The 57291-nt window shown below is 57.0% G+C and carries 53 protein-coding genes (2 of these 53 only partly in view); 19 read left to right on the top strand and 34 right to left on the bottom strand.

Annotated features, from left to right (window positions below):
- The 5 genes from EDC14_RS02645 to EDC14_RS02625 all read right to left on the bottom strand — a co-directional run.
- Positions 1-424 carry the 5' portion of a 5'-methylthioadenosine/adenosylhomocysteine nucleosidase gene (locus tag EDC14_RS02645; protein ID WP_165907743.1) on the bottom strand. It extends 293 nt beyond the left edge of the window, so 424 of the gene's 717 nt are visible here — the first part of the coding sequence; the start codon lies at positions 422-424; its stop codon lies off the left edge, out of view.
- Positions 425-585: 161 nt separating this feature from the next.
- Positions 586-1590, bottom strand: a complete 1005-nt coding sequence (locus tag EDC14_RS02640) for an acyl-CoA dehydratase activase (RefSeq protein WP_132012627.1) — start codon at positions 1588-1590, stop codon at positions 586-588.
- Positions 1591-1705: 115 nt separating this feature from the next.
- Entirely contained in the window at positions 1706-2800 is a 1095-nt protein-coding gene (locus EDC14_RS02635) for a 2-hydroxyacyl-CoA dehydratase (RefSeq protein ID WP_132012626.1), read from the bottom strand.
- On the bottom strand, positions 2797-3783 hold the full coding sequence (locus EDC14_RS02630; protein WP_132012625.1) for an acyl-CoA dehydratase activase-related protein: 987 nt from the start codon (positions 3781-3783) through the stop codon (positions 2797-2799). The genes EDC14_RS02635 and EDC14_RS02630 overlap by 4 nt, the downstream gene beginning before the upstream one ends.
- Positions 3780-4424: a TetR/AcrR family transcriptional regulator gene (locus tag EDC14_RS02625; protein ID WP_165907742.1), complete on the bottom strand. Its 645-nt coding sequence runs from the start codon at positions 4422-4424 to the stop codon at positions 3780-3782. The genes EDC14_RS02630 and EDC14_RS02625 overlap by 4 nt, the downstream gene beginning before the upstream one ends.
- A gap of 526 nt (positions 4425-4950) precedes the next feature.
- On the opposite strand from EDC14_RS02625, the gene pdxR reads away from it, so the two are divergent.
- Together pdxR and EDC14_RS02615 are read left to right on the top strand one after the other, a co-directional pair.
- Positions 4951-6465 carry a MocR-like pyridoxine biosynthesis transcription factor PdxR gene (gene pdxR, locus EDC14_RS02620; protein ID WP_132012623.1) on the top strand — a complete coding sequence of 505 codons (1515 nt, stop codon included), beginning with the start codon at positions 4951-4953 and terminating at the stop codon, positions 6463-6465.
- A gap of 48 nt (positions 6466-6513) precedes the next feature.
- Positions 6514-7713 (top strand): aminotransferase-like domain-containing protein, encoded by a 1200-nt coding sequence (locus EDC14_RS02615; protein ID WP_132012622.1) that lies wholly within the window; start codon positions 6514-6516, stop codon positions 7711-7713.
- Between the two features lie 318 nt (positions 7714-8031).
- Here the strand turns inward: EDC14_RS02615 and EDC14_RS02610 are convergent, their stop codons facing one another.
- From EDC14_RS02610 to bla, 9 genes are all read right to left on the bottom strand, one after another.
- Positions 8032-8853, bottom strand: a complete 822-nt coding sequence (locus tag EDC14_RS02610; protein ID WP_132012621.1) for a class I SAM-dependent methyltransferase — start codon at positions 8851-8853, stop codon at positions 8032-8034.
- 894 nt (positions 8854-9747) lie between these two features.
- Positions 9748-10599: an AraC family transcriptional regulator gene (locus EDC14_RS02605; protein WP_165907741.1), complete on the bottom strand. Its 852-nt coding sequence runs from the start codon at positions 10597-10599 to the stop codon at positions 9748-9750.
- Positions 10600-10749: 150 nt separating this feature from the next.
- Complete coding sequence (locus tag EDC14_RS02600; protein WP_132012619.1) at positions 10750-11712, bottom strand: BMP family protein; 963 nt, start codon at positions 11710-11712, stop codon at positions 10750-10752.
- Between the two features lie 122 nt (positions 11713-11834).
- Positions 11835-12752 carry an ABC transporter permease gene (locus EDC14_RS02595; protein ID WP_132012618.1) on the bottom strand — a complete coding sequence of 306 codons (918 nt, stop codon included), beginning with the start codon at positions 12750-12752 and terminating at the stop codon, positions 11835-11837.
- Complete coding sequence (locus tag EDC14_RS02590; RefSeq protein WP_132012617.1) at positions 12753-13856, bottom strand: ABC transporter permease; 1104 nt, start codon at positions 13854-13856, stop codon at positions 12753-12755.
- The gene (locus EDC14_RS02585) at positions 13853-15406 is read right to left on the bottom strand and encodes an ABC transporter ATP-binding protein (RefSeq protein WP_132012616.1); all 1554 of its coding nucleotides are present in this window, start codon (positions 15404-15406) and stop codon (positions 13853-13855) included. The genes EDC14_RS02590 and EDC14_RS02585 overlap by 4 nt, the downstream gene beginning before the upstream one ends.
- A gap of 295 nt (positions 15407-15701) precedes the next feature.
- On the bottom strand, positions 15702-17477 hold the full coding sequence (locus tag EDC14_RS02580) for a BlaR1 family beta-lactam sensor/signal transducer (protein ID WP_132012615.1): 1776 nt from the start codon (positions 17475-17477) through the stop codon (positions 15702-15704).
- 21 nt (positions 17478-17498) lie between these two features.
- Positions 17499-17873 carry a BlaI/MecI/CopY family transcriptional regulator gene (locus tag EDC14_RS02575; RefSeq protein WP_132012614.1) on the bottom strand — a complete coding sequence of 125 codons (375 nt, stop codon included), beginning with the start codon at positions 17871-17873 and terminating at the stop codon, positions 17499-17501.
- A 193-nt stretch (positions 17874-18066) separates the two neighbouring features.
- Positions 18067-18789, bottom strand: a complete 723-nt coding sequence (gene bla, locus EDC14_RS02570) for a subclass B1 metallo-beta-lactamase (RefSeq protein ID WP_165907740.1) — start codon at positions 18787-18789, stop codon at positions 18067-18069.
- Positions 18790-19115: 326 nt separating this feature from the next.
- Here bla and EDC14_RS02565 point away from each other — a divergent pair, with 326 nt between their 5' ends.
- From EDC14_RS02565 to EDC14_RS02555, 3 genes are all read left to right on the top strand, one after another.
- The gene (locus EDC14_RS02565; protein WP_132012612.1) at positions 19116-20309 is read left to right on the top strand and encodes a DegT/DnrJ/EryC1/StrS family aminotransferase; all 1194 of its coding nucleotides are present in this window, start codon (positions 19116-19118) and stop codon (positions 20307-20309) included.
- A gap of 70 nt (positions 20310-20379) precedes the next feature.
- On the top strand, positions 20380-21615 hold the full coding sequence (locus tag EDC14_RS27490; RefSeq protein WP_279388724.1) for a YecA family protein: 1236 nt from the start codon (positions 20380-20382) through the stop codon (positions 21613-21615).
- A 61-nt stretch (positions 21616-21676) separates the two neighbouring features.
- Positions 21677-22633 (top strand): ketopantoate reductase family protein, encoded by a 957-nt coding sequence (locus EDC14_RS02555; protein WP_132012611.1) that lies wholly within the window; start codon positions 21677-21679, stop codon positions 22631-22633.
- Between the two features lie 545 nt (positions 22634-23178).
- On the opposite strand, the gene EDC14_RS02550 is transcribed toward EDC14_RS02555, so the two are convergent.
- Both EDC14_RS02550 and EDC14_RS02545 read right to left on the bottom strand, forming a co-directional pair.
- The gene (locus EDC14_RS02550; protein ID WP_132012610.1) at positions 23179-23409 is read right to left on the bottom strand and encodes an aspartyl-phosphate phosphatase Spo0E family protein; all 231 of its coding nucleotides are present in this window, start codon (positions 23407-23409) and stop codon (positions 23179-23181) included.
- A gap of 20 nt (positions 23410-23429) precedes the next feature.
- Positions 23430-23747, bottom strand: coding sequence for a hypothetical protein (locus EDC14_RS02545; protein WP_132012609.1), 318 nt, complete (start codon positions 23745-23747; stop codon positions 23430-23432).
- A gap of 162 nt (positions 23748-23909) precedes the next feature.
- Between EDC14_RS02545 and EDC14_RS02540 the strand changes: the two genes are divergently transcribed.
- The 5 genes from EDC14_RS02540 to EDC14_RS02520 all read left to right on the top strand — a co-directional run bounded on the left by EDC14_RS02540 (position 23910) and on the right by EDC14_RS02520 (position 31310).
- Entirely contained in the window at positions 23910-24089 is a 180-nt protein-coding gene (locus EDC14_RS02540) for a type II toxin-antitoxin system antitoxin (RefSeq protein WP_132012608.1), read from the top strand.
- Positions 24090-24307: 218 nt separating this feature from the next.
- Positions 24308-25762 carry a type I restriction-modification system subunit M gene (locus EDC14_RS02535; protein WP_132012607.1) on the top strand — a complete coding sequence of 485 codons (1455 nt, stop codon included), beginning with the start codon at positions 24308-24310 and terminating at the stop codon, positions 25760-25762.
- 17 nt (positions 25763-25779) lie between these two features.
- Positions 25780-26967: a restriction endonuclease subunit S gene (locus tag EDC14_RS02530; protein WP_132012606.1), complete on the top strand. Its 1188-nt coding sequence runs from the start codon at positions 25780-25782 to the stop codon at positions 26965-26967.
- Entirely contained in the window at positions 26964-27626 is a 663-nt protein-coding gene (locus EDC14_RS02525) for a DUF6602 domain-containing protein (RefSeq protein ID WP_132012605.1), read from the top strand. The genes EDC14_RS02530 and EDC14_RS02525 overlap by 4 nt, the downstream gene beginning before the upstream one ends.
- A 354-nt stretch (positions 27627-27980) precedes the next feature.
- The gene (locus tag EDC14_RS02520; RefSeq protein WP_132012604.1) at positions 27981-31310 is read left to right on the top strand and encodes a DEAD/DEAH box helicase family protein; all 3330 of its coding nucleotides are present in this window, start codon (positions 27981-27983) and stop codon (positions 31308-31310) included.
- Positions 31311-32189: 879 nt separating this feature from the next.
- Here EDC14_RS02520 and EDC14_RS02515 read toward each other — a convergent pair.
- Positions 32190-32747, bottom strand: a complete 558-nt coding sequence (locus EDC14_RS02515; RefSeq protein WP_132012603.1) for a helix-turn-helix domain-containing protein — start codon at positions 32745-32747, stop codon at positions 32190-32192.
- A 173-nt stretch (positions 32748-32920) separates the two neighbouring features.
- Here EDC14_RS02515 and EDC14_RS02510 point away from each other — a divergent pair, with 173 nt between their 5' ends.
- Positions 32921-33628: an AzlC family ABC transporter permease gene (locus tag EDC14_RS02510; RefSeq protein WP_132012602.1), complete on the top strand. Its 708-nt coding sequence runs from the start codon at positions 32921-32923 to the stop codon at positions 33626-33628.
- Positions 33625-33927 carry an AzlD domain-containing protein gene (locus tag EDC14_RS02505; protein WP_132012601.1) on the top strand — a complete coding sequence of 101 codons (303 nt, stop codon included), beginning with the start codon at positions 33625-33627 and terminating at the stop codon, positions 33925-33927. The genes EDC14_RS02510 and EDC14_RS02505 overlap by 4 nt, the downstream gene beginning before the upstream one ends.
- 12 nt (positions 33928-33939) lie before the next feature.
- Here the strand turns inward: EDC14_RS02505 and EDC14_RS02500 are convergent, their stop codons facing one another.
- The 3 genes from EDC14_RS02500 to EDC14_RS02490 form a co-directional block, all read right to left on the bottom strand.
- Complete coding sequence (locus tag EDC14_RS02500) at positions 33940-34296, bottom strand: FmdB family zinc ribbon protein (protein ID WP_132012600.1); 357 nt, start codon at positions 34294-34296, stop codon at positions 33940-33942.
- Between the two features lie 590 nt (positions 34297-34886).
- Positions 34887-35084: a hypothetical protein gene (locus tag EDC14_RS02495; RefSeq protein ID WP_132012599.1), complete on the bottom strand. Its 198-nt coding sequence runs from the start codon at positions 35082-35084 to the stop codon at positions 34887-34889.
- Between the two features lie 433 nt (positions 35085-35517).
- Positions 35518-35763, bottom strand: coding sequence for a hypothetical protein (locus EDC14_RS02490; RefSeq protein ID WP_132012598.1), 246 nt, complete (start codon positions 35761-35763; stop codon positions 35518-35520).
- Between the two features lie 103 nt (positions 35764-35866).
- Here EDC14_RS02490 and EDC14_RS02485 point away from each other — a divergent pair, with 103 nt between their 5' ends.
- Genes EDC14_RS02485 through EDC14_RS02475 form a run of 3 tightly spaced genes read left to right on the top strand, consistent with a single transcriptional unit; the run spans position 35867 to position 36918 of the window.
- The gene (locus EDC14_RS02485) at positions 35867-36157 is read left to right on the top strand and encodes a hypothetical protein (RefSeq protein ID WP_132012597.1); all 291 of its coding nucleotides are present in this window, start codon (positions 35867-35869) and stop codon (positions 36155-36157) included.
- 6 nt (positions 36158-36163) lie between these two features.
- Positions 36164-36403, top strand: a complete 240-nt coding sequence (locus EDC14_RS02480) for a hypothetical protein (RefSeq protein ID WP_132012596.1) — start codon at positions 36164-36166, stop codon at positions 36401-36403.
- Entirely contained in the window at positions 36400-36918 is a 519-nt protein-coding gene (locus EDC14_RS02475; protein WP_132012595.1) for an Hsp20 family protein, read from the top strand. Before EDC14_RS02480 ends, EDC14_RS02475 begins: the two co-directional genes overlap by 4 nt.
- On the opposite strand, the gene EDC14_RS02470 is transcribed toward EDC14_RS02475, so the two are convergent.
- The 3 genes from EDC14_RS02470 to EDC14_RS02460 form a co-directional block, all read right to left on the bottom strand.
- Positions 36892-38850 carry an ABC transporter ATP-binding protein gene (locus tag EDC14_RS02470; protein ID WP_132012594.1) on the bottom strand — a complete coding sequence of 653 codons (1959 nt, stop codon included), beginning with the start codon at positions 38848-38850 and terminating at the stop codon, positions 36892-36894. The genes EDC14_RS02475 and EDC14_RS02470 overlap by 27 nt on opposite strands.
- Before the next feature lie 2 nt (positions 38851-38852).
- Complete coding sequence (locus EDC14_RS02465; protein WP_132012593.1) at positions 38853-40613, bottom strand: ABC transporter ATP-binding protein; 1761 nt, start codon at positions 40611-40613, stop codon at positions 38853-38855.
- Between the two features lie 230 nt (positions 40614-40843).
- Positions 40844-41854 (bottom strand): LacI family DNA-binding transcriptional regulator, encoded by a 1011-nt coding sequence (locus EDC14_RS02460; protein WP_165907739.1) that lies wholly within the window; start codon positions 41852-41854, stop codon positions 40844-40846.
- A gap of 350 nt (positions 41855-42204) precedes the next feature.
- On the opposite strand from EDC14_RS02460, the gene arfA reads away from it, so the two are divergent.
- Complete coding sequence (gene arfA / locus EDC14_RS02455) at positions 42205-43701, top strand: arabinosylfuranosidase ArfA (RefSeq protein ID WP_132012591.1); 1497 nt, start codon at positions 42205-42207, stop codon at positions 43699-43701.
- Between the two features lie 378 nt (positions 43702-44079).
- Positions 44080-44919, top strand: coding sequence for an LPS assembly lipoprotein LptE (gene lptE / locus EDC14_RS02450; RefSeq protein ID WP_165907738.1), 840 nt, complete (start codon positions 44080-44082; stop codon positions 44917-44919).
- Positions 44920-45014: 95 nt separating this feature from the next.
- On the opposite strand, the gene EDC14_RS02445 is transcribed toward lptE, so the two are convergent.
- Positions 45015-45656, bottom strand: coding sequence for a lactate utilization protein (locus EDC14_RS02445; RefSeq protein WP_132012589.1), 642 nt, complete (start codon positions 45654-45656; stop codon positions 45015-45017).
- A 904-nt stretch (positions 45657-46560) separates the two neighbouring features.
- Here EDC14_RS02445 and EDC14_RS02440 point away from each other — a divergent pair.
- Positions 46561-46782 (top strand): hypothetical protein, encoded by a 222-nt coding sequence (locus EDC14_RS02440; protein ID WP_132012588.1) that lies wholly within the window; start codon positions 46561-46563, stop codon positions 46780-46782.
- 62 nt (positions 46783-46844) lie between these two features.
- On the opposite strand, the gene EDC14_RS02435 is transcribed toward EDC14_RS02440, so the two are convergent.
- From EDC14_RS02435 to EDC14_RS02425, 3 genes are all read right to left on the bottom strand, one after another.
- Positions 46845-47534 carry a response regulator transcription factor gene (locus tag EDC14_RS02435; RefSeq protein WP_132012587.1) on the bottom strand — a complete coding sequence of 230 codons (690 nt, stop codon included), beginning with the start codon at positions 47532-47534 and terminating at the stop codon, positions 46845-46847.
- Positions 47506-48864: a sensor histidine kinase gene (locus EDC14_RS02430; protein ID WP_243662773.1), complete on the bottom strand. Its 1359-nt coding sequence runs from the start codon at positions 48862-48864 to the stop codon at positions 47506-47508. The genes EDC14_RS02435 and EDC14_RS02430 overlap by 29 nt, the downstream gene beginning before the upstream one ends.
- A 267-nt stretch (positions 48865-49131) precedes the next feature.
- Positions 49132-49950, bottom strand: coding sequence for a hypothetical protein (locus tag EDC14_RS02425; protein WP_132012586.1), 819 nt, complete (start codon positions 49948-49950; stop codon positions 49132-49134).
- 702 nt (positions 49951-50652) lie between these two features.
- Here EDC14_RS02425 and EDC14_RS02420 point away from each other — a divergent pair.
- Entirely contained in the window at positions 50653-51420 is a 768-nt protein-coding gene (locus EDC14_RS02420) for a creatininase family protein (protein WP_243662772.1), read from the top strand.
- A gap of 157 nt (positions 51421-51577) precedes the next feature.
- Here the strand turns inward: EDC14_RS02420 and EDC14_RS02415 are convergent, their stop codons facing one another.
- The 7 genes from EDC14_RS02415 to EDC14_RS02385 all read right to left on the bottom strand — a co-directional run.
- Entirely contained in the window at positions 51578-52597 is a 1020-nt protein-coding gene (locus EDC14_RS02415; protein WP_132012585.1) for a hypothetical protein, read from the bottom strand.
- Positions 52598-52609: 12 nt separating this feature from the next.
- The gene (locus EDC14_RS02410) at positions 52610-53371 is read right to left on the bottom strand and encodes an outer membrane lipoprotein-sorting protein (protein ID WP_132012584.1); all 762 of its coding nucleotides are present in this window, start codon (positions 53369-53371) and stop codon (positions 52610-52612) included.
- Between the two features lie 272 nt (positions 53372-53643).
- Positions 53644-54903 carry an ABC transporter permease gene (locus tag EDC14_RS02405; RefSeq protein ID WP_132012583.1) on the bottom strand — a complete coding sequence of 420 codons (1260 nt, stop codon included), beginning with the start codon at positions 54901-54903 and terminating at the stop codon, positions 53644-53646.
- A gap of 68 nt (positions 54904-54971) precedes the next feature.
- Positions 54972-56201 (bottom strand): ABC transporter permease, encoded by a 1230-nt coding sequence (locus EDC14_RS02400; protein WP_207930694.1) that lies wholly within the window; start codon positions 56199-56201, stop codon positions 54972-54974.
- A gap of 5 nt (positions 56202-56206) precedes the next feature.
- Positions 56207-56893, bottom strand: coding sequence for an ABC transporter ATP-binding protein (locus EDC14_RS02395; RefSeq protein WP_132012581.1), 687 nt, complete (start codon positions 56891-56893; stop codon positions 56207-56209).
- Positions 56894-56970: 77 nt separating this feature from the next.
- On the bottom strand, positions 56971-57282 hold the full coding sequence (locus EDC14_RS02390; protein ID WP_132012580.1) for a winged helix-turn-helix domain-containing protein: 312 nt from the start codon (positions 57280-57282) through the stop codon (positions 56971-56973).
- A gap of 6 nt (positions 57283-57288) precedes the next feature.
- Positions 57289-57291, bottom strand: the 3' end of a protein-coding gene (locus EDC14_RS02385; protein ID WP_132012579.1) for a hypothetical protein. The gene runs 675 nt beyond the window's last position; 3 of the gene's 678 nt are visible here — the last part of the coding sequence; its start codon lies beyond the right edge, outside the window; its stop codon occupies positions 57289-57291.

Raw genomic sequence — 57291 nt, 5'->3', positions numbered from 1 at the left:
GATAGGCTCCGTCGATCACTTGGGCCATCGCTTTTTGGCACTGCTTCATGAACGCGGCGTCGGCCTGGATAAAGCGGCTTTCCGATTCGTCAAACGCGCCCTTCTCGAGGCCGAAGGCGGTCAAGTCCACGTCATGCTGGACGCAGGCGGTGGAGATGATCACATCCCCGACATTCAGGTCGGGATGAAGCGCCCCGGCGGAGCCGATATTGACCACCCGGTCGGGCCGGAAACGATCCACCATCAGTTGGGTGCAACGGGCGGCGTTGACTTTGCCCACCCCGGACATGGCCGTGATACAACGAGTATTTCCAATGCTTCCTTCGTAGAATTCGATATTGTGAAGCGTGTGCGCCTTAACATCCTGCATTCGTCCGAGAACGGCGTCCCGTTCCGACGCAACTGCGGTAATTACTCCAATCATTCCGTTGTGATCTCCTATCATGGTGCAACATTTTCATGCGATGCGTTCTCACTGCCAAATCTCTCAACATTTTACTATGCCCCACCCGGAAAGGCAATTCTATTTTGGTCAAAGATCGGTTAATTTATGGCGATCGGCGCTGAGCGAATTTTTATTTGTGCCTACGCCGTATGTTTGATGGCCGGTCCGCCGGAGCCGACCGAACCCAGAATCGCATTGGTCCATTTGCCGCATTTGTCGCCCCAGCGGGCGATGGGATTGCCGGCGGCGAGGACCTCGATCACCTCGCAACTGTTAGAGCAATCGCTGCATTGGAAGGTCCGGGGCGCCAGATCCATGTCCGCGGTCTCAAAGCCGCGGAAACCGGTCCGGCCGCCGCTGCTTTCGATAGAATCCTTGGCCAATAAAGCGGCGCCGATCGCGCCCATGACATCGAAATGGTCCGGCACGATGACCGGGCAACCCACTTCTTTTTCAAACGCCGCCACGATGCCGCGGTTGGCGGCGACTCCGCCCTGGAAGACAAAGGGCGGTTCCAATGCCTTGGCGCGGCCCAGATTGTTAATGTAGTTGCGCACCAGCGCCTCGCAGAGGCCCTTGATGATGTCGGCTTTGGAAAAGCCGTATTGTTGTTTGGCGATCATATCCGATTCCGCAAAGACCGTGCACCGGCCGGCGATCCGCACTTCGGCGCGGGACGAGAGCGCCAGCTCGCCGAAGTGTTCGATGGGGATCTTCAGCCGTTCCGCCTGATGGTCCAGGAAAGAGCCGGTGCCGGCGGCGCAGACTGTATTCATGGCAAAATCGACGACCATCCCGTTTTTGATGAAGATGATCTTCGAATCCTGGCCGCCGATCTCAAAGATGGTCCGGACGTCCGGATAGAAATGCGTGGTGGCGACCGCGTGGGCGGTGATCTCGTTCTTGACGATATCCGCCCCCATCAAGATGCCGGCCAGTTGCCGGCCGCTGCCGGTGGCGCCCACGCCCAGGACATCCAGCTCCGGGAGGGCTTTTTGCAACTCCTTCAAACCGCCTTTGACGCATTCCAAGGGCTGGCCGTTGGTACGGATGTACTGCCGGGACAGCACCGCTCCCTCCGGGCTGACGGCCACGATATTGGTGCTGACCGAACCGACATCCACTCCTAAAAAAGCCCCTACCATCACCGAATTCCTCCTTAAGCGGTTTTACGGCATTGTGCGAAAGCGTTGACGGGTTTGGAACGAAAAGCGCGAACGCATCACCGCGCTTTTCGCGAACAAAGCCGTTTACGCTTTCTCAAAGTGCCATACTCCGTTTCGCGCTCCGCAAAAGCTCCACAAAAGCTTCCACCCGGGTGAGATTGTTAGCCAGGCCGCTCTGTTCATCCAGGGCCAGGGTCAGAACGGGAATCTGCCAATCCTCGGCGATCCGGGGAATCAGACTCTGGGTGACCAGCTCCGGCAGACAGCCGAAAGGCATCAGATGAATGACTCCGTCGAAACCGGCTTCGCGGTATTGGATGATATTGCCGATATTGTGCCGTTCGTGGCCGCCAATTCCGATCTCCAGGTACGGGGCGCTCTTTTCCACCAGCCGCGCGCCGGATTTGCGGGCGAAGATCTTCGGCCAGACGGCATGGTCGACCCAGTCCGAAATGTACATCGACCGCGAAACCTCGCATCCCAGTTTATTCAGGGTTTGGGCGATATTCATATTGATCGAGGACTCCATGACCACGTAAATCTCACCGACGATCCCCACCCGGATCCGCTGCCGTTGCGGGATCTCCCGGCAGGGGACCGCGTTCAGCCTATCCAAGCCGGCCCGGTAAAGCGCGGCGATGGCCGCCGGCGTATTGCCCCGGCTGCGGAACTGGCTGACGATGGCCTCAAAAGCCAGATTGATGGAGTTTGGTTGCAACTCGTAGGCCCGTTTGACCTCCACCAGCCGTTGCAGCCGGTCCACGGCGCGGGCCAATTGGTAGGCAGTCCAGACATTCCTGCAAGTCTGGGGCCAGGAAGCCCGCCCCTTGACCTTGCGGAGGTTGCGCAGGAACAGCTGGGGATCGCGGCCGATATCGTCGAAGACGATGAAATTTACGTCATAGCCCAGCTCCCGCAGAGTCTTCCGGTGAACTTCCCCGTAAAATCCGGCGCGGCAAGGTCCGCTCCCGCCGGAGGTAACCACCGTGTCCGCTCCCATTTCGATGGCTTCGATATACGATCCCAGCAGGACTTTGTAGGGAAAGCAGGCGAATTCGGGGCTGTACTTCACGCCGAGATCGAGGGTGCGCTGGGTGGGACGGGGCGGAACGATCACCTCGTGGCCGAACAGCTGGAGCAGTTTTTCATAGATGAGCACCGCCCCCATATACGGGAAAGTCACTTTCATCCGGCACACTCCCTTGCCCGTTTCTGCCTGGCAATCAGGTCGACGAACGCCTCCACCCGGGTTTGCAGGTGATTTTCGCCGGTGTGTTCGTCCACCCGGATCGTGAGCAGCGGTTTCTCAAAATGGTCCGCATCCAGCTCCAGCCATTTGCCGAGGAACGAGTCGGGCCCGCAGCCGAAGGCCGTGACATGGATGAGGCCGTCGATCTTGGGATCCTCCAAAAAACTATAGGCGCCGGCCAGCAATTTGTTGGAGAAGGTCCAAAACAGCGTCTTGCTGAATTGTTGCAACTGTTTCTCCACCTGGCTGCTCTTGAGCATCTCGAAAGTGACCGCCGCCGCTCCCAGCTTATCCAGGCGATTGATGATATTCATGCTGATAAAATGGTCATAGACGTTGTAAACATAGCCGAGCACGCCGATGCGTATGGAATGCTTGGGCCTTTTCAAATTGGCCGCCTTCAGCACGGCTTCGTTGGCCGTATCGCAATGGTATCCGTCCAGGCAGCAAAGGTTGCGGAACTCCCGCCACTTCTCGGCGCCCCGGCGGATGGCGGCCCGAATCCGCTCCGGCCGGTCGCTGAAGCGTTTGCCGATCTGCCAATAATTCTCACGGCTCGCAATATTGTCGGTTTCCGAATGGATGTGGTGCGTGAGCAGCCGCTCTTCCAGGCCCGGGACCGTGGCCCGCAGCATGTCCGGCAGGCCCAGAAACTTGGGGCAAAACGAGTCCCCCTTGCGAATGGACACGAAACGCGGAATATAAACCCAATCGACCCCTTGCTCGAGCAGTTCCACCACATGCCCGGTGTAAATCTTGATCGGTACGCAGATATCGGGGACCGCGCAACGGACTCCCTTATTCAGCAGCTCCTTGGTGGTCTGGCCGGTCTCCACCACTTCCAGCCCCAGTTCCTGAAAGAAGGTCCGCCAGAACGTGATGTAATACGGGTTGACCAAAGCCGACGGCAGGCCGACTTTCATGGCCGGTTCCCTCCTTGGGAGTCCGCGGGTCCCGACAGCTCGACCAGACTTTCGATGGCATCCAGCACATCTTCCAGTTCCGCGTCGATCTCGCCCGGTTGAAACTCCACTTGCAATAGAAATTTTTGAATTACGATGGAAAGAAACGCGCCGAGCCACATCCGGAAGATCACCCGGGCCCGCTGTTCCGAGATTCCCGTCTTGGCCGCGAAGATCTGCTGGATCGCCCCGGCCGCCTCATAGGCTTTGGCATACACCCTTTTTTGGGCCAATTGGAGCAAATCTTCGCTGTATTGCATCTCCACCATGAGAATCTTGATCAGCTCGAAGTTCTGCTCGACAAATTCCAACCGTTCCAGGGCGATCGACCGGAGGAACTCCCGTAACGGGTACTCCTTGGCGGCCTCCACATTTTTCAAAAAGGGGATCAGGGCAATATTCTCAAAGATTTGGTCCGCGGCCAGCTTGCCGATGTGTCGTAGCAGATTCTGCTTGTCGCCGTAATATTTGAAGATGATCGCCTCCGACAGTCCAAGTTCCTTGGCGATCAGCGCGGTGGTCGTGGCATTAAAGCCATGGCTGGAAATGAGTTTGATGGCGGTATCGATGATCCGCTGCTTGGTAAGTTCTTTCTTGCCCATCGCGGCACCTCTCGATTCCATATGTTGCAATCAGTTTTGGTACCTTCAAATTCATTGCAACATATTTCCTTGATTCATAAGTTGAAATAAATACCATAATTTGCCCTTTCCTAGCCTCTCTCACGGTTGGAAGAGCTTACTCAAAAATTGATTGCAACTTATATAGTTAGTGAGTATTTACTAACTTTCTTTATTGTAGTCCCCCAGCGAATATCTGTCAACTCATTTTTCCATAATTTTCTTACGTTTTCATACGATGGTTACAATGCTCCCCTGGCCCTCTGCCTAGGATCCGTCCGGATCCGCCCCGCCGGGGGATGCCGCCGCGGGGCGGCTGTTATCGCCGGGAAGACCCAGCGAACCATGCGGGATTTCCGGGCATTGGAAAATTGGTTGATTCCATTCACGGTCCAATTGGTGGTTTCTTTCGTTTTTAAATCTGTTAGAATGAAATTGGTTGATACCATTCTTGCTCCGGACTTTCAAGCGCTGCCCCAGGCATAACCATTTGGAGGATGGTGGTCCAATGAATATCGAAATTGACAGAGCCGGCTCGGTTCCGGTCTATAAACAGATTCGCAATCAGATCCGCGCTTTCATCCTGTCGGGGGCGCTGCCGCCGGGTTACCGGTTGCCTCCCGAGCGCAAGCTGGCCGATACCTTGGGCGTCAATCGGACCACGGTCCTCAATGCTTACCGGGACCTGCGGGCCGATGCGCTGATCGAGTCGCGCGTCGGCCAAGGGACCGTGGTCGCGTCCGACTGCGCCGCGCCGGGAGCGGCGGTCAACCCCGCCGTCCCGTTGGAGTGGCGCCAGCTCCTCAGCGAAAGTGCCGCCCGGATGCAGCAGCCGCTGGTCAGCAACGTGCTCAAGCTGGCCAACCGTTCCGATCTGATCTCCTTTGCCGCCGGTTTCTCCGCCACCGGCTGCGACCCCGTGGCGGAGCTGTTGGAGACGCAAAAACGGATCCTGCGCGATTACGGCAGCACCGCGCTGCAGTATAGCGCCACCGAGGGACACCTGCCCTTGCGGGAGAGCCTGTGCCGGCTGATGGAAGGCCGGGGCATTCCGGCCACCCCGGAAGAGGTCATGGTGCTGGCCGGTTCGCAGCAGGGAATCGATCTGGCCGCCCGCATCCTGCTGGATCCCGGGGACCGGGTGATCGTCGAAGAACCCACCTTCTTCGGGGCCCTGCAGATCTTTCAGGCCGCCGGAGCCCGGATCATCGGCGTACCCAGCGACCGGGACGGCATGCGGGTCGACCGGCTCCAACCTTTGCTGGAACGGTATAAGCCCAAATTCATTTATTCGGTCCCGACCTTTCAGAATCCCTCGGGTTCGGTGCTGTCCCTGGAGCGCCGGCGCCAGCTCCTGGACCTCGCCTATCAATACCACGTGCCAGTGATCGAGGATGACGCCTATGCCGAGCTGCGCTACGACGGCCGGGCGCTCCCTTCCCTGAAGGCGCTGGACCAGCATGACCACGTGATTTACTTGAGTTCCTTCTCCAAAGTGCTCTTTCCCGGCCTGCGCGTCGGTTGGGTCGCCGCCGCCCGGCCGTTAGTCCGCCAATACGTCTTGGCCAAGCAAATCGCCGACCTGCACACCAACAGCCTGGCCCAATGGATCATGGACGATTTTCTGCGCCGGGGCGTCTACGCCGGGCAGGTCCGGGCGGTCCGCGACGCCAACCGCCGCAGCCGCGACCGGATGGTGGCGGCGCTCAAGCGGCACGGTCTGAAAGCCGTCGAGTGGTTCCCGCCCGAGGGCGGCCTGTATTTCTGGTGCCGGCTGCCGGACTCGCTGGACCAGGCGGCGCTGGTCGCCAAGGCCCAGGAAGAGGGGGTCGTCTTCGTGCCCGGCCATATCTTTTATCCCGCCGGCGGCGGCCAGAATTCCATCCGGCTCAGCTTCGCCTCGCCGGCGCCGGAGCAGATCGAGCCCGGCGTCCGGCGGCTGATGGGGGCGATCCAGGAGTTGCTGGGCCGGGACTCCGCTGGAATGGGAGAACCGGAGGGGGAGATTCGGCCCATCTTATGACCCACCAGGGGTTTCTTGTGGTAACATAAAAATATTTGAGGAGGGGTAATGATGATTCAGTTTGCCCAGCGGATGGAGCACCTGCGACCCTCGGAGATCCGGGAAATGCTGAAAGTCACCGAGGATGAGGCGATCATCTCGCTCGCCGGCGGAAATCCGGCTCCGGAATTGTTTCCCGTCAGCGCGATGGCCGCCACCACCCAGGCCGTGCTGGAGGAGGCCGGCGGCCAGGCGCTGCAGTACAGCACCACCGAAGGTTTCGCGCCATTGCGCGCCCAGATTGCCGAACGGATGAACCGGAAGTTCAAAACCGCCTTCGCCGCGCGCAATATCCTGATCACCAACGGTTCGCAGCAGGGATTGGACCTCTCCGGCAAGGTTTTCCTGAATGAAGGGGACGCGGTGCTTTGCGAGAAGCCGATGTATCTGGCGGCCATCAATGCCTTCCGGGTCTTCCGGCCGCGCTTTGTGGAGGTTCCGACCGACTCCGAGGGAATGATCACTGCCGAGCTGGAACGGCTGCTGGCCACCACCGACCGGCTGAAGCTCGTCTATGTGGTGCCGGACTTCCAGAATCCCACCGGCATCTCCTGGTCGGCCGAGCGGCGCCGCCAATTCATGGACGCGGTCAGCCGCTACGATATCGCGGTGATCGAGGATAATCCCTACGGCGAATTGCGCTACGAAGGCGAGCTGCTGCCTTCCCTGAAATCCATGGACCGCAAGGGGCAGGTCATCTGTTTTGGCACCTTCTCCAAAACCTTCTGTCCCGGCTTGCGGGTGGGCTGGGTGGCGGCGGAGGAATCGATCCTGGAAAAATATATCCTGGTCAAGCAAAGCGCCGACCTGCACACCTCGTCCCTAAGCCAACGGACGATCTCCAAATTCCTGGATAGTTACGATTTTGACGCCAATGTCGAAATCATCAAGGCTACCTATAAAAAGCGGCGCGACATCATGCTGCGGTGTATGGCGAAGGAGTTTCCGGCGGAGATCCGCTACACCCAACCCCACGGCGGGCTGTTCATCTGGGTTGAGCTGCCGTCCTGCCTCAATGCCCGGGATATCCTGACCGTCTGTCTGGAGCATCAGGTGGCGTTCGTGCCGGGCGGCGCCTTTTTCCCCAACGGCGGCATGGAAAATACCATGCGTCTGAACTTCTCCAATATGACGGAAGAGCGGATCGCCGAGGGCATCCGGCGGCTGGGCAAAGTCCTGCGGCAAATGCTGAATCCAGCGGCCCACTAAGGCAAGTTCCTCCTGCCGTCGCCGCCGGTCCCGCTCCGGCCGTTCCGGATCGCTCTTGGGTTATCCAAGATCGATCTTTGGTGATTCCGGATCGTACTTCAGTCATTCCAGATCAATCTTCTGTGGCTCAAGATCGATCTTCAGTCATTCATGATCGATCTTTTGTAGCTCCAGATCGATCTTCAGCCATTCAAGATCGATCTTTTGTGGTTCAAGATCGATCTTCGGTCATTCCAGATCGATCTTTGGTGATTCCAGATCGTTCTTCAGTCGTTCCAGATCGACCTTTGGGATGAAGCCGGGGCGGAAGGCCCGCTGTCATTTGCCGCAGATGAACATCCCCGATTCGGTGGTGATCCTGAGCGGGCCCCGGGCCTGAATCAATCCGGCCGCATATTGCTTGAACGCTTCGGCGCGCGCCGCCTCCAGCACCACCACGCCGGGGCGCAGGTCATTGCAGGAGAGGATGTACTCCGTCAGCAGCTCCGGATCGTTGATGACCAGGGAATTTTCATAGCGGGCGATCCGCACCGCCGGGAAGTGCGGTCCCAGATGGGCCGCGCCGTTGTCCAGGGAAAAATTGCTTTCCACCATGCCCAGGACCGCCTGGTAATTGTCATTCCCGGTGAACTCCCGGACCAGTTCTTTCATTTCTAGCATGTTGCGCATCCCGATGGTGCTGGCATAGAAACTGCCGCCGCTTTTCAGGACCCGCGCCATCTCGGCGAGAGCCCGGTTCAGGTCGGGCAGGTGGTACAGCAGGTGGTTGGCGATGACCGCGTCAAAGGACCGGTCCGGATGAGGAATGCTCTGGGCGTCCACCACTGCGAAGTCCAGGGCGGCGCGCACCGCTTGCAAGTTCTTTTGCGCCTCGGCCAACATCCCTTCGGAAAAATCGCTGACTGTGATCTGCCAGTCGGCCGGAATGCGCGTGCCATTGACCTGCCATAGCAGGCCCGTGCCGCAGCCCAGCTCCAAAATTTTCATGCCCGGCCGCTTCTCCAGCTGATCGAAGACCCACAGCGGCCAGGGGTATTGATTCGAGGCGCAACGGGCGTGGAGCTGGATCCGGGCGTTAAACCGGCTGGCGTTGGCGTATTGTCCTTGTTTCAGCGCCTGGCTGTTCTCCAAGGTACTCATGGTCGGTCCCTCCCCAAGGTTTTGCCGACCGCGGGCCTACCGCTTCACAAGGCCGAAAAGCCTCGCCCCGAAGCGTCCCGGGCCGGAAATCCCATTCAGCATACCATATCCCGGATCCGCCGGTTTGACCATTTTTGCAGTATTTTGGGAGGAACGGAGCCCTTTTGGGAATATGAAATTCAGAGAGAAGAACTTTCTAGGTGTTTGTTCCTTTGGCCCACGGTTCCAGACCCTCACTCTCCCGATTCTTGAACGTCTTCGCCATCCCTGGCCTTCTGCCTGGCAACCAGGTTATGGCTTCCGTTCCCGACCGCTATTTTTCATCCTCCTATGCAACGACATTATCTTCAAAGAACATGATTACAATTTGCGAAAAAACGGTAAAGCGTTCGTTATTTTCGCAAATCATCTATACTAGGGGAATAATGTCGTTGCATTGGAAAAGAAGCGGCGCCGTCTTCCTCCTGGAGACGCTTGACATTCGTCTTTTGGGGATTCTCATTAAACTCAAATATCGATTGCAGCCGTTTTCTTTCGAAACAGCACCCGCCTTCAAGGATGAAGGCGGACGACGCATATTTTCGCGGATGAAAAACTGCGGTCGTCAGCGGAAGCCTACACTTAGTTGCCAGACAGAATGCCAGGGATGGCGGCGGCATGCTAGAACCCCGGATGAATGAGGAGGTGTTGGAACCTCGGTTCCAACTGGGCGGATTCCAAAGGTGTCCCACTACACCCTTTGGTCCTGGGGTCAGGACATGGAAGTCCAAAAAATCGGCTTCGCCAGGAAGGCGATAAAAGCCGATGGTGTGGGGGCAGGAATAGCCCCCATCGGCTTTCAGTTGTCGCTTTATCCTTTGCTTACTTTTGCCCAGTTACGACACATACAATCTCCTAAGGCCGTACCGGCACATAGAGCAGGAACTGTTTGGTCCGTTCGTAGCCCCGCTGGTAGAGCTCGAAGAAATGGATGCCGATCCGGTTCAACGTGAGTCCGGACAGCAGGACCGCCGTCCAGACATCCCCCGCCACGGTACGGTGGATCCCCTCCAGGCTGTTCTTGTAGCGAAACACCGCGTAATCGGAGGCGGGTAAGGTCAACGGGACGAGCCCGTCCGGGACCGCCCCGGCCGGCGGCGGAAATCCGGCGAAATAGTCAAACCGGTCGCCAGGGCGTGCCTCGCTCCCGGTCACATTGTAGACGCTGTCAATCCCCTTCCCGATCAGGTACTCGGCGGTAAAGCGCCCATAGAAAGCCTTCACCCGCCGCAGATCCGCCTCCCGGTCCGGGTTGAAGCGGATGGACTGGCCCACCAGCCGGAGCGGGCCGAGGCTCTGCCGTTCGAAGTCGACGATCAGCTGCCGGTGGAGGTTTTTGAATTGCCGTTCCACCACTGCGAGCCGGGGGCAGACGGGCAATTCCCCGCCGGACTTCCGGAATTGGGCGGGGGTGATGCCGAAGCACTGCTTGAACTTGCGGGTGAAGACCGCGTGCGACTCATAGCCGCAATCCAGGGCGATGTCGAGGATCCGCCGCCTGGTGGCGGCCAGCTGCGCCACGGCCGCGGCCATCCTCCGCCCGTCCAGGTACTCCTTGACATTCTGTTTGGTCAGCGCCTTAAAGATCCGGCTGAAATAGAACCGGGAAATGTCGTACCGCTCCGCGATCTCGGCCACGCTGAGATTCCGCCCCCGCTCCTCCTCGATCAGGGCGATGGCCTCATTGACCATTTGAAAATAATTCATCGGACGCTCCCGGCCGATGAGCGCCACCGGCTGCATCGGCTTCTGAATTTCCTTTGCTGAGGTACCGGCCGCCAGAAACGCGGCCCATGCCAAAGAAGGAGCCGCGCGCGGCTCCTTCCTCTAACCTGGCTGATCGGACCCGACCCGGACTTACTTCTTACCCAGATTGAGCTTGCCCGATTCGATCGCTTTCATGGCTTTGGCCACTTCCGATTTCATCTGGGCGGTGGCTGACTTGGCATAGACGACATCGATGATGCCTTCCTTCAGGCCGACGGTGCTGACTACCGGCTTCAGCTGGCCTTTAAGGAAGCTGCCGACCACGAAGAGGTAGAGTTTGTCGTACTTGTACAAGACGCTGCCCGGGATCAGGTTGGGGGCGGCATCATTCTGGTCGCTGGCGAAGCCGATGAATTTGACGTTGGCTTCCTTGGCCGCCATCAGCGTGCCCAGGCCGGCCTGGTTGGCATAGGCGAAGAGGACGTCGGCGCCGTTCTCCACCATCGACTGGCCGATCTCTTTGCCCTTGCTCACATCGGACCAGGAGTTGGCGTAGGTGATGATCGCCTTCTTGAACTTGGGATTGACGCTCTTGGCTCCGGCGGCCATGGCGTTCAGGGTCTCGACCATGATCGGATTGGGGAAGCCTCCCATCTCGCCGATGATCCCCGTTTTGGTGGACAAACCGGCCAGGATTCCCGCCAGGTAGCCGCTCTCCCACTCGCGGATGGTGACGCCGGTCAGGTTGGGAGCGATCCCTTTGGCGCCGTTGATGATCAGATAGCGCGTCTTCGGATAGAGCGGCGCGATCTTGACCGCGGCATCGTCAAACTGAGTGCCGGCGGCGATCACCAGATCGTAATTGCGTTGTCCGTAATTGCGGAAGGTCGATTCGAAATCCGACTGCTGTACATTCTCGATGTACTCGATCTTGGTTCCCAGCTGTTTGTTGCAGGCCACCAGGCCGCTGTAGTTGGTCGCGTTCCAGCTTTGATCGTTGATGGGGCCGGGCAGCACCAGCACGATCTTATGGGCGGCCGCCTCTTTCGCCTGGACGTTGATGGCGAAGATCAGGGAGAGCGCCAGTAGGACCACTGCTAACTTGCTTTTCATGATGATTCCTCCTCTAAAATGAAGTAACTTCGCTGCGGAGCGGCGCTCCGCCGGGGATGGAAGACCGTCAGGCCGCACCCTGTTCTCCGGGCCGGCTATCGCTATCGCCCCCTTCTCACCGACTACTCTTTTTCATATGGCGTACCCAGCGAAGCGGGCGAAATCGACTTCCGGCTAAAGAGCAACGTAGCCACGATGGTGATAATGTAGGGCGTCATCAACAAAAACTCATACGGGACGAACTGGTTGCCCGAAGTTAAAAAGCGGGTGGAGAGCGCGTCGGCGATGCCGAAGATCAGCGTCGCGCACAGGATCCCCAGCGGGTTCCAGCCGCCGAAGATCACCGCGGCAAAGGCGATAAAGCCGCGGCCGCTGATGATATTGTTGGCGAAGATATTCAGGTGCGCCAGCGAATAGTAGGATCCGGCCAAGCCGGCCAGGGCCCCGCCGATGATCATCCCGCTGTAGCGGAGACGGGTGACGCTCAGACCGGCGGTATCGACCACCGCCGGTTTCTCGCCGGCGGAACGGATCGCCAGCCCGAAGGAGGTCTTGTACAGGATGAACCAGGCCAGCGGCACCAGGAGATAGGCGATATAGACGATCACGTGATGGTTGAAGAGGATCTTGCCCAGGACCGGAATCTCGCTCAGGAAGGGAATGGCCAGCTTTTGAAAGGGATTGACGGTCACCGGCAGGAGCGGAATTCCGTAAATCACCCGGTATAAATACATGGTCAGCCCGGAGAGCAAAATATTGATGGCAATGCCGCTGACCACCTGGTTGACCTTCATGGTGATGGCCAGCACCCCGTTTAACAGGCCGAAGAGCATGCCGATGAGGATCGCTCCCAACAGCCCCAGCCAAGGGTCGCCGGTGAAATAGGTCGTCACAAAACCGCCCCAGGCCCCGGCCAGCATCATCCCTTCCATTCCGATATTCAATACTCCGGTCCGCTCGGCGTACAATTCGCCCAAAGCGGCGATGAGCAGGGGACCGGCCAGATTCACTCCGGCGGCGAGTAAGTTGATCAGGAACATTTACGGCGTTACCCCCTTGGTTAGCTGTTTGAGCTTGCGGCGGGCACTGACCCGGTATTGGATGTAATAGGAGATCAGGACGAACAGCACGACAAAGCCCTGGATCATGTCGATGGCGTTCCGCGGCACCTGGGAGGTCTGGGCGATCATATTGGCGCCGACCTGGAGAAAACCGAAAAAGATCGACCCGATTACGATCCCGGCCGGATTGGTGTTGGCCAGCAAAGCGATGACCGTGCCCACTGTGCCGACATCCGGCGCGAAACCCTGGATCAGAATGTGCTGCACGCCGTTGATCTCCATGAAGCCGGCCGCTCCGGCGAAAAGGCCGCTGACGGCCATGGCGCTGACGACCACCCGCCGCGTATTCATCCCGGCGTAGCCGGCCGCCCGCGGATTCAGGCCCACCGCCCGGATCTGAAAGCCGATGCTGGTCTGGTTGAGCAGGAAGTAGAAAACAGCCGCGCCGAGCAGCGCCAGAATCAGGCCGATGTGGAGCCGGGTGCCGGGGACCAGGAGCGGCAGTTGCGCGCCGGCGGGGATCGGGTCGGTCTGCGGATAGGCTCCGGCCCGTTCTTTCAAGGGGCCGTTGACCACGAAGTTGACCAGTTGAAAGGCGACGTAATTCATCATAATGGTGACAATGATCTCGTTGGCGTTAAAGCGGGCCTTCAGATAGCCGGCCAGTCCGCTGTATAATCCACCCAGCAGCACCGCGGCGGCGAACGCCAGGGGCAGCACCAGCCAGGGGCCGAGGAATGCCAGCTTCAACGAGACGAAGACCGCTGCCAAAGCCCCCATGTAGAATTGGCCGTCGGCGCCGATGTTGAAGAGGCCCGCCTTGAAGGCGAAAGCGAAGGAGAGCCCGGTCAACAACAGCGGCGTGGCCTTCACCAGCATCTCGGCCAGGGTGTAGGGATCGCCCCAGCAGGCGGCGATCATCCGCCCGTAAACCTCCAACGGATTGATCTTCAACAACAGCAGCAGCAGCCCGGCCGCAAGAAAAGCCAGCAGCACCGAAGCGACCGGGCAGAGGATGTCAAAGAGCGTTCCGCCGCGCCGCCGTTGGGCCTCGAAAAGTCGTTTGATGGCGTCCCCCGTCATCGCGCCGCCTCCTCCCTCCGGTCCACGCCGGCCATTAATAAGCCTATTTCGTCGACGGTCGCCGCGGCGATCGCCAGGGTTTTCAAGATAGCGCCTTGGTAAATCACGCCGATCCGGTCGGCGAGAGTAAAGATCTCCGGCAGTTCGGTGGAGATCAGCAGTACGGCCTTGCCGGCGGCCCGCGCCTCGAGCAGCAGTTGGTGGACGTAGTTGATGGCCCCGATGTCCAGGCCGCGGGTCGGTTGGAAGGCAATGACCAGTTCCGGGTCGAGTGACAGCTCCCGGGCGATGACCACCTTTTGCTGATGGCCGCCGGAGAGGTTCCTGGCCAGCGTCTCGCCATCCGGGGCCTTGATATTGTAAGCGGCGATCAGCCGCTCGGCGTTGGCCACGGTCCGCTCCTTCCGGAGCAGCCCGTTGCGGAAGAAAGGCGGCCGGTCATAGCTCTTGAGCAACAGATTCTCGCGGATCGACAGGTTCAGGATCAGCCCCATGCTCTGGCGGTCGGCCGGGATGAAGCCGATCCGGTTCCGGATCATTGTCTGGGCGGAGCCGGCCGACATGGCGCGGCCGTTCAATTCGATCCGGCCCTGGCTGACCGGGCGCAATCCCGCCAGCACCTCGGCCAGCTCTTCCTGGCCGTTGCCGCTGACTCCGGCGATCCCCATGATCTCTCCGGCCCGGAGCTCCAGTGACAAGCGGTTGAGGCTGGGATGGCCATGGGCATCCCTGACCGTGACCTGCTCCATCCGGAGCAACGGCGGATCTTCAGCCGGCCGGGCGGCGCCCACATCCCGCCGGTTCTCGACCTTTAGGGCAATCTCCCGGCCCACCATCATTTGGGCCAGTTCCGCCTCATGGGTCTCGGCCTTGGCCACGGTGCGGATGAAACGGCCGTCCCGCAGCACCGTGACCCGGTCGGCGATGCTCATGACCTCGTTCAATTTATGGGTGATCAGCACTGCCGCGTTGCCGGACCGGATGAAGTTGCGCAGCAGTTTGAAGAGTTCCTGAATCTCCTGGGGCGTCAGCACCGCCGTCGGCTCATCCATAATCAGCAGGCGGGCGCCGCGGTAGATCGCCTTCAGGATCTCCACCCGTTGCTGCACGCCGACGGGAAGTTCCTTCACCTTGCGGTACGGATCGATCTCGAAACCGAGCTCCGCCGCCAGCCGGCCGATCTTGGCCGCCTCTTGCTTCAGGCGCAGGATGCCCCGGTTCTCATCCATCCCCAGGATGATGTTCTCCACAATCGAATGGCTGGGCACCAGCATAAAATGCTGATGCACCATGCCGATGCCCTTGGCGATGGCGTCTTTGGGCGAGGCGATGGCCACCTCGGAGCCGTCGATGAAGATCTGGCCGGCGCTTGGCGCATAGAGACCGTACAGGATATTCATCAGCGTCGTTTTGCCGGCCCCGTTCTCACCCAGGATCGCCAGGATCTCACCGTGCCGGACATCGATGCTGACGCCGTCGTTCGCCTTGACATTGGTAAAATACTTGGTGATTCCCTTCATTGCCACAAAGGGAACGGCCTGTTCAACCATACGCTCATCCCCGAAACGTGTAATGTTTATGTCATAAATTTTAACATAAAACTCCAGCTTAAGCAAGTTTTACTCAACAAATGCCCCATTGGACCGTCATGGATTCCCTCGGCCTCCCATCCGTCCGCTCCGCCGGGGCCACCCAAATAAAAAAACAGCCGTAGCAAACGACTGTTTTTTTCCGTACTGTCTGACCGGTTCCATTGCCTGATCTCCCTCGGACATATGAATTTCCCGGGGCAACGTAAGAACTCAATTGCCGCTCCTCCTCGCAGTGCCGGGGGAACCGCCCGCGCTACCAGAGGTTTTGCCGGGCCAGGAGCCGGTACGTCAGCTCGCGGGCCCGCTTGCCGTCGACGCCGTCCCCCTGAAGATAGGTTGCAAAACAATACTGCCGGCCCCGGGACTGAAGATACCCCACGAACCAGCCCCGGACATACTTGCCGTTGACCAGGCCGCTGCCGGTCTTGCCGGCCAGGACCGCGCCTTGCCGCGCCACGGCCGGAATGGCCTCCCGGACCGTCGCGGCGTGCCGCTGCGCCAGAAGCAGGCCGCCCTCCGCCAGCTTCCGCAGGAAGGCCACTTGTTCCAGGGGCGAGATTTTCAGCGACGACTCCAGCCAGAAAGCGGCGGAGCCGTCCGAAACGTCGGCATTGCCGTAGTCCAGCGCTCGCAGATCGCGGCGCAGCTTGACGGGGCCCACTCGCCGGCAGAGCGTTTCGAAATACCAGTTCACCGAGGCGGCCATGGCCGAAGCCAGCGTCTGATCGTGGTTCCAGGCGGGAATGGGATAGATCGTGCCGTCCCATTTCAAACCGGTATCCCGGCCGATAATGGCCCCATGCTCCAGTCCCAGCAACGCGGCGCAGATCTTAAAGGTCGAATCGGGCGACACCCGTTCCCGGGCCTGCGCCTCGTTATAGATCGTATATTCGTTCGTCGCCCGGTCCAACAGGACAAAGCACCCCTGGTAGCCCCGGAAGTCGGCGGCCCAGTCGACGGGCCGCACCCGTTCCGGCCGGGGTCGCTCCGGGACCGGCGGCGCGAAGGCGTTGGCGTTGGTCAGCGCCAGAGCGCCGATGAACGCCAGCAGCAGCCCGCCATAGAGCCGTTGACCCAAGCCGCGCCGCCGGAAACCGGCGATCCCGGCGATCCGCCGTTTGAGGCCGGCCTGCTCTCCCAGGAGCGACACGGTCCCGCAGGCCTCGGGAGGAGCCGGTTTCTCCAGAAAGAACAGGAGCGCCGCCCCATACTCCCGGTATTGCCGGGGCTCCAGGTACGACAGGGCCAGCGCGTCGCAGGCCGCTTCGCGCTCGGCGCGCATCCGGTGAAAAGCGTAGGCGAGCACCGGGTTGAACCAGTGTATGGCCTGGAGCAGGCAGCCGATTCCCTGAACCAGGGGGTCGCGGCGTTTATAGTGAGCCAATTCATGCAGAAAGATCCCTTCCAGTTGGCCGGGGGTTATCCTGGCGGCAAGCCCGGCCGGGAGCAGCAGCGCCGGCGCGGTGATCCCGTAAAGCGCCGGGGTCCGGAGGCGGTCCGTCTCCAGCAGCGCAATGGGAGCGCGGATGCCCATCCTGGCCCGGCAGCGGGCCAGCAGTTGCCGGGCGGCCTCATCCGTCACCGGCCGCCGGTCGCGCAGCCGGCGGGCGGTCCGCAGGTTCAGCCGGACCCAATAGGCCCCGAACCCGGCCGCTCCGGCCAGCCAGATCAGGAACAGAACGGGCTGATGATTCACCCGGCGCACTCCCACCTCGGCATCGCTCAACCCGCCCGGCCCCTGGAACGACATGCCCCGGCGCTCCGCCGCGAAACGCGCCGCCGGCCCGGCCCCGGTGGCCGAATGGGCGAACCAGTGCCGCCAGGGGTCCACCAGATGGTAAACGCTCCAGGGGCTGGCGGGGGCGGCCGGCAGCAGCAGCCGGATCAGCAGCAGCAACCACAGCCCGTAACGCCAGCGGGCATCCATCCGCCGGCCCAGCGCGGCCTGGAACAACAGGATGACCCCGGTCAGGACCGCTCCCATCAGCGAGGTATTCAATAGCCAGGACCAAAAGGGCTGAAACCACATTCCGGGCACATCCTTTCGCGCTCAGTCCGATAAGCGGTCGAGCATCCGTTTGAGCTCGGCGATCTCTTCCTCGGACAGCTTTTGCTCGCCGATGAACCCGGCCAGCAGCGCATTGAGCTCGCCGCCATAGACCCGGTCCAGGAAGGAACGGCTCTCGGCCCGGGTGCATTCCTCCTTGGAAACCCGGGGGGAATAATGATAGGTCCGGTCGTCCTTCTCGAAGCCGATGGCGTCCTTCTTGAGCAGCCGGCTGATGAGCGTCTTCACCGTCTTCGGCTTCCAGCTCGTCTTGCCGGCCAGGCTTTCGATGATCTGGTTGGCGGTCAGCGGCGAATTCTCCCAGAGTACTTTCATGACTTCCCATTCGGCCTCGGATATCCGGGGAATATTCGGCATGATGCCCCCTCCTTTATCCGGCCGGGAGATGGCGGCTCCCGGCCCGCTATCGCTGAAATCCATATTCCGCAGGAACTTCGCTGCCCTGAATCATGGCTGTGAAAAAGGCGGACGATTGGCGCCATCGCTGCGGCAGATCCATTATAGCCATTTCCCGCCCCTCCTGGCAAGCGTCCGGCGGCGGGAAAAAGAGTCAGCGCTCCGCCAGCGCCAGGGTGTGGCGGAGCAGTTCCGGGCCGCCCCAGGCGCCGTGGCCCGGGACCACCGCCCGCGCCTCGGGGTACTTGCGCATCAGCTTACGGAGGGTCTCCGGGTATTGGGCGGCGTCGCCGTCGGCCACATTGCCCAGGTCCCGGCTGGCCAGGCTCTTGACGATGCACCCGCCGAACAGCACCTTCGCCCGGGGCAAATACACGGTAATGTTGTCGCGGGTATGGGCCGGGCCGGGATAATAGACTTCCAGCGGCATGCCGCCGGCCTCCAGGACCTGGGTCACGGCGGTGATGGCCGCTTCCGGCCGCGGATACCCCGCCTCCGCCGCCAACTGCGCGGTCAGCGCGGTACTGACCGTGCGGATGCGCCATTGCAGCAGAGTGGCGATGCCTCCGATCCGGTCGGTATGGGCGTGAGTGATCACCGCCAGCAACACCGGCTGATGAAACTTGGCCGCCGCCAATTCCAGCAGCGCCTCGGTCTGCGGGTCGGTCCAGGGCGTATCGATCAGGACCAGCCCCTCCCCGGTCTCGACCAGCAGGCCGTTGGAGGGGGTCGGCTGGCCGTTATACGGGAAGTATGTCGTATGCATCCAGATCCGGTCGGCAACCGGGGCCAGCTCGATGGTCCGGTCTGTCCCCCCGGCGCGGACCGGGAGGGCCAGGCAGAGTAAGGCCATTCCCAGCAGCAAGATTCGTTTCATATGGGGGACTCCTTTTCGTTTTGGCCCCGGCGCCGGTTGGAACCCAAGCGTTTCGCGCAAGGAGCGATTGCTCCGGCGATGAGACATTATCAATTACATTCGTAATCCGATTTAAATATTACGCTCGTAATCATTGTTTGTCAGGAGACGATCCTTCCACAACCGCTCCGGGAGGCCGGGATGATCCGGGCGGGTTGCGATTTCCGGCGATGTTTTTCGGAAAAATCTTACCCCGCCGCGGGCGGAAAGTGTTACAATAGATAAGATCAAAAGTCTCTCAAAATGAAGCAAAATATGTCGCCAGAACGGTAAAGGATGGACAAGTCATGCGAACCAAGACGATCCCGTTTTCGCCGCCGGACATCAGCGAGTTGGAGATAGAGCAGGTCATCGCGGTGCTCCGCTCCGGCTGGATCACTTCCGGGCCGATGGTGGCCCGGTTCGAAGCCAATCTCAAGGATTACTGCGGCGTGGAGCAGGCGGTGGCCATCTCCAGCGCCACCGCCGGGATGGAGCTGCTCCTGAAGGTCTTCGGCCTCCGGGAGGGTGATGAGGCCATTACCACGCCCTACACCTATACCGCCACCGCCAGCATCATGACCCACCGGGGCATCCGGCCCGTCTTCGTGGATGTCAAGCAGGACAGCTTCTTCCTGGACGAGCAGCGGCTGTACGAGGCGATCACCCCCCGGACCAAGCTCATCAGCACGGTCGATTTCGGCGGGGTGCCCATGGATTATGACGCCGTCCGGGCGGTGGTGCGGGCCAAGGGGCGGGAGGATATCATCCTGTTGTCCGACTCCGCCCACTCCTTCGGCGCCAGCTATCAGGGGGCCAAGGTCGGCGGGCAGTTCGACTTCCACGTCTTCTCGTTTCACGCGGTCAAGAACCTGACCACCGCCGAAGGCGGGGCCATCACCTTCCGGGACAACCATTTCCGGGGCAAGGCCGACCTCTATCAGGAGCTGAAGGTGACCGCGCTGCACGGCCAGACCAAGGACGCCATGTCCAAGATGAAGGCCGGCGCCTGGAAATACGACATCGTCACCGACGGCTACAAGTGCAACATGACCGACATCATGGCCGCCATCGGCCTGGGCCAGCTGGAACGGTTCGACGCGATGGTCGCCAAACGCCGGGCTCTCTTCGAGCTGTACTCCGAGACCCTGCTGACCAAGGAATGGGCGAAGCTCCCCTTCCGGGCCGCGGGCGGCACCGAAACCTGCTATCACCTGTATCCCTTGCGGATTACCGGTTTCTCCGAGGAGCAGCGGGACCGGCTCATCCAGCTCCTGGCCGAGGAGGGCATCGCCACCAACGTCCATTTCGTCCCGTTGCCGATGTTCAGCTTTTATCAGGGCCTGGGATACTCCATCGCCGACTATCCCAACGCCTATCAGCAATATGCCAATGAGATCACCCTGCCGCTCTATTCGACGCTCGCGACCGAAGACGCCGAATACGTGGCGGACCGGCTGATCCATCACGTCGAGCGGCTGCTGAAGCGGATGGCTTCCTGATTCAACCCGCCAGCTTGGCTTCATTCAAGGGAAATTATCGTTAATCTTTATTAGGAAAGGAAGACCCATCGTGATCGCGCCGGAAAAATTGAAACCATTATTATTGCATGAGGAACGGGTGGTCCGCGAATTTATCCTCCGCTATTTCAAGGACAGTTTCAACCGCGATCCCGACCTCATGCCATACGTCTTAGAGTGTTGCAACCGTTATCCCGGTATGGGGGAAGTCCGCCATATGCTCACCAACGCTGACAAATTCACCCGGACCGAAGCGACCCTGAATGAGATTTTCAACCGTTTGCCGGAGTCCGAGCCGCGGCTCCGCTTTGCTTATGAGCATCTCCTCGTTTACAGCCCGCCGTCCCTGTTAAACCGGGACGTTCTCCGGAAGCGCCTGGCCATGCTCTCTTCAGAATCCCAGGCCATGGTTGAAAAACGGTTGGAACTCCAAACCATCCCCACCCTGCAATTATGGGAGGACTTGCTGGATTTCTGCCACGTCAATGACGAGGCGTACTGGAATGAATTCGATTCCTCTCACGGCGAATTCTTGGTACTGGAGCTCGCCGGCCGTCCGGATGTTCCCCACGCCGAGATGCTCCGCCGGTTAAAAGCGCTCGCTCCGGATGAAGATTATGGTTATGATGCGGTCTATCTTAATATGCTGGCCGGAGAACTCCGCATGCCGCAAGGGATACCGGTTTGGACGGATCATATTCGTCGCGATGCCGATCTGCTCAATGAAACCGCGTCCGACGCGCTGATCAAAACAGGAGCCGATACGGCGGCGCGAGCCATCGGCGAGGCTTTTCCCAATGAAGAATGGAATTTTAAACTTTGGGGCAGCAGCGTCCTGAGGAATATCAAATCGCCCCTCTGCGAGGAGTACCTCTTGACGCTTCTGCCGCAGGAAACGGACGAAATGATAGCCACGGCTTTAGCTTCGGGATTGTGCCGTCAATTATCCGTCCGTGGCATTGAACCGGTCCGGGAGAAGATCCGGCGCGGTTATGACCGGCAAATGTTAAGCTTGGAGGAAGAACTTTATGCCGCCTGCCGCATTCTCGGCGTCGACCTCCCCGAGCTGGAGCAATGGCGCGGGGAGATTGAAAAAGAACAGCTCCGGCTGGATCAGATCAATTTGGAAGATGGTTTATTTCAATGGATGCCCGAAGAGGAAGCTTTTTTGGACAGCTCCAATTCAATAGCAGCCATTCAGCCCCGCAGTGTCGTGAAGATCGGCCGGAATGATCCTTGTCCCTGCGGCAGCGGCAAGAAATATAAGAAGTGCTGTCTGAACCGCTGACAGTAATCTTTAAGTCGATTGTTACGCTTACCAACGATATTTTAAAAGGAAGCAACGATTCATGAAGATCATGTTAATCGGCTGCGGCGCGGTGGGACTGGCCGTGGCCGCGGCCCTCTATGACGCCGGCGCGGAGGTCGATCTGATCGCCCGCGGCGCCACCCGGGAGAGTATTGCGGAGAAGGGAATCGCCCGCCGCGGCATCTTCCCCGAGGTGACCATCCCCGCCGCCAGGGTCCATGTCTACGACAGCCCGGCCGCCACCGGCCGGACCGGCTACGATGCCATTCTGATCTGCGCCAAGACCACGGCCAACCCCGCCATCGCGGCGCAGCTGACCGCGGCCGGCCCGGATCTCTGGGCCGCCGGCGGCTGCCTGATCCTCTGCCAGAACGGCTTCCAGAACGAACGGCACTTCTTCGCTTGCCTGGAGCGGGAGCGGATTTACACCGCCAGCTTCGCCATCGGCTTCCGCCGGCCCGAGCCGCACATCAGCGAGATCACCGTCTTTTCCTCGCCCATCACCATCGGCAGCCTGTTCGAAGGGTCCCTGCAACGGCTGGGGCCGCTGGCCGAAACGGTGGAACGCGGCGGCCTGCCCTGCAAGATCTCCGCGACCATCGGCAAGACGCTCTGGGCGAAGCTGCTCTACAACTGCGCCCTCAATCCGCTGAGCGCCGTGCTCCGCACCGACTACGGCGGACTGGCGCGCAGCGCCGACGCGGTCTTCATCATGGACCGGGTCATCGAGGAGATCTTCGCGGTGATGCAGGCGGCCGGCTACAGTACTTTCTGGGAGGACGCCGCCGCTTACAAGGAAGCGTTTTATGGCCAGATCCTGCCTCTCACCCACCGGCACCGCTCCTCCACGCTGCAGGACATCGAGCGGCGGATCCCCACCGAGATCGACAGCCTGAGCGGGGTCATCGTGCGGCTCGGCACGGAGCACGGCATCGCCACGCCCTACAACGCGATGCTCTTCCGCCTGATCAAGGCGGCGGAGTCACTTTACGAATAGCCGGCGGGCCCAGGCGGAAGCGCCGCTCCCGGCGCCGGATCATACTTCAACCGGTGGTACTGGTCGAAAAAGGGACCTATCCTCCCCTCCTTCCCTGGCAAGGCAATGTCATCAAGCGATGATTACATATCTTGGAATTTGGTTTCAACGGTGCCTACGATGTAGACGATATGCGGGCCAACCGGGGCATGAATGCCCCGGCTACAAGATGGAAGTCCGAGTCAGGACGGCTAAAGGCAAGCGGCCAGGGATGGCGGTACGCGCAGCCCCTTCCGTGGCTAATTTTCAGCAAAATATTTTATCCTGTTTTTTTTTTAGGGCCTTTCAAGGTCCTTTCGCCTTGTAGCCGGGTGATTTATCGCCCGGTTGGCGTTCAATTTCGTCAGCTAAATTTTTCCACGATAGCTTGATGACATTGCCCTGCCAGGGAAGGAGCCGGAGGATAGGTCTAAGCAGAAAAAGCCCCCTTTTCACTTCAAAAAAGCCAGCATGCAATGCTGACCTTTGTTATCCCGGTATCTCAATGATATTCCCGGCGTGCCGAACTATTCTGAAAGTTCTCGATAATCCGGCCGGTCCGCCCGCTCCCCCTTCAGCCGGTGGTACTGGTTGATCAAACAGTCCAGCTCCACACTGGCGGCCACGACTGCGGGATCGCCGGCGCCGTGGGCGTTCCAGAGATCATGGAGTATCCGGCGGCTGGCGGCGATCTCTTGTTTTAGGATATCGATCGGGTTTGAGGCTGTTGGTTGGATGGTACTTTTTCGGTGTCTCATCAAGCTCCGTTCGAGCCATTTTACTTCCCCAGCATCTTGATGAATCCCGCTCCGTCCTGGAATCCCTGACTAAAGAAGCGCCTCCCGCCGACGGCGACGAGCTGCCCAGTCATTTCCCGGATCGCCTCCAGGATCGTTCCGCTTCCCAGCTCCGGCAGGAGCTGAGCCAAGTCTTGCAGGAACCGATCGAACTGCTCCCGGATCCGCCGGTACTCCGGGTCGTCCCCGAGCAATTTACTCTCGACCTCACTCACCCGTTCCAGAATGAAATATTTCAGATACTCCTCCAGCCCGGCGATCTCCGGGCCGTTGGCGGTATCCGGTTGGAAGAGGGGCATGGGAAGGTCCTCCTTATAGAAATATAAGAGCGTATCGTGTGCCAAAATTTTCAAAATTACTTTTATTATATTATGATATCATTTTGATGTCAATATGAAAGTATATAAGATGATGTCATTATGCTATAATACTGACATCATCGAAGGGAGTTTTATCAAAGGATGAGCAAGGAAAAGCGGGTCTTCACCCTTCGGGTGGATGACGAACTTTATGATAAGCTAAAAGTAATTGCGGATAAAAATAAGCGGTCTTTGAACGGACAGATTGAGCTTTTGATTGAGCAGTGCGTTGTGGCGTTTGAGAAGGAAAATGGGATGATTGAAACGAGAAAAGAAGGCTGAGGGCCTTCTTTTTCGCTATTTGGTCCCTTTGACCTGCGGTTTACGATACCGCTGCGCTGCCATTGAGCTACACCAGCTTGCATTTAAACCGCCGAAGCTACTAGAGACGATTTGTGCTCAACCAATAGTCCACGTTAGTGTGGCATTCTTTTTAAAACTAGCAGGATTTAAAGACTTTTCCCAGAAAACAAAATTACTTACTTATCTTGGAGGCAGCGATGATAACCGGCGAAATCAAAAACAAAGTGGACCGTATCTGGGAAGTTTTCTGGACTGGCGGAGTCACGAATCCGTTATCCGTTATCGAACAAATCACCTATCTCCTCTTTATTCGCGGCTTGGATGAGATCGAGGAACGCCGTCGGAAAGAAGCTGCTTTGCTGGGAATTAAGCATAAACCCATCTTTCCCGAAGACCGCCAGGAACTTCGTTGGGGTGTTTTCAAAAACTTAGCGGCTGACAAAATGTACCAAATCGTCTCCAATGGGGTTTTTCCTTTTATCAAGGCCCTTCATGCCGACAAGGATTCGGCCTATTCCAAATATATGTCCGATGCCATTTTTATCATCCCGACTTCTCAAATGCTGGAGAAGATCGTTACCGGATTATCCGATTTACCCTTGGAAGACCGCGATACCAAGGGCGACCTTTATGAATACCTCCTCTCCAAGATTGCCCAATCGGGGACCAACGGGCAATTCAGAACCCCCCGCCATATCATCAAAATGATGGTGGATTTAATGAAACCTTCACCGGAGGATATCATCTGTGACCCTGCTGCTGGTTCAGCGGGTTTTCTGGTGGCGGCCGGAGAATACCTACGCGATAATCATCCCGATTTATTTCTTGATAAATCCCTGCGAGACCATTTTAACAATGAGATGTTCTGTGGGTTCGATATGGATCGGACCATGTTGCGGATTGGCGCGATGAATATGATGCTCCACGGTGTCGAGAACCCTAATATCGAATATCGGGATTCCTTGTCGGAGGTAAACACCGACGCCTCCAAATATACGCTGATTATGACCAATCCCCCGTTTAAGGGATCTCTTGATTACGAAGCCGTCTCCGCCGATTTGCTGCGGGTTACGAAAACCAAAAAGACCGAACTGCTTTTCCTGGCGCTCTTTTTGCGGATCATGAAAACTGGCGGCCGGTGCGCTTCGATTGTGCCGGATGGTGTCCTCTTCGGCAGCTCCAACGCCCATGTCGCGATTCGAAAAGAAATCGTCGAAAAGCATAAACTGGAAGCCATCATCTCCATGCCCAGCGGCGTTTTCAAGCCCTATGCCGGGGTCTCGACGGCTATTATCATCTTTACCAAGACCGGCGCGGGTGGAACGGACAAGGTATGGTTCTATGACATGAAGGCCGACGGTTATTCGTTGGATGATAAACGGAATGACATAGCAGACAACGATATACCGGATATTGTCGCCCGGTTCCGGGACTTGAAGGCTGAAGAAAACCGGAAACGGACGGAGCAATCGTTCTTTGTTATGAAAGATGAAATTGTATCTAATGGGTATGATTTGTCGATTAATAAGTATAAGGAATTGGAACATGAGGAAGTGGCGTATGAGAAGCCGCAGGTGATTTTGGCGCGGTTGAAAGAAATGGAACGAGAGATACAGCAGGAATTGGATGAACTTGAAAAACTTATTATTTAATAAATGAGGAAAACAAGTTGATAGTAAAAAAAATTGGTGAAACCTTTGAGTTTGTAAGAAATGGTTCAAATATTAAACAAGGTATAGAAGGTGGTATCCCAATTACTAGGATTGAAACCATTGCCAATGGAATTATAGATTTAAATAGGTTGGGATATGCAGGAATATATGATGAGGAAAAATATTCACAGTATTACTTGCAGGATGGAGATATATTAATGTCTCATATCAACAGCGAGGCCCATTTAGGGAAAGTTGCAATATTCGAAAACATCAATACTACATTAATTCACGGGATGAATTTACTATGCTTAAGACCGAATAGAAGCATTCTCTTTCCCAAATATGCGTTATATTGCTTTAAACGTAGTGATTTTAAAAGACAAATAGCAAAGATCACTAAAAAAGCAGTTAATCAAGCTAGTTTTTCAACGAGCGATTTAAAAAAATTAACTATCCCTCTTCCTCCACTTCAAAAACAAAAACGCATTGCCGCTATTTTGGACAAAGCCGATGCAATCCGCAAGAAACGGCAAGAGTCGATTCGGCTTTTGGATGAGTTTTTGCAGAGTGTGTTTTTGGAAATGTTTGGGCAATCTAAAGATTATGAAAGGAATTATTCTATAGAATCTTTAGATAAAGTATCAAATAAAATCACCGATGGTGAACATGGTACAGTAAAAAGAGAAACAAAGGGATATCTTTATTTAATGGCAAGAAATATAACTACGGATAATAAAATTAGTTTAAAAGAGTTATCATTTATTTCCGAAGATGATCACAAAAGAATTTATAAAAGATGTAATCCTGAACATGGTGATTTGTTATTAGTTTGTGTAGGTGCGACAATAGGAAAAGTCGCAATTGTTCCTAAAATGGATGAGTTTAGCTTAGCTCGAAGTGTAGCGTTAATTAAACCAAATAAAAACATTGTAAATCCTAAATTCTTACTCCATCTGTTTAATACTAATTACATCCAAAAACAATTCAATTTCAGCAAAAACGAAGTAGCTCAAGCCGGGTTATATACTGGTCAAATCAAGAAAATCAAATTACCTATTCCTAATATAAATCATCAAAATAACTTTGCCGAAATTGTTGAAAAAACCGAATATCAGAAACTATGTCTTGAAAAAAGTTTATCGGATATAGAAAATTGTTATAATAGTTTGATTCAAAAAGCGTTTCGTGGAGAATTGCTATGAACTACTTTGATACCTATGATTTATATTATGAGAACTTATTATTGCTACAATATGACGCTTCTGAATTATTCCAACACATGTTAACTAAAGGAGAAATCCGAGAGGAATTCATTATTGATGTACTTCAGAAACAATATACTAATGTACGTTTTGCAAGGGGAGTTATTACTGATGGTAATATTCAAAGCGGACAGAATGATATTATAATTTTAAAAAAGGGAGCCAGAATAAGAACAATAAGTAACGGTAATACAATTTGTGCAGAACCTAAAGATTGTCATGCAGTTATTGAAGTGAAAAGTAATGCAACAGGGACAGATATTAGAAGATTCGAGCAAAAAGTTGAGGAATTGAAGAGTATAGATAAAAACAATTCTCTGATTTGTGGGATGTTTTGTTATAAGGTAAGTTTAAAAAAGACTAATTTGCTTAAAATGTTTGGTTATAGGTTTGATAAGGATCTTGACTCATACATAAATGGTATGAATAGGGAAATCCATCACTTGGATTTTTTCTTAAATATCCAAAAAGAGGATTTAGAATGTATAGAAGATCAAGTTTATTTTCTTAAAGATAACTTGGGTGGATATCAATTACAGTATGATTATCCAATGATAAAGAATTTTTTTGCATTATTAGACGGATTAAATTGTATTTAAGATTTACCTTTCTCAACAAACAGGGCGGAGATGTGGAGTTGCATTCAATTGATGAAGTAAGGAGTGACCAGCTTGCCCTCAAATTTCACCCGTTCGAGGCAGCCCTCACCCCGGCGCAAAAAAGCTTGCGCCGACCCTCTCCCGTCAAGGGCCGGTAGAGGGTTTTGAGAACGGCAATAACGACAAGCGCAACTCCCTTCTCCAGGCCGTTGCCGGGAGAAGGGCCGGGGATGAGGGGCTGCGTCGAGCCAGCTTACGAAAGGGGCTTGCCGCGTGAAACCTAAAAATCTTCCGAATTGCCTGATGCAAAAATCTTTTCGCGGAGACCTATAAACACCCAAAGGAGTGACCAGCTTGCCCTCAAACTTTTCATTCCTTCAAAAAACAAATCAATTCGATAGCTTTTCCGAGGCTTGCCTAGAGGCTGAAAAGACGATTGCCTCCAGTGCATCAGCTACAGCTATTCTCTGCCGCCGCGCTCTGGAGTTGGCGGTTCGCTGGGTTTATAGTTCCGACGGTTATTTGAAAGTCCCCTATCAGGACAACCTCTCCAGTCTCATCCATAACCGGAGTTTTCAAGATGTCCTGGAGCCGAAGCTTTTCCCGTTGATACGCTACATTGTAACCCTCGGAAATCACGCCGCCCACACCAATCAGGGAATCCGGCGCGGCGATGGCGTGGTGGCCCTCCATAATCTGCACCAGTTTGTTTCGTGGGTAAGTTATTGTTACTCCACTGCTCATGTTGATAGCGAGTTTCACGAAGAATGGCTGCCGGCCGGAACCGAGCAAAAAGTCAGTCAAAAAGACCTGGAAGAGTTATATAACCGGCTCGGAGCCACCGACAAGGAACTCAAAGATGTCGTGGCTGAGAATGAAAAGCTCCGCGAGGAAATCCGCAAAATCCGGGAAGCCAAGGACACCCCGTTTAAAGTCGATGAAATCAGCGAGTTTGAAACCCGCAAGCACTATATCGACCTTGACCTTCGGGAAGCCGGTTGGCGGTTTGGCGAGGATTGCATCGAAGAATACCCTGTTTTGGGAATGCCCTCGGGCAGCGGCCAAGGTTCGGTCGATTATGTCCTGTTTGGAAACGACGGCAAACCTTTGGGAGTAGTGGAAGCCAAACGAACCAGTAAAGACCCGAAAGTTGGGCAGCACCAGGCTAAACTATATGCTAACTGCTTAGAGAGTAAGTTCGGCCAACGCCCCGTGATCTTCTATAGCAACGGATTCGAAACCTACCTTTGGGATGATACCCGCTATCCCGAGCGGAGGGTATCCGGTTTCTACAGCAAAGATGAACTGCAACTCCTGGTTAACCGGAGAAAAAGCCGGATACCGCTTGAGAACATCAAGATAAACGAGACGATTACCAACCGTTATTATCAAAAAGAAGCCATTAAGGCAATCTGCGATTCATTGGAAGATGGCGATCGAAAAGCTTTACTGGTCATGGCTACCGGAAGCGGCAAGACCCGCGTGGCTGCTTCCCTGGTGGACCTGCTTTCCCGTCATGAATGGGTGAAAAATGTCCTTTTTCTGGCGGATAGGACTGCCCTTGTCAGACAAGCCAAGAACGCCTTTAATAACTTCCTTCCCTCCATGTCCTTATGCAACCTTATGGATAATAAAGATAACCCCGAGAGCAGGATTGTCTTTTCCACCTATCCGACCATGATGAACGCTATTGATGAAACCAAGGCGAAAAACGGGCAAAGACTATTCACCGTCGGCCATTTTGATATGATTATCATTGATGAATCCCATCGCAGCATTTATCAAAAGTATCAAGCCATCTTCGATTATTTTGACGCCATGCTGGTGGGGCTCACCGCGACGCCCAAGGCCGATATCGATAAAAACACCTATCACCTCTTCGACCTTGAAAATAATGTGCCGACATACGCCTACGAATTGAAAACAGCGGTTGAAGATAGGTTTCTCGTCTATTTTCAAAAAATCGAAACCAAGCTAAAGTTCTTGTCAGATGGGATTCACTACGACGATTTAAGCGAAGCGGAAAAGGAACAATTCGAGGAGACTTTTGATGACGATGTTCCCGAGGACATCTCTTCCGAAGCCTTGAACTCCTGGCTCTTCAATGATGACACCATCGAAAAGGTCTTAACCATCCTGATGCAAAAAGGCATCAAGGTTGAAGGCGGCGATAAATTCGGGAAGACCATCATCTTCGCCAAAAATCATAAACACGCCGAAAGAATCGTGGAGCGGTTCAACGCTTTGTATCCCGAATACGGCGGCCATTTCGCCCGGGTGATTGACAACTATGTCACCTACGCTCAAAGCCTGCTGGATGACTTCTCGGACCCAAATAAGCTTCCCCAAATCGCCGTATCGGTCGACATGTTGGATACCGGCATCGATATCCCGGAGATCGTGAACCTCGTCTTTTTCAAAAAGGTCTTTTCCAAAGCCAAGTTCTGGCAGATGATTGGCCGGGGAACCCGCCTTTGCGAAGGCTTGTTTGGCGTCGGGCTGAATAAAAAGGAGTTTTATATCTTCGACTTCTGCGGTAACTTTGAGTTTTTCAGAGTCAATGAACACGGCCGGGAAGCCAAGATCAGCCCAAGCATTACCGAAATCCTTTTTGGAATCAAAGTGGACATGGTTAAGGAACTGCAACAACTGGAGTATCAACAGGAATGCTATACCGCCTACCGGAATCAATTGATCGAAGAACTCACCAAAACCATCAACCAACTGAACCGGCGCAACTTTGTGGTTAAACAACATCTGCTATATGTCGATAAATACAGTTCCAAAGACGCTTGGACAGCATTGGGTATTCTTGACGCCGCGAATCTGAAAGCGCATATCGCTCCGTTAATTAAACCGGAAGACGATGACGAACTGGCGAAACGATTTGATGAAATCATGTTCGTCATCGAGTTGGGTCATCTCATGGGCAAAAGCGCCAATATGCAAAAAGAATCGGTGGTCCGAACCGCTTTTGAACTGTCGAAGCTGGGTACGATACCCCAAATCCTAGCCAAGAAAGAAACCATCGCAAAGATTAAGACCGACGATTTTTGGGACAATGCCGATATCTTCGCTTATGAAAACGTCCGGGAAGACCTCCGTGAGCTCATTAAGTTTATCGAACGGAAGAAGCAGGATATCTACTATACCGATTTTACCGACGAGATACTCGCATTATCCGAAAGTCCCGGCGAATTCACGGTCGCTGATTTAAACGATTACCAAAAGAAGGTTAACCAATACCTTCGGGAACATCAGGACAACGTCGCCATTTATAAATTAAAGAACAATAAGCCTCTGACCAAACAGGACTTCATGACGTTGGAACAGATTCTTTGGGGAGAACTCGGCACGAAGGAAGAGTATCAAAAAGAGTTTGGCGATACGCCCTTGTCCATCCTGGTCCGAGAGATGATTGGCCTTGACCGGCAAGCGGCCAATGAAGCCTTCGGCGAGTTTTTAACCAACGAGAACTTGAACAGCCGTCAAATACGGTTTGTTAAAAACATTGTGGATTACATCGTTAAGAATGGTCATATGCTTGATAAAACGATACTTCAAGAAGAACCTTTCAAAACTGTCGGCAGTATTGTCGAGCTATTTCCCATGGAGACAGCGTTGGGAATTGTTGCCATCATTGACCAGATTAATAAAAATGCTATCGATTTTGTTGGCGCTTAGCTGGTTGCTGATGAACCGGGACTATTTTGGCCTAAAAAGTTAACCCGCGAATAAGCCGTTCCTCCCAATGCAACCCGGAATTTCTCTTCCAGAACGCGAAGCTCGCTCCTTTCCCCTTGAAGGGGCAAGGATTCTCCCAAATTTTCCGTCGCAAAGTCCAACCGTACCCCAGCTCATTCATCTTTCCCCAACCTTTCGTCCACCATCCCGGCTCCCCTAATATATCAGTTCATCGCCCCTCATGTAAGGTATGGTCCTTCGTCCAACTAGGATATTCTTCATCCTTGTTAGGATGAAAGCCATCCTTGTAAGGGATGCCTCGATCCTTTCAAAGGATCCTGCGATCCTTGTAAGGGATGCCAGGATCCGTGTAAGGTATGGTCTTCATCCTTGTAAGGGATGCTATGATCCTTTCATAGGATCCTTTGATCCTTTCTTCCCGAAGGTTCATCCTAGCATCCCGAAGCCCTCGGGAAGCTTCCCCAAGGTTTCGGGATAAAGGACCAATCCTTCGGGATGCATCCCCGAACCTCCGGGAAAGAAGACGGAGGCTTCGGGAAGCATCGACAAGCCTTGAGGAAGCTTCCCCGAGGTTTGGGGAAGCTTCCCGGGTTCCCATCCCTGACATTCAGCCGCATATTCCGGCTCAACCGGTTGGTTTGACTGCGAAGAAAGGATCAGAGGCGTTGTGATAAACTCCGTCCGCAGGTCGGGGTGTTCACAAAAGCCCGGAGGCAGTAAGGGATACATCAATTTTCACTCCACTACAGGGCTGGTTTCCCATGGCTTTCAATCTTCCCGGCGGATCGTATGACGCCGGCTCCGGCGGTCCGCCCCAAGAAACTTCCCCCGGGCGCCGCAGATCGGCAGTCCGGGCCTTCAAGTCCCGGAGTAATCGATGACCATGCTCAGGCGGGTCAGCTCCCGGCCGGGATTCTGGTATTGGTGGGGCCGGTCCGCCGGGAAGGCGATGGACTCGCCGCGCCGCACCGTGTATTGCTTCTCCCCGGTCACCACGGTCAATACCCCGTCGGCCACCGTAATGAACTCGTGGGTCCGCTCCCCGTGGGATTCCGAATGGTAGCTCCCGCCCGGCTCCAATTCGACGCTGTAGATCTCGAAACGCCGCCCTTCCTGGTAGGGGAAGACCGGATAGACCCGGTATCCGCCCTCGTCGGCGACCAGCGGCTCCAGCTCGGCCTGGCGCACGATGACCGCCTCCCCCTGCGCCGCATCGAGCAGCGCCGTGAAAGAGACGCGGAGTCCGGCGGCAATCTTCCAGATGGTGTTGATGGTGGGATTGGACTCGCCCCGCTCGATCTGGCCGAGCATCGATTTGCTGACCCCGGTAAGATCGGCCACCCTGTCCAGGCTCAGGCGTTTGGTTTCGCGGATCCGCTTCAGATTGGCGGCGATAATGCCGTTGACATCCGCCAAAAAAATAACCCCCTTCTCCTTGCAATCTGCTATCCGGGCGTTGTATAATATCTCCAATACGTTATAACGTACAATCCATTCCTATATAGCGTACAAAAGAACCGTGTTATTTTTTTATTATACCATCCCCATCCGGAGGAAGGCATGAATCTTGAGCAAATGGAGGCGAAACGATGAAAGAAACCCTTTTGGGCGGCAAAGAAGGATGGCTGGCTGGAGCGCCGGTGGTCATCGGCTATTTTCCGGTGGCCATGGCCTTCGGCCTGCTGGCCAAGGCGGTCCATGTGCCGCTGCTTGAGGCCTGTCTCTTCTCGCTGATTGTCTTCGCGGGGGCGAGCCAGTTCATGGCCTTGGATCTACTCCGGGCGGGTGTCGCCACCGGCGGCATCGTGGCCGCCACCCTGCTGCTGAATCTGCGGCACCTGATGATGAGCGCCTCCCTGGCGGTCCGCCTCGGCCATGTCCAACGGCATTGGCTGCCGTGGATCGCTTTTGGAATCACCGATGAGAGTTTCGCAGTGGCCTCACTGCAGCAAGGCACCCTGAGCGTTCCCTATCTGCTGGCGTTGCAGGGCTCGGCCTACGGCGCCTGGGCCGGCGGCACCGGGGTCGGGTATCTGCTCGGCGCGGTGTTGCCCGGCGCGGTCCAGAGCAGCCTGGGGGTGGGATTGTACGCCATGTTTGCGGCGTTATTGGTTCCCGAATTCAAAAAATCGGCGGCGGTGCGGCGCCTGGCGGTGCTGGCCGGAATGATCTACGCGCTGCTGGAGGGTTTCCGGCTGCTTCCGCCCAGCTGGCGCCTGATTGCGACCATCGTCGCCGCGACCGCGGCGGGCCTTTGGCGATGGAAAGACGGGTCCGCGGCGGAGGAAACGGCATGAAAAATTACCTGCCCCTGATCCTCGGCATGATGGCCGTCACCTATCTGCCGAGGCTGCTGCCCCTGCTGGCGCTCTCGAAACGGCCGCTGCCCCCGGCCGTCCGGCGCTTCTTTTTGTATGTCCCCTATACGGCGCTGGGCGCCTTGATTGTCCGGGGCGCGCTGAGCGCCGGCCCGGAGCTGCGCCTGGCGACCCTGGCCGGGATCGGCGTAGCGGCGGCCTGCGCCTGGTTCCGGGGCGGTTTGGCGCTGGGAGTGGCGGCGGCGATCGCGGCCGCGTTCCTCATCCAGTCCCTCTGAAAGCCGGGCCCGCTACCTCCGCCACCAGCGGGCGCCGAACCAGCCGGCCAGCACAATGACGATCCAAAAGAGCGCCACCGGCAAGACCATGATCAGCAAAAGCAGCGCGATCCCGGCGATCAGCAGTTTCAGGAAGAAGCCGCCCGCCGAATTCCCCACGTCGACCCGGTGGACAAAGACCCGGCGGCGCGGTCCTTCTTCTTGGCGGCGCTCCCCTCCGGCGTCGCCCGGCTCCACCTCGATGGTCAGTCCCTGGAAGTTCTCCCGCTCCTCGGGCGGCAGCACCTGGACCTTGTCCGGCTCCGCCCCGCACTGGGGACAGCGCTCCGCCGCGTCGTCAAATTCATAGCCACACTGGAAACATTTCATCCGTTATCTCTCCGTGCCGGCCGCTTGTCCCGGGGCGGCTCAGGCCGCCTCCGCCCCAGCCGGGCGTCATTGGTTCATAGGGTCTCTCTCATAACAACGTGAAACGACCGGTTAAAATTCCCGCGCCACTTCATTTATTATCCCCATCCGCAATGAAACGAGCCATTCCCCCGACGGAAGCGGCGGGGCGATGGCGATGCCCCGGACGGCTGCGGGAGGGCATCCCAAAGTTTGCAATGCCTCCCGGAGCCCCGGAGGTGTTTCCCGGAGGCTTGGACCCGGTTCCCGAAGAGTTGGAAGGGTTTCCGTAACTCTCGGACGATCGTCCCTAGGGCTCAGCCGGGCTTCCCCGGACTTCAGCCCTTCTTCCCAAGCCTTCGGAAGTGCTTCCGGCGCGCCGGGAAACTGCTCCGCCCGCCGTTCCCGGAGTTCCAAACCCCGCTCCGGCCCTGTCCGGCTTGCCAGCGGCCCCGGAGTCCCGGTTGGTTTCCGGCCAATGGATCCATCCCAGGCTTGGCCCATCCTACCACCCGGGTAACCGCCCCCCGGGCGGGGATGCATGGCTCCCTGTCCGCGGTGGCGGGAATCGGCTAACCCTTACCGCTCCGGTTCCGCTCCTCTTTCTTCATTTTGCCGTCGCTGTTGATCCCCACATTGAGCATGCCGCTCAGATCATCGACGCTGATTTCATCCAAATTGAACTGAAGTTTATCCACCTCGACCCGCCGGACATACAGGTGCTCAATGATGATGGTCGGAGCGGCCGCTGCTTGCTGCCGCTCCCGCAATTCCTGAACCTGCGCTTCCAGCTCGGCGATCCGGGCCTGGAGATCCGGGAATTTCCCGCCGAAACCGATATTGCTGATCTTTTCGACGATCTTCGTTCACCTCGCCCCCGGAAATTGCGGTGCGCTGTCGCAACTATCGTCTCTCCCGCACTCCGCCTATCGGTCTCACGGTTTAAAAGCCATGGGATAAAGTCTTTTTCCAATCCATTCGACTTGCAAAAGGTTTTTAAAACGACTTATCCCTTGCTTCTCTGAGCTTTTGTGTTCACCCTGACCCTCGGACAGGGTTTATCACAACCGCTTTTAAAAGCCATGTGATAAAGTCTCCAATTCGGAAATCATCCTTTCAGTGGACTCAAAAACGACTTTATCACTTGCTTTTCTGAGCTTTTGTGTTCACCCTGGCCTTCGGACAGGGTTTATCACAACGCTTTTATACCGCTTTGACGATTGACACACCTTCGCAGTTGCTATGAAAAGTCGGCGTATCCACCAGATCGGGATCGCATACCACATTGATATTGTTCACCGTGCAACACCCGACGCCGTAAATATTCACCGCCTGATTGGATTTGGTCGGCGAATCCCAGCCCTGTTGCGCGTTTTCTCCAAAAAAAACCCCCGCGTTGTTGGCGATGCTGTTGACCACCAGGATGCCGAAATTCACAAAGACCGCCATGACACACCCCCGCCGCGCCATTCATAAAGTATAACATCATCATACGTTTGCAGTGGTTTTTCGGTGAGCGCCGACCGCTGACCCGCGCCATGGAGCCAAAGACATGAAAGAACTGAATTTCCAGTTGACCATTCACGCCATTACCATCGGCACCATCGAGAACGCCTCATCGTTGAATATCGGCCGGAACTTCCTGCGCGATTTCAAGAGCATGAGCAAGTCGAACGCCGGGATTGGAACGGTCTCGGGGAATCATAACTCCTTCCCGTCCAGCACCAACTATGTGCTGGACCCCGATAACGTCGACATGTGCTGGGAGACTCAAAAAGAGCGCCGTGAAGAAGCGTCCCGCCGCGGAACTCCATTCGCGCGCTGTACCGAGGAGAGGAAGTAATCAAGCATGGATTTACATATCCGTATCGAAAAGCTGGAGGTAACCTCGATCGCCAGTTCCTCCGGCATCTTCAGCGGCGATAACCGCCACCACCATTGGTCGGCCATCTCCAAGACCAACACCGGCCTCGACCTGGAAGGCGACTCCAGCCGCAGCAGCCAGTGCATTAATATCGTCTGCGATCCCAATTTCATCGACACGCTGGAAACCACGGTCCGGCCGGGCGAGCCGGGGAGGGGTGAATGATCATGAACCAGGGCTGGCTGGCGGAGCTGTTTGAACTGCAGCGCAAAGCGGCGGAATTGAGCCGGGGCGGCAACCCCACCGCCGAGGTGCAAAACATGGTGCTGGATCTCTTAAAACGCTGGGGCCTGGACGGATCGTTCTGGAACGGCGCCCCCGCCGCCGGTTTTCCGTTTCAGGCGGGCCATGAGCCGGAACGGCGGAACGAAGCACAGTCCGGCGATGTGGAGATCCGGGAGACTCAAGGAGCGGTGCGGGTCCAAACCGTCATTCCGGGCATCGCCCAACCGGGCGATCTGCGCTTGGAGTTGCAAGGCAATCTGCTGTCGCTCAGCGGCAGCAGCGGCCAGTCCGGCGCCGACTCGAACGGTTTCAGCCGGATGATCCGGCTCCCCGCCGCGGTGACCGCAGCCGGGGCGACGGCGGTTTACGAAGCCGGACAATTGACGGTAACCCTCCCCAAGCTGGTGCCGGAGAACGGCGCGATCCCGTTAGACCGTTTCGTTCCCGGCGGTTGAAGCCAGGCGATGGCCGGCGCCGGCCGGACCGGCTTGGGGAATTTGCGCCGCAGCGGCGTCGGCATTCTGAAACTGACTGTCATAAATGGCCCGATAAACCCCTTGGCTGGCCAACAACTGGTCATGGCTGCCCCGCTCGACGATGCGGCCGCCGTCGATCACCATGATCGTGTCGGCGTCGCGGATCGTGGAGAGCCGGTGGGCGATGATAAAACTGGTCCGGCCGCTCATCAGTTCCAGCATGGCCTCCTGGATCCGGAGTTCGGTCCGGGTATCGACGTTGCTGGTCGCCTCGTCCAGGATCAGAATGGCCGGATCGGCCAGGATCGCCCGGGCGATCGCCAGCAGCTGCCTTTGACCCTGGCTCAGCTCCCGGCCGCTCTCGGCCAGCGGCGTCGCATACCCTTGGGGCAAGCGCCGGATAAACTCGTCGGCATTGGCCAGCCGGGCGGCCCGCCGCACCTCCTCGTCGCCGGCGCCGGGCCGGCCGTACTTGATATTGTCCGCGATGGTTCCGGTAAAAAGATAGGTGTCCTGCAGGACAATCCCGAAGCAGCGCCGCAGGCTGTCCCGGGTGTATTCCCGGATGTCCCGGCCGTCGATCAGGATCCGGCCGGCGCTGACATCGTAGAACCGGGCCAGCAGATTGACGATGGTCGTCTTGCCGGCGCCGGTGGGCCCGACCAAAGCGGTGCTGCTGCCCGCTTCGGCCGTGAAGCTGACCTCCTTCAGGATCGGCCGGTCCGGCCGGTAGCCGAACGAAACCTTCTCAAAGACCACTCTGCCGCGGGGCTGGAATAATGGCACCGCCCCGGGCCGGTCGTCCGGCTCCTCCGCTTCGTCGAGGATCTCGAAGACCCGCTCGGCGCCGGCCACCGCAGTCTGCAGGGTATTGAAGATATTGGCCAGATCATTCAGCGGCCGGCCGAACTGCCGCGAATAACTGAGGAAACTGGCGATGACCCCGACGGTGATCCGGCCCCGGACCGCCAGCACCCCGCCCACGCCGGCCACCGCGGCGAAGCCGAGATTATTGATGACATTCATCAACGGCATGATGTAGCCCGACCAGATCTGGGCCTTGACCCCCACCGCGCAGAGCCTGTCGTTGACCGCGTCAAAGTCGGCGATCACCTCGGCCTCGTGATTGAAGGCCTTGACCACCTGGATCCCGGAGATGGCTTCCTCGATCTGCCCGTTCAACTGACCGAGCACTGCCTGTTGCTCTTTGAAGAGCAGCCGGGTCCGGCCGGCGATGGTCCGGGTCAGCAGGAAGACCAGCGGAATCGTGATCAGGCCGGCCAGGGTCAGGAGCGGGCTGAGCGCCAGCATCATCAGGAAGGACCCCAGAATGGTGAAGCCGCTGGCCATCAACTGGGTGGCGGACTGGGAAATGGTGCCGCTGATATTGTCGACATCATTGGAGAGCCTGCTCATCAGCTCGCCGTGGGTCCGCTGATCGAAAAAGGCGACCGGCAACTTTTGCAGTTTGGCGAAGAGCGCATGCCGCAGGTTTTGGACGATCCGCTGCGCGATCCCTGCCATCAGCCAGCCCTGCAGAAAGCTGACGCCGGAATCGGTCAGATAGGCCGCCAGCAACGCCAGGATCGCCGCTTGCAGCATCCCGAAACGGACCCCCCGGCTCCCGGCGGCAATGGCGTCGATGGCCCGGCCGATCAGATACGGCCCGGCCAGACCCAGTCCGACGCTCAGGATGACCAGTTCGAAGACCAGCGCCAGCAGCCGCCGTTCCTTGCCGAAGTATTGCCATAGCCGGGCCATGGTCTCCCGGAAATGCTTCGGCTTGGCCCCCGGCATCAGCCACCGCGCGCCGCCCCCGCCCCGCCCGAAACCGCCGACTCCGCCGCCGGGCAGGCCGAGGCTTCCCGGTCCGGCGCTTCCCGGCCGGCCGGTTCGCCCTTCTTCCGCCATGATCAGACCGCCTCCTTGCCGAGCTGCGACCGGTAAATATCCTGGTATACCGGACAGGATTCCAGCAGTTGCTCATGACTGCCCATTCCGGCGACGACCCCGTTGTCCAGGACGATGATCCGGTCGGCGCTCATCACCGAGACGATCCGCTGGCTAATCAGGAAGCAGGTCATCCCCCGGACATACTGCTTCATCGCGGCGCGGATCCGGGCCTCGGTCGCCATATCCACCGCGCTGGTGCTGTCATCCAGGATCAGAAGCGACGGCCGCTTCACCAGCGCCCGGGCAATGGCGATCCGCTGCTTCTGGCCGCCGGACAGGTTGATCCCGCCCTGGCCCAGCACCGTCTGGTACCCTTCCGGCATGGCTGCGATGAATTCATGGGCCTGGGCCGCCCTGGCCGCGGCCTCGACCTCGGCGGCGCTGGCGTCCGGCTTCCCCCAGCGGATATTCTCCAGAATCGTGCCGCTGAACAGGACGTTCTGCTGGGGGACCATGGCGATCCGCTCCCGCAATTGCTCGGGAGCCATCTCCCGCACATCCACGCCGTCCACCCGGACGGCGCCCGCCGTGACATCATAAAAGCGGGGAATCAGCCCCACCAGGCTGCTCTTGCCCGAACCGGTGGACCCGATGATCCCGACGGTCTCGCCCGGCGCGGCGCCAAAGCTGATCTCCCGCAACACCGGCTCTCCGCCGTCCCGGTGATAGGCGAAAGCGACCCGGTCGAATTCGACCCGCCCGCCGCCTTCCGTGGGACGCAACGGCCGTTCCGGAACGGCCATCGTATTCCGCTCGGCCATGACCGCGCCGATCCGTTCGCCGGAAGCCCGCGCCCGCACCAGCATATTAAAGACAAAAGAGATCGTCATCAACGAGCCCAGAATCTGAATCAAGTAATTGACAAACGCCATCACCTGGCCCACCGGCATCTGGCCGCCGGAGACCCGCAGCCCGCCCAGCCATAATACGGCGATGATCCCCAGGTTGACCGTCAGGGTGATTCCCGGCGTAAAGAAGGCCATCACCCGCGTGGCGGCGGTGGTTACCCCGGCCAGTTCCCGGTTGGCCCGGTCAAACCGTTCCGTCTCATACTCAAAGCGGTTGAAGGCCTTCACCACCCGGACGCCGGAGAGGTATTCCCGGATCACGCTATTGAGCCCGTCGATCATCCGTTGCACCTTGCGAAAGAAAGGGTAGCCGATCCGGACGTTCAGAAACATCAGGCTTCCGATCACCGGGACCACCACGATGAAGATCAGCGCCAGGTGCGGGTTGAGCAGCGTGGCCATGGCGATGCTGCCGACGCAGACCAGCGGCGCCTTGACGAAGATCCGCATCAGGCCGTTGACGAGGTTCTGAACCTGGGTCACGTCATTGGTCAGCCGGGTCACCAGCGATCCGGTCTCGAAACGGTTGAGATTCTCCAAGGAAAGACTCTGGATCTGCCGGAAGAGATCGGAGCGGAGTTCGGTCCCGAAACGCTGCGAAACGCGGCTCGACAAGATGTTACGCCCCACGGCGGCGGCCGCTCCCAATGCCGTCACCGTCAGCATCAGCCCTCCCAGGCGCAGCACCGAATCGAGCCGGCGGGTAGCCACGCCGTGATCGATGATCCGGGCCATGATCGTCGGCTGCAGCAGATCGCAGATGGCCTCCACCGTGAGACAGGCCACGGCCAGGCAGAAGAGCTTCCAATACTTTGGGATATATTTTTTCAGAAAAGCAAAAATGGGATCCACCTCATCGCCGGGACTTCCCATCCGCCGAAGATCCATCCGGCGTTTCAGTCCCATTATGCCCTTTATACAACGGAATTGGGATGAAAAAGTTCAAAGTGAAAATCCGGTCCTGGACCATGCAACCGCCTCCAGATACATATTCCGCCATAAATACGGCCCCCAACAAAAATAGCCCGAACCATGCTCCCAAGATTCGGGGCCTCTCTTTCGAGTCGCCGTCCGGTGGCTCCGTTCAGCGCAGATACCTGAGATTATTCATGATGCAACGGTCCGGTGGAATCGCGCACCACCAGGCGGGGCGGCAATTCAAAGACCCGCGGCGCGGCGGCTTGGCCGCCGATCCGGTTGATCAACACATTGGCGGCGATCCGGCCCATCTCCGCCTTGGGTATCTCCATGGTCGACATCTTGGGAAAACTATACGAGGCCGCCGAGTCGTCGAACCCGATCACCGACAGCTGCGCGGGAACCGCGATCCCCTGATCGTGCAGGGCGCTCATCACGCCCAACCCCATGATGTCGTTATAGGAAAAGATCGCGCTGATCTCCGGTTCCCGGGCGAGCAGCATCTTCGCCAGAGTATAGCCTTCCGCGTCCGAAAAGGAATTTCCCAACATGATATCACGCTCGTCGTACGGGAGTCCCGCGGCCTGTAAGGCCTTTTTGTAACCCAGCAGCCGCAGCCGGGTGGTCTCGCTGTTTTGGGCGCCGATATAGCCGATCCGGGTATGGCCGAGCTCAATCAGATGGTTGGCGGCGTCAAAGCCGCCCTGAACGTCATCGACGACCACGCAATCGATCAGCTCCGAACGGCGCGCCCCGGCCAGGCCGACCACTGGGATCCCCGCCTCCAGAAAGGGCTGAATCACTTCCGGCCGGGCCAGTTCCCAGGAGAGCGCAATAATGACCCCGTCCACCTGCGTCTCCAGCAACATCTGCTGGTAATACCGGACCTTGCCCGAGTTCCCCTCGCTGTTGCAAACGAAGATCCCAAACTGGTTTTCGAAGGCAATATCCTCAACGCTCTTGACAACCTGCGGAAAGAAGGGATTGACGATCGTCGGCACCAGGCAGCCGATGAGATGGGTGCGTTTTTGGGAAAGGGCCCGGGCTAACCGGTTCGGACGGTAATTCAATTCCCGCGTCGCCGCCAGCACCCTGGCGGTCAGCTTCTCGCTTACCTTGCAGCTCTGATTGAGCACCGCCGAAACCGTAGCGACCGAGACTCCGGCCCGTTCGGCGACATCCCGGATGGTGGCCACTTGACCCAACACTCCTTTAGAAGCCGTGTGATAAAGTCTTTTTTCAAATCGATTCGACTTGCAAAAAATTTTTAAAACGACTTTATCACTTGCTTCAAGCAATCGCTGTGACCCTTCCGGCTTTTAAGCCGGGTTTATCACAGCTCTTTGTGTAAATAACCCTATTTATTCATCCCTGAATTTCGATCTCCTGCTTTCCGCGAATCTTTCAACGTAAAACTTTTCCTGGCGGAGAAGGAATTTTATGAAAGGCGCTGAAATATATTGCATCGAACATTTCTAACCGGTTAGATTATTCATTTTGAAGTTCCGCCGTACTCCAAATATTTCATCAGGGAGGGAGTTTCCGTTTGAAAAAAGCCAAATGTATCATTGAAAAGGACTATGTCATCAGCGAGACCGATCCCCGTTTATTCGGATCGTTCATCGAGCATCTCGGCCGGGCAGTGTACTCGGGAATCTATGAGCCGGGCCACCCCAGCGCCGACGAACAGGGGTTCCGCCGCGACGTGCTCGGCCTGGTGAAAGAGTTGGCCGTACCCCTGGTCCGCTATCCGGGCGGCAATTTTGTCTCCGGCTACCAATGGACCGACGGCATCGGACCCCTTGCGGAACGGCCGAAACGGCTCGACTTGGCCTGGCGGTCCATTGAAACCAATGAGATCGGCATCGATGAATTCGCGGACTGGTGCAAAAAAGCCGATTCCGGAGTGATGGCAGCGGTCAATCTGGGAACCGGAACTCCCGCCGACGCCGGCAATCTGGTGGAGTATTGCAACCACCCCGGCGGAACTTACTGGAGCGATCTGCGCCGTCGCAACGGCCACGCCCAGCCGCACGGCATCAAGGTCTGGTGCCTGGGCAATGAGATGGACGGCCCCTGGCAGATCTGCCATCTCTCGGCCGACGATTATGGCAAGAAGGCCCTCGAGGCGGCCAAGATCATGCGTTGGGTCGACCCGGGCATCGAATTGGTGGCCTGCGGCAGTTCCAACGCCCGGATGGCGACCTTCCCGGAGTGGGACCGGATCGTCCTGGAACACCTTTATGACCAGGTGGATTACATCTCGCTTCATAGTTATTACGGCATCCGCGACGCGATCACCCGGGATGATTTTTTGGGTTCCTTCGTCGACATGGACCGTTTCATCCAGACCATCATCGCCACCGCCGACTATGTCAAGGCCAAAAACCGCAGCCATAAGCGGTTGAACCTGTCGTTCGACGAATGGAACGTCTGGTATCTCCCCGAGGAGTATCCGGACTGGGAGACCGCTCCGCCCCGGCTGGAGCAGATCTACACCTTCCTGGACGCGCTGGTCTTCGGCGGCCTGATCTGCTCCCTCTTGAATCATGCCGACCGGATCAAAATCGCCTGCCTGGCGCAACTGGTGAACGCGATCGCTCCCATTTATACCAAACGTGGCGGCCCGGCCATCCGGCAGACCATCTTCTATCCCTTCCAGCAGGTTTCCCAGTTCGGCCGCGGCCAGGTCCTGCGGCCCCTGATCCACTGCCCGGCGTATGAGTCCCAGGCCTACGGCGATGTGCCAGTGCTCCAAACGGCGGTGGTCTTCAATCCGGAAAGCGGCGCGGTCAATCTTTTCCTTTTGAACTGCGACCAACACGAGGACCTGGAGGTCCAGCTGGATTTCCGGTCATTCCCGGCGGTTCGCCCGGTGGAACATCGCCTGCTCCAGGAGGATGAGCTAGCGGCAGCCAATGATTTCGAAGCGCCGGAGCGGGTAAAGCCGCGTCAAGCGGCGCTTCCCCGGGTGGATGGCAATATCGCGACCGTCGTCTTGCCGAAACTGTCTTGGAATATGTTACGGTTTACCTCCCGTTAAATAACAAAAAGCGAAGCCCCGGTTCAAGAAAGGCGCAGACACGCCTCCCTTTCCTCCTATCCCAATCAAGAACGGCCACCGCTGCTCCGGCAGCGAAGGCCGTTCCTTTTTGTTTTCATTAAAGTATAGAAGCGTCGAAAATCCGGCCGCATCGCAAAATCAATCCCTGGGGCGCACCGGCTCTCTATTTCGGCTACTTGCTAAAGATGCACCTGCACGTGTAACCTGGGGTACAAAACAAGAATTTTAACCATTATCCGGCCATGCTCTCGCCCCGGCCGCAGATTTATGATACCATGGATCAGGAACTTGGAAATCGCACACGGAATATGCGGACAGTATCCTTTTCTTACCGTCTCATTCAAAGGAGGAGCCTCCATGAGAAAAGCCAGATATTTGGGGATGTGGGTCATCTTTTCAGCCTTGCTCGCGGCCGGTTGGCTCGGCCTGGCGGCGGTCCCGAACTATGCCGAATCCCCCCAATACACGGTGGCGATTGTGGATTTTAACAATCTGAGCGGTAAATATCTCCCGAATATCGGAACCGCCGCCAACGAAGTGTTGGGAACATTGCTGTATCAGACCGATAAGTTCGCAGTGGTCGAGCGGGCGAAGCTGGCTTCGATCATGGAAGAACACCATCTGTCCATGTCCGGTCTGGTCAACTCGGAGAGCTCAGCGCTGCAGATCGGAAAACTGTTGAGCGCCGATTATTTGGTGACCGGCAGCATCGTCTCCTATGAGCAGAATGTCCAAAGAGTCCAGGCCTACGGAATCACCACCGAGCAGATCACCGCCGACATTACCGTCAACATTAAGGTCCTGAACGTCAACACCGGAAAACTGGAGTTTGCGATCTTTACTCCCGCCCAGACCAAAATGCTGAATACTAGCGGCGCGGCCAACCTTTCCACCGGAAATACCCGGGAGCTGTTGTCGAAAGCCCTGACGGCCGCGGTCGATAAATTGGTGACCCGCATCGAGGCCAGTCAGCCCAAGCTCCCCGAGAAGGCCCTGGTGCACTTCGACTCCAACCCTTCCGGCGCCGAGGTGGAGATCGATCAAGTCTATTACGGGAACACGCCGATAGCCGTTCCCTTGAATCCCGGGGTTCACGAGGTGCGGATCAGCCTGGCCGGCTATGCGCCCTGGATCCGCATGATTCATGCCGCCGAAGGCGCCATCGTCAGTTGCACCCTGGAGAAGAAAGCCAAATAAACTCCGGATGCCCCTGCCCGGGATGCCAAGACAAAAACCGCCGCCGGGAAATGCGGTCATTCCCCAGCGACGGTTGAGTTCCGGCAGAAATCGATTCAATACCCCAAGTCCTTGCCGACGATGATGACCTTGATCCGCCCCTTGATGAACTGGCGCTTGATCACCACATAATCGTTGCAGATCCGTTCCGGGCTGTCGCAATCGAGGCAATGGCCCAGACTGGCGCAGGGCGTCCGCTTGCCGAGCCGCTTGGCGTCCAGGGGCGCGGCGTAACGGCGCACCCGCTGTCGGGCCTCATCCAGATCGGCGACGATCTTGTTCCTCCCGGCCACCACGATCACTTGCTCGGGGCCGTACAACAGCGCCGCCACCCGGCTTCCGTTGCCGTCGACATTGTAGAGCTCTCCCGCTTCCGTCAACGCGTTGGTGCTGCACAAGAAGGTGTCCGCGCTGAAACTGGCCAGGTAAATCTCACGTTTGACGGCGCTCGTCAAGCCTTCGCGGTGCTTATCGAGAAACCGGTACCTGCCGCCGCGCAACAAGCCGATCACCCCGGTCTCAAAAAGGGTCAGCGAATCGCCCACCGCCACCACCGACCCCTCCGGGATCAATTCTTCCACCTTGGCCAGCAGTTGGACTTCATCTTGAACATAGAAACCGGCCATATTATGCTTTTCCAGGTTGGCGATGACCCGCGCCACCCGTTGCTCCCAATACCAGTCCCGATGATGATCCATTGGATCTCCTCCTTGACGCTCAAGCAGACCCGGCTATCCCGCCGCCGGCTTTCCCCGCGAACCGGCCGGCCGGATAGATTCAACGATCCGGGCTGTTCCTCCGCGAGGACGGCAGCGCCGGCTTCGTCCAGCAAATCGACGTCCTGGCCTGATGGGCATCGTGTTTTGATGATCTTCGCGCTGTATCCAACAAGCAGCTCAACCCGTTGCAAGGGCGGCTGCTTGTTTTTTCGATGCCGCCGTATCATTTTCCGTTTTTTGGTTATGATACATCGCAATAACGCATAAATTAAGGAATTTAATTCAACTTATTACCGCTGAAATAGGATGAAATAAATTCCGTTTTAATTCCATTTGCATTCGGCCTTAGGAATGCAAATCTTAGTACAGAAATTTATTTCATCCTATCCCGGCGAAGCCGGAACCAAAAAGGTTTTGGGAGATCAATAGAGAGATAAAGCAAGTCCAAAAGCGACCTCTCCCCGGCGAAGCGAATTCAGATAGACATTTCGACGGGGAGGGGTCAATCGCTTGAAACGAGGGCCAATGTTTATGCAAAAAGGTAAGTTTTTACGTGAATCAAACGGAAATAGGCCAAAGATAAAACCCCAAAATGGGCGCAATAATTTGTGGCAATTCACCCCTCCCCGTCGAGTCTACCATCAGAAATAACTTCGCCGGGCCATGTCCAGGAAGGATAGAGTCCGGCGGTTCACGGATGAAATACCGCCGGGGAGGGAACAGGGAGAGAGGTCAGGTTTTAGACAATTAGCGCGGCAAGGATCAGTCTGATTCCAAAAATGTTTCTGTAAAACCTGGTTACGTATGAGTTTGCAAGATCATTTCAAAATATTGCGCCCAAAATGAACACAATTTCGTTCGTTAGATGGCCTATATAGCGACGATGATTTACTTTTATTTTCTGCCAAAACAGAAGGAATGGTACGTTCTGCCGCTGTATATCGCGATGTTCTCTTTTATCAGCGCCGCGCTGGATGCCGTCTATCACCAAATGGGGTTGCTCGTATATTTCCATTGGAACCCGTTCCTGCGGTTTCTGGCGGCGCTCGGCTGGTTTTCCCTCGCCACCGTCCACTACCGGAAGCTGTATCCGGCCGGGATCTAGAAGCTCGGCGCATGGTTCCGGTTGCGATGACCCGCACAGGCTCCCAGCGGTCCGGGCCTCCCTCAGTTGGAGTTGAAGCGATAACCCGTCCCCCACAAGGTCTCGATGAATTCGGGATTGGCCGGGTCGCGCTCGATCTTCTTGCGGACCTTCTGAATATGGACCGGGACGGTCGCCGAGTCGCCGTAGTAATCGTTGCCCCAGACCGCGTCGAAGAGATGCTCCTTGGTGAAGACCTGGTTGGGATGGGAGGCGAGGAACAGCAGCAACTCGTACTCCTTCGTCGTCAGCTGGACTTCCTTCCCGTTCACCAGGACCTTGTGGGAGGCGGGATTGATCTCCAGCCCCTTGTGGTTGATCACTTCGCTGGCCGCGAGATTGCCTTTGAGCCGCTCATACCGTTTGATGTGCGACTTGACCCGCGCCGCCAGCTCAGCCGGGCTGAAAGGCTTGGTCAGATAGTCGTCGGCGCCCAGCTCGAGGCCGCGGATCTTATCGATGTCCTCGCTCCGGGCCGAGACCACCAGGACCGGGATCTCGTACTTCTGGCGCACTTCCTTGATGATGGTCAGCCCATCCTTTTTGGGCAGCATCAGGTCGACCACGATCACGTCGTAGCGGCCCGAGAGCGCCGCCCGCGCTCCGGCCTCCCCGTCCCGGACGATCTCCGCCCGGTACCCGTTGAGTTGCAGATAATCCCGTTCCAGTTCGGCGATGTTCTGGTCATCCTCGATAATCAGAATCCGTTTCATTCCCGTCCCCTCCCTGCGTTTCCAGCGCCGGCAATTCAATGGTGAAACAGCTGCCCGCGCCGGGGGCGCTGGCCACCGCGATCGACCCGCCGTGGGCCTCCACCAGTTCCTTGGCGATGGCCAGTCCCAGGCCGGTGCTGATCGCGTCCTTGGTCCGCTCGGGATCGATCCGGTAAAAGCGGTCGAAGATGAAGGGCAACTTGTCCTCGGCGATGCCGGGGCCGTTGTCCCGCAGCTCCAGCCGGACCCAATCCTCCCGGCGGCAGAGGACGGCCCGGATGGCCAACCCTTGCTCGGGACCGTATTTGACCGCGTTGCCGATGATGTTGCGGATCGCCTGGTGGATCCGTTTGCGATCGATCCATACCGCGCATTCGCAGTCCAGGCGGTCCTCATACTCCAGGCGGACCTGTTTCTCCTCCAGTTCCAGGCGGAACTCTCCCAGCAGGTCGGCCATGAAGTCGCGGACCGCGATGGTTTCGAACTGAAACTCCAGTTTGTCCAGATCCAGCTTGGAGAAGAGGAACAAGTCGTCGATCAGGCGGTTCATGTACGCGGTATTGTACTCGATGATCCGCAGGTACTTCTGGCGGTCCGCCTCCGACAGATCGCCCCGCTCCAGGAGCGCCTCGATATAACCCTGGATCGAGGTGATCGGCGTCTTCAGATCGTGCGAGATGTTGGCGATCAGCGTCTTGCGGTTCTCCTCGTACTCGCTCTTCAGCTTCTCGCTCTCCTGCAGCTTTTCGGCCATGTCGTTGAAGGAGGCCACCAGCAGCGTCAGGTCATTCAAGACGTCGCACTCGATCCGCACCTGGTAATTGCCCCTGGCGATCTCCTCCACCCCTTTTTTCAACTGGTCGATGGGGTTAAAGACCTGCTTTTCCAGGCGGCGCAGGAAAAACAACTCGTAGATCCCGCCCACGCTGATCAGGATCGCAAAGCCGACGGCGATGATCCGGACCCCCAGATAGCGGAAGATCAGGTACCAGATGGTCAGGTTCAATAACAGGATCAGCGGCCGGATAAAGCGGAGGCGGCGGTGGTACCGGCTGAACTGGTGGTACCGGGCCTGCATCTGGCGGCGCTGGCGCAGTTCCTCCTGGTGGTGGTGGTGAGGCCAGAAAGGATCCGGCCCCGCTCCCGGATAGTGGCCCGGATGACCCCCATGGTGCTGCCGGTGAAGCCGGGCATGATCCCGCAGGTACTGGTGGAACTTGGCATTCTCGCGCCTGAACTCGGCGGCCATTTCGCGGCGTTCGCGCCGGCGCTCGTCGCCCCAGCGCCGCAAAGCGGCCAGCCAATCCCGGATCTCCCGCGGCGTCTTCATCCCTCACGCTCTTTTCGGTTATTTTTTCGCCCTCACCAGCCCGGGCCATAAAGTCTTGGGAACCGGAAATCCGCCTGCCAACAGGTTCAAAAACGACTTTATTCCTCGCCCGGGCAATCGCCGTGACCTTCCTCGGCTTTCAGCCGGATTCATCACAGCTCCCATACAGCGATCATACTATGCTTCCCGCGCCGGCGCAAATAAAAATTGCAGCGCCCGCCGTTCCCCGGCGGGCATCCGGCCGCGCCGGGCCGCGGCAACCCTTCTTTACCAGTCCAGGCTCAATTCGGCCTTGATGTCCCACTCGTGCCCCGCGCCGCTCTCATCCCGGCCCACGCCGCGCAGCGCCCAGTCCACCTTCTGGAGCTCTTTCTGCTTATTGACGATGACGTGCACTTCCGCTTCCGGCTCTTCCAGCCCATGCAATTCTTTGAGGATGCCGCAATGGGGATGGTGCTCCCAGTGGCCGCGCAGCTCTTCCCGGTTCATCCTTTCCCCGAACGCCCGCCGGAGTTCCTCCGGTATATCCGCCAGCCGGAAGGAGAGTACATAGCATTGCTCCTCCTCCGTCAGCAGCGTATTTTGAAAGACCTGCAGCAAAAAGGCCAGCCGGTCCAGCCCTTCCTTGAAACCGCCATGCCGGCCGAAATGTCCGCAGCCCGGTCCCATCCCCTCGGGTCCGTCCATCCGGAACGGTCCGTGATGACGGTGGCCGTACCCATGCTGCATCATGCCGCCATGGTCGTGCCCACGCAGCATCATGCTGCAGTGGTCGTGCCCATGCAGCATCATGCTGCAATGGTCGTGCCAATGCCGCATCAGGCCGCAGCGCCCGGGCCAAGGTCCCTGAAATTCCGGCAGATTCAGCTCGGTTTCGCTCTCGTGCTTCAGCCGCCGTCCCTCATAGTCGTATTCGGTCCGGATCTTGGAGCGGCATTCTCCGGTCGCCGTGTTTTTCTCAAACTCGGTCGCCAGGTGAAAGACAGCCGCCCCGTCCTTCCTGCCCTCCACTTGGAAAGCGCCTTGCAACACCTGTTTCTCCCGCAACGCCTTGACCACATCGTACATCAGTTGCACTTTATTCATTCGAAGACCTCCTTAGTTTGATGGAATGAGGCCATTATAATGCGGGAGATTAAAAAGCTTTGAAAGAGGGTCTAAACGAAGTATAAAAATCTTTAAAAATTTTATAAATTCCCCCCATCCCTCTCCATCGTCACCCGGTGAAACCCGGAACGGCTCAAGCATCTCCTTCATTCGCAAACGATCCATCTTGATTCACAAACGATCGACCCGGAACGGCTCAAGCATCTCCTTCATCCACAAAAGATCGATCCTGATTCACAAAAGGAAGATCTTTATCCACAAATGATCGATCTTCTTTCATAAAAGATCGATCCGGAACGACTCAAGCATCTCCTTTATCCACAGCAGATCAATCTTGATTCACAAAAGGTTGATCTTTATCCACAAACGATCGATCTTCTTTCACAAAAGATCGAACGGCGGTCTCCGCCACAGGATCGGGCCAAGTCGGTCAAACCGGCGGCGATCCGCAACGCCCTGGCCAAAACCGCCAATTTCAAGGCAGTCACCGGGACCATCACCTACGAGGCTGGCAAACGGGTTCCGAAGAAGTCAGTCTCCGTTCTGCAAGTGGTCAATGACCAATTCAAGTTCGTGAAGGAAGTCACTCCCTAAAGTTCAGCCGTTCCATCCGGACCGGGGCCGCGGCGTTCAGTCGAGGCCGCGGTCCTTTCCCAATTCATTTGCAAAGGAGATTGCCTGATGAGCATCTTGCAAAAAATGACCGGCCATCAATATCGGACCGGCCCCAAATTTGACAAAGCCATCATTGCCGTGGGTTCGTGTGAAAACCACGGTTATCACCTGCCCTTCGGGACCGACACCTTTGTCTCCTCGATGCTGGCGGAACGTGTGGCCGAACAGGTCGAAGGCCTGCTGGTCCTGCCGCCGGTCAACGTCGGCATGAGCCAGCACTACGCCCATTTCCCGTTCAGCCTGACCCTCAGCCCGGAAACGTTGATCGCGGTGTTAAAGGATATTCTGGAGAGCACCGTCAGGAACGGCATCGAGAAGATCTTCATCATGAACGGCCACGACGGCAACATCGCGCCGATTGAGATCGCCGCCCGCGCCATCAAATTGGCCCATCCCCGGGCCAAGATCGCCACCCTCGACGCCTGGTGGGTCACTGCCGGCAAACTGTTGCCCAAAGACACCTTCGCGGTCTGGAATGGCCTGGGCCACGCCGGCGAAGGCGAAACCTCCATCGGGCTGGCGCTCTTCCCGGAGCTGATCCAGATGGAGCACGCCAAAGGGGTGGTGCCCAATCTGCCTGAGAATATCGAGATCAAATGGAATTTCGCCGAGCTGACCAATACCGGGGCCACCGGCGACCCCAGCAAAGCCACTGCCGGCAAGGGCCAAAAGATGGTCCGCGTCTTAGTCGACGAGGTGGTCCGTTTCATCCGGGAGATGGATGGCCGGAACTGGCAATACGCCTCGCCGGAGTCGGCCTTGCCGCAAGGCTGAATTGATATCTGACTATCAATTATTCCGGTCACCCTATCATTCACAAAGCTCATGAAACGATGCTTCTCCCGACATCCGGATACGAAAACGATCCATCCCGCCTTGAAGGCGGGATGGATCGTTCCCATCATCGTCCGGGGATTATCTCTAAACCAGTTCAAAAAAAATACTTCATCTCCACCGTAGCCCCGACTTTAGCGCCTTGTACCCTGGTCCGAAACTCGGTGCCGCCCGCTCCGGCGACTGTCATCAGCGCGCCCCGCACCGTAAGATTGTCACTGAGCTGAACGTCGGCGATTCCTTGCAGAATCACGCCCCCATCGTCCAGATTGGCGATCGCGGTAATGCTGCAAGTGGTCAGCTGGTCCCAAGGGATTTGCAGCCCCACGGCCAGATAATTCTGATTGGAATATCGCAGCTCCCGGTTCTTGTTTTCCGACCAAAGCGCGGCCAATTCCGGCCCGGCCTTGCTCAGATCGTTCCGGTAATATTCCAGATACAGTTGATTGCCCGATCGCAGCACTTTGCGCCAGCCGACCAAGCCCGCCAATTCCCCCTGGTCGAACGAAGCTTCGGCCCAATGGTAGGCGCCTTCCCCGTAAAATCCGGCCAACCCCCCTTGAAAATCAAACCCCAGCGAGTGGATATACCCCGGTTGGTAGACACCCAGCAGCCGCAGGTTGGTAGGTCCGATCCGCCATTCGGATCGGGCCCCGATCATCTCATCGCCGGCAATGAAATCCACGGCCGTCAAGGCCGAGGTCGACCAGCGCAACACCGCTAGAGCTTTGCCGGGCCTGGTTTCTTCCTGGGCCAGCGGAGTCAGCGGGGTGACGAGGTCGGTGGGACGGAAGAACCAGCCGATCCCCCAGCTGACTCCCTGCCGGCCGAGGTTGAGCCGGACCGGCCCCTGTTCGTACCGGATATAGCAGCGCTCCAACTTCCCTTGCCACTCCTCATCGGCTTGGTCGATGGCGATCTGGTTCTTCAAGAAAAAGACGGAATGGGGCCCTAAAGACCAGTCGCCGCTGGTGGTGAAACCGGTCCGCCACGCCAACTCGGAATTGGCGTCATCTCCGCCGGCGGTGGCGTCCCATTCCACTTTCACCGCCGCGCCGGCGGGCATGGCATAGACCAATAGCAGGAAAACCGCACAGACGCAGATCTTTCGCAGCATGCTTTTGCCTCCTTAACGGCCGGTCAAGTGTTGCCGGGTGAAGGTTCCCGCCGGAATCGGGACGTTGAACTGAATCTTTTCAATGACAAACCGGGTGCTGGAATTTTTGCGCAGCTTATCGGCCATCACCACCACGGTGGGATAATAACGGTTTTCAAACTGCTCCACCTTCTCAATGCTGGAGACCTTTAAGAGCTTGCCGCTGGGCGCGTACATCTCTTCCTTGAGTTCGATGAAACGTTCTTTATCAACCCAGATTTTGCGCTGATAGTAACTGACCTCCACATTGTCCCTGGCGATCAAATCCAACAGGAAACAGGGGCGGTCGCCGATGGTGGCTTCCCCGATGAGTTTGGCCCGGTAAAGATCCCGCAAATGTTGGGCTTCCAAGGCATCCTGGTAGGAAAAGTCGCTGCCGGCCATGCCCTGTCTCAACATGTCGCCGGAGAGCTTGACCTCGCTCTCCGCCGTGGGCGAGAATATCCATAGATCATCTTTGAGCTTTAAGATCCTGGACTGGTCCCGCTTGTCGGTGAATTCCACAAAGGATTTCTCCCGGCCCTCGTTCCAGCCGCGCATGGCTTTGGTGACCTTCCGGCTGCCGATGGTGATTTCCATCCGCGATTCGGTATAGGCTGATTGATAAAAATGATTTTGGTCGATTCGGGCCAGAATTTCATCCGGCGAAAGCCCGGCGGCTTCAAGTCCCGGGATGGCGGCGGCCGCCAACACCGTGAACAGCATGAAAAGCCATGCCCCAATATTTTTATTCATCGCGAATCCTCCCCTAAAAATTGGTTAACCCCGTAAATCGCCCCGGTTCTTGGACGGTTGGTTTATAGTTCGTATCCTGGGCTTTATCACGGCTCTTTCCGGAACTGACAACCAGGAAAACAAGCACCGCCAACCATATAGGATGAAATAAATTTCTTAATAAGATTTGCATTCCTAATGCAACGACTTTTAACAAAGCCGTTTGCATAGAAGGCCGAATGCAAATGGAATCAAACGGAATTTAATTCAACTTATATATAACACTTTTCCGGCTAAATCGTGCGCAACGCTTCGGTCGGTTTCAGAGCAGCCGCCCGGCGGGCCGGCAGGTAAGCGGCCAGCATGGTAACGACGACCCCCAGGCCAAAACTGAAGAGCAAAACCGACCCACGGTACGAGGGGTATAGTTTGGGCGCGAAAGTCAACTCCGGCGGCATGATCTTTAAAGTTTGCGAAATGTCGATGCCGGTTCGGGACAAGATCCAATTGCAAAGCCCGCCCAAGATGGTTCCGGCGGCGCTACCCAGCACGGCGATGCTCAAACCTTCGACGATGAAAAGGGTCTGAATTTCACGCGCCGTCATTCCCAGGGCGGCCAACATGCCGATCTCCTTGGACCGTTCGGCAACGACCATCGTCAGGGTGTTAAAGACTACAAACGAAGCCAGCATGAGCATGAAAACGTAAAAACCGTTATAGACGCCGCGAGCCTGTTCCATGGTCACAATCAACTGATTATACTGGTTCCAGGGAATCACCATGAGTTTCTCAGCTCCGGCGGCCAGCCGGTTCCGGAGTTCGCGCTGAAGATTCCCGGTGCGGTTGGCGTTGGGACCGAAGACCACGATCTCGGTGACCATGTCTTCCAGTTCCAGCAGGCTCATGGCTTGATCCAAAGGCAGGTATACCGTGCCTTCATCCAACATTTTCAAACCGCTGGCCATCTTGCCGACAATAGTGAAGGTGGCGGCCTTAAACGATCCGAGCGAGGTGCTGAATACGGCGTTTACTTTGTCGCCCACCTCCAGCCGGAGTTTTTTCAACAAGTCGACGCCCAGCATGATCTCTTGTTTTCCCGGCCGCGGCAGCCGGCCGGCTCCGCGATCCGTTAAGAACCGGTCCAAATGGCTGATCCGGTTTTCGGCGGCCAGATCGGCGCCGATCCCCAGGACGGTTTCTTGCTCCTCGCCCGTTGCCAGGATCATTCCAAAACGAATCCGGCCGGTGGCTTCAGTGACTTCCGGCAGCTTCCGGATATCTCCGACAAGCCCGGAATAGGTTTTCCCGGACTCGCCCACCGGATAGGCCAGGGACAGGAGCCGCTCCTTGGCCCGGTATTCCGGCCGGATGATCCGGAGATGGCCCGAGTTTAAATTGATATTCTGATCGAGCATCGTATCCAGCATGCCATCGACAAAGCCTTTGAACAGGATCACTACCAGCACGCCCATGGCCACCGCCAGCAGGCTCAGCCGGGTCCGGCCCGGATGTCGGCCCAGATTCCGCCAGGCCATACGGATCAATTGAAGCATGATTCTCCCTCCTGCTATAGCATTGGACTTTCATAAAATGGGCCGAACCAAACCGCTACGCTTGGGTATCATATTTTGCGCAAGCTGATGGCGGGGTCCGCTTGGGCCGCCTTGCGCGCCGGGAGGAGGCTGGCCGCCATCGCGACCAACAGGCCAAAACAGACGGCGCCGAAGATAACCGGCCAGTTCCAGACGCCATATAATTTGCCGACTGAAAGCCCCATGCTGCCGCCGTACATTTTGGCAAAATCCCAACCATGATTGACCAAATAGAGATTGGCCAGTACCGCCAGAAGAACCCCGGCCAGTCCCCCCATCAATCCGATGCCCATGGCTTCGTAGGCAAACAACCGGGTAATCTCCGCTTCGGTCATCCCCATGGCTTTCAAAATTCCGATCTCCCTCACCCGTTCCAGGGATGCCAGCAAGACGGAGTTGACCACCCCGATAAAAGAGATGACTCCCACCAGGAACAACAGGACATAGCTAAAACCGCGCTTCGCTTCCATGGCGGCCAAAAACCCTTCGGCCGCCTCACGCCAGGTTTTGATCCGGAATGCCGTTCCGTGGGGATCCAGTTGCCGGAGCGCCTGGATGACCGGTCCTAAATTGGCGAACGATTCGGTTTTGACCACAATCATCGAGATCGCACCGGCGGTTCCCAAGGCATTTTCCGCCGTATCCAGCGGAATGAAGACCTGGCTCTCGTTCACCGCCGGGTTGGGCGAATCAATCAGTCCGACGAGCTTTACGTCGAGTGCTTGAAAGGTATTCAACCGGGTCCGGGTCCGGATGGTTACCATATCCCCCAATTTCACCTGGAGAAGTTCGGCAACGCTTTTTCCCAAAACGATCGCCGCCTCTCCGGGCCGGAGCCAGCGCCCGGCGACATAACCGGGAATCCGGAAGACTGCGGCATCCCGCTGCGGATCGACCCCGACGCCGGTTAACGGCAATTCTTCCAGCCCGGTGGTGAGCGATACCGGAAACAATAACCGGGGCGTAACGCCGCTGATGCCGGGCATTTTGGCGATGCGCCCGACAACCGCCCGGCCGTTGGGGATCAAATGCTTTAGACTGACTGATTTCTCCTCGGCGGCCGCTTTCGGGAGCACTTGAATATGGCCCACCTCCAGATTGAGCATATTCTGAACCGATTCCCGGTCCATCCCGGCCATCATCGAATCAAAGATGATGTAATAAAAGATGCCAAAGGCAATGGCCAGGGTAGTTAGGATCGCCCGGCGTTTATGGCGCAATAGGTTCTTAAAGGCTAAACCGGCATAAAAGCGGAGCATCATTCCTACCTCCTCTCATCGTTCACGATCCGGCCGTCGCGCATGCTCACCAGGCGGCGGGCATATTTCATTACCAGTGGGTCATGGGTGGAGAAGATAAAGGTGGTCCGGCGCTGCTGATTCAATTCTTTCATCAATTCCAGGATGGCTTCGGAGTTTTCCGAATCGAGGTTGGCGGTGGGTTCATCGGCCAGGATGATCTTGGGCTCTTTCACCAAAGCCCGGGCAATGGCGACCCGTTGTTGCTGCCCGCCGGAGAGGTCGGCCGGCCTCCGGTGCTCCAAACCTTTCAACCCCACGTCGGCCAGGATTTTGAAGACCCGCTCCCTGATGGTCGCGGGCGGATATTTCTTCAATAAAACCAACGGCAGTTCCACGTTCTCATAAGCGGTCAACACCGGTATCAGGTTATAGGTCTGAAAAATAAAGCCGATCTTATCCCGGCGCAATCTGGCCAATTGGATCTTATCCATCGTCGCCACCTCGACGTTGTCAATGAATAATTGGCCCTCCGTGGCTTGGTCGAGACAACCGAGCAGATTTAACAGCGTGGTTTTGCCGGAGCCAGACGGGCCCGCTAAGGACGTAAATTCTCCCTCGTCAACGGCGAAGTCGATTCCCCGCAGAGCCGGAGCTTCCATTCGATTTTGGTTGTAATTTTTGACGACTCTTTGCGCTGTAACCACACTCATTGGATAGTGCCTCCTTTTCCCGTTTCACCCATTCCGGCGAGAGTCTTATTTCCGGCCGAGGATCCTTATGATTACTCTTATGGCTCTAAGTTTTTAAAAGTGTTGATCAACGCTTCCATCTCCAGCATGTATTTTTTCAGAGCGGCCACTCCCTCCGGAGTCAAGGAGACATTCGTAACCGGTTTTTTGCTTTGAAAGCTCTTTTGGCTCCGGATATACCCGGCCTGCTCCAGGTTGGTTAACTGCACCGACAAGTTGCCGGAAGTCATATCGAGATTCTCTTTCAAATCAGTGAACGAGACCTTTTGCTGATTGCTGCTGGCGAGATAGATGAGGATCAATAATCTGGCCCGCTCGTGAATGATCTTGTCAAAGTCGTATTTGGCCAATTTTGTTCA

The organism is Hydrogenispora ethanolica, assembly GCF_004340685.1.
GTDB lineage: Bacteria > Bacillota > UBA4882 > UBA8346 > UBA8346 > Hydrogenispora > Hydrogenispora ethanolica.
The sequence above is the reverse complement of the archived record's forward strand: the minus strand, read 5'-3'. Positions and strand labels throughout refer to the sequence as shown.

Excerpts from the sequence above, each read along its gene's own strand:
- EDC14_RS02435 (WP_132012587.1), bottom strand. The coding sequence starts at position 47,534 with ATGAAACGGATTCTGATTATCGAGGATGACCAGAACATCGCCGAACTG.
- EDC14_RS02590 (WP_132012617.1), bottom strand. The coding sequence starts at position 13,856 with ATGACGGGGGACGCCATCAAACGACTTTTCGAGGCCCAACGGCGGCGC.
- EDC14_RS02610 (WP_132012621.1), bottom strand. The coding sequence starts at position 8,853 with ATGAGTACCTTGGAGAACAGCCAGGCGCTGAAACAAGGACAATACGCC.
- EDC14_RS02625 (WP_165907742.1), bottom strand. The coding sequence starts at position 4,424 with ATGGGCAAGAAAGAACTTACCAAGCAGCGGATCATCGATACCGCCATC.
- EDC14_RS02605 (WP_165907741.1), bottom strand. The coding sequence starts at position 10,599 with ATGAATTATTTTCAAATGGTCAATGAGGCCATCGCCCTGATCGAGGAG.
- EDC14_RS02540 (WP_132012608.1), top strand. The coding sequence starts at position 23,910 with ATGAGCAAGGAAAAGCGGGTCTTCACCCTTCGGGTGGATGACGAACTT.
- EDC14_RS02510 (WP_132012602.1), top strand. The coding sequence starts at position 32,921 with ATGAAAGAAACCCTTTTGGGCGGCAAAGAAGGATGGCTGGCTGGAGCG.
- EDC14_RS02465 (WP_132012593.1), bottom strand. The coding sequence starts at position 40,613 with ATGGGAAGTCCCGGCGATGAGGTGGATCCCATTTTTGCTTTTCTGAAA.
- EDC14_RS02595 (WP_132012618.1), bottom strand. The coding sequence starts at position 12,752 with ATGTTCCTGATCAACTTACTCGCCGCCGGAGTGAATCTGGCCGGTCCC.
- EDC14_RS02630 (WP_132012625.1), bottom strand. The coding sequence starts at position 3,783 with ATGAAAGTCGGCCTGCCGTCGGCTTTGGTCAACCCGTATTACATCACG.
- lptE (WP_165907738.1), top strand. The coding sequence starts at position 44,080 with ATGAGAAAAGCCAGATATTTGGGGATGTGGGTCATCTTTTCAGCCTTG.
- EDC14_RS02400 (WP_207930694.1), bottom strand. The coding sequence starts at position 56,201 with ATGCTCCGCTTTTATGCCGGTTTAGCCTTTAAGAACCTATTGCGCCAT.
- EDC14_RS02475 (WP_132012595.1), top strand. The coding sequence starts at position 36,400 with ATGATCATGAACCAGGGCTGGCTGGCGGAGCTGTTTGAACTGCAGCGC.
- EDC14_RS02445 (WP_132012589.1), bottom strand. The coding sequence starts at position 45,656 with ATGGATCATCATCGGGACTGGTATTGGGAGCAACGGGTGGCGCGGGTC.
- EDC14_RS02480 (WP_132012596.1), top strand. The coding sequence starts at position 36,164 with ATGGATTTACATATCCGTATCGAAAAGCTGGAGGTAACCTCGATCGCC.
- bla (WP_165907740.1), bottom strand. The coding sequence starts at position 18,789 with ATGAAACGAATCTTGCTGCTGGGAATGGCCTTACTCTGCCTGGCCCTC.
- pdxR (WP_132012623.1), top strand. The coding sequence starts at position 4,951 with ATGAATATCGAAATTGACAGAGCCGGCTCGGTTCCGGTCTATAAACAG.
- EDC14_RS02615 (WP_132012622.1), top strand. The coding sequence starts at position 6,514 with ATGATGATTCAGTTTGCCCAGCGGATGGAGCACCTGCGACCCTCGGAG.
- EDC14_RS02500 (WP_132012600.1), bottom strand. The coding sequence starts at position 34,296 with ATGAAATGTTTCCAGTGTGGCTATGAATTTGACGACGCGGCGGAGCGC.
- EDC14_RS02485 (WP_132012597.1), top strand. The coding sequence starts at position 35,867 with ATGAAAGAACTGAATTTCCAGTTGACCATTCACGCCATTACCATCGGC.
- EDC14_RS02440 (WP_132012588.1), top strand. The coding sequence starts at position 46,561 with ATGATTTACTTTTATTTTCTGCCAAAACAGAAGGAATGGTACGTTCTG.
- EDC14_RS02565 (WP_132012612.1), top strand. The coding sequence starts at position 19,116 with ATGCGAACCAAGACGATCCCGTTTTCGCCGCCGGACATCAGCGAGTTG.
- EDC14_RS02535 (WP_132012607.1), top strand. The coding sequence starts at position 24,308 with ATGATAACCGGCGAAATCAAAAACAAAGTGGACCGTATCTGGGAAGTT.
- EDC14_RS02470 (WP_132012594.1), bottom strand. The coding sequence starts at position 38,850 with ATGGCGGAAGAAGGGCGAACCGGCCGGCCGGGAAGCGCCGGACCGGGA.
- EDC14_RS02425 (WP_132012586.1), bottom strand. The coding sequence starts at position 49,950 with ATGAATAAAGTGCAACTGATGTACGATGTGGTCAAGGCGTTGCGGGAG.
- EDC14_RS02490 (WP_132012598.1), bottom strand. The coding sequence starts at position 35,763 with ATGGCGGTCTTTGTGAATTTCGGCATCCTGGTGGTCAACAGCATCGCC.
- EDC14_RS02405 (WP_132012583.1), bottom strand. The coding sequence starts at position 54,903 with ATGCTTCAATTGATCCGTATGGCCTGGCGGAATCTGGGCCGACATCCG.
- EDC14_RS02415 (WP_132012585.1), bottom strand. The coding sequence starts at position 52,597 with ATGCTGCGAAAGATCTGCGTCTGTGCGGTTTTCCTGCTATTGGTCTAT.
- EDC14_RS02550 (WP_132012610.1), bottom strand. The coding sequence starts at position 23,409 with ATGAGACACCGAAAAAGTACCATCCAACCAACAGCCTCAAACCCGATC.
- EDC14_RS02555 (WP_132012611.1), top strand. The coding sequence starts at position 21,677 with ATGAAGATCATGTTAATCGGCTGCGGCGCGGTGGGACTGGCCGTGGCC.
- EDC14_RS02585 (WP_132012616.1), bottom strand. The coding sequence starts at position 15,406 with ATGGTTGAACAGGCCGTTCCCTTTGTGGCAATGAAGGGAATCACCAAG.
- EDC14_RS02395 (WP_132012581.1), bottom strand. The coding sequence starts at position 56,893 with ATGAGTGTGGTTACAGCGCAAAGAGTCGTCAAAAATTACAACCAAAAT.
- EDC14_RS02640 (WP_132012627.1), bottom strand. The coding sequence starts at position 1,590 with ATGGTAGGGGCTTTTTTAGGAGTGGATGTCGGTTCGGTCAGCACCAAT.
- EDC14_RS02525 (WP_132012605.1), top strand. The coding sequence starts at position 26,964 with ATGAACTACTTTGATACCTATGATTTATATTATGAGAACTTATTATTG.
- EDC14_RS02430 (WP_243662773.1), bottom strand. The coding sequence starts at position 48,864 with ATGAAGACGCCGCGGGAGATCCGGGATTGGCTGGCCGCTTTGCGGCGC.
- EDC14_RS02635 (WP_132012626.1), bottom strand. The coding sequence starts at position 2,800 with ATGAAAGTGACTTTCCCGTATATGGGGGCGGTGCTCATCTATGAAAAA.
- EDC14_RS02545 (WP_132012609.1), bottom strand. The coding sequence starts at position 23,747 with ATGCCCCTCTTCCAACCGGATACCGCCAACGGCCCGGAGATCGCCGGG.
- EDC14_RS02600 (WP_132012619.1), bottom strand. The coding sequence starts at position 11,712 with ATGAAAAGCAAGTTAGCAGTGGTCCTACTGGCGCTCTCCCTGATCTTC.
- EDC14_RS02575 (WP_132012614.1), bottom strand. The coding sequence starts at position 17,873 with ATGCCGAATATTCCCCGGATATCCGAGGCCGAATGGGAAGTCATGAAA.
- EDC14_RS02410 (WP_132012584.1), bottom strand. The coding sequence starts at position 53,371 with ATGAATAAAAATATTGGGGCATGGCTTTTCATGCTGTTCACGGTGTTG.
- EDC14_RS02580 (WP_132012615.1), bottom strand. The coding sequence starts at position 17,477 with ATGTGGTTTCAGCCCTTTTGGTCCTGGCTATTGAATACCTCGCTGATG.
- EDC14_RS02505 (WP_132012601.1), top strand. The coding sequence starts at position 33,625 with ATGAAAAATTACCTGCCCCTGATCCTCGGCATGATGGCCGTCACCTAT.
- EDC14_RS02420 (WP_243662772.1), top strand. The coding sequence starts at position 50,653 with ATGAGCATCTTGCAAAAAATGACCGGCCATCAATATCGGACCGGCCCC.